This window comes from Bariatricus massiliensis, from assembly GCF_900086725.1.
In the GTDB taxonomy this organism is placed as follows: Bacteria; Bacillota; Clostridia; order Lachnospirales; family Lachnospiraceae; genus Allocoprococcus; species Allocoprococcus massiliensis.
In genome coordinates, this window is record NZ_LT574836.1 from 328,034 (window position 1) to 385,704 (window position 57,671).

Sequence of the window (57,671 nt, forward strand, 5' to 3'; positions counted from 1 at the left end):
GGGGACGAGCCGCAGGCCGCCCCCGCAACCTCGGGCCAAGTTGGCCCGAAGTCCAAGCGGCCTAAAAGCGGGAAATTCAAGCGGGACGAGGAACGCGCCCGCCCATCGGAACGTCTGCGGCAGGACGGGAACCCGGACGAGCCCCACGGCCCGGAACAGGAGGACACGGAGGGCGAGGCTCCCGGCGACAGCGGCCCCAAGACAAAACAGGAGGCCCGGACGGAGAAAGCACAGGCCCGCGCCGACAGGGCCGGGGCCAAGCTGGACACCGCCAAGGAAAAGCTGGCCGCGCAGAAGCCCCCAAAGCCGCCCGGCCCCACAAAAAAGGCGTTCCGTGCGGTGCGGGGCGGAACGTGGATATACGCCCACAACAAAATCCATCAGGTAGAGCATGAGAACGTCGGCACCGAGGGAGCCCACAAGACGGAGCTTTTAGCGGAGGCCGGAGCCCGAAAACTGACGCGATATACAAAACGCCGTATCCGGGAACACCCCGCCCGCGTGGTGGAGAAATGGGAACACAGAACGGTCAGGACAAACGCCGACCTCCACTTTCAGAAGATGGCGCAGGAGCACCCGGAGCTCCAAAGCACCACCGTTTCCCGGTTCCTCCAAAAGCAGAAAATCCGGCGGGACTATCAGAAAAAGGCCCGACAGGCCGCAAAGGAGGGCGCAAAGGCCGCGCAGAAAACAGGCACCGCCATGGAAAAGCTGGGCCGCGCCGTGGGCGGGGCCATCAAGCGACACCCCATAGGGGCGCTTCTCTTGCTATTGCTGTTCGCCATGTTTATGATACTTAACTCCGCGTTCTCCGCAATCCCCATTCTTAGCAGCGGCATGATGAACGCGGTAGTCGGCACCTCCTACACCTCGGAGGACACCGACCTGTTAGCCGTGGAGGACAGCTATGTGTCGCTGGAAAGCGGGCTTCAAACCCGGATAGACAACATCGAGCGCGACAATCCCGGCTATGACGAATACCGTTACAGCTTAGACGAGATCATCCATAACCCCCATGAATTAGCGTCCTACCTGACCGCCCTGTATAAGACCTACACCCCGTCCGAGGTACGGGCGGAATTACAGCGCGTCTTTGAGAAGCAGTACACGCTGACCCTGACGGAGATTGTGGAGGTGCGCTACCGCACGGAAACCGACACATGGACGGACGAGGACGGAAACAGCCATACGGACACTTACGAGGTGGCCTACGATTACTACATTCTGGACGTGGAGCTGACGAACAGGCCCATCACGTCCTTTGCCCCCGGCCTCTTAAACGCGGAACAGCTTGAAATGTATCACGTCTATCTGGCGACAGGCGGCAACAAGCCCCTGCTATTTGGCGGCGGTTCCCCGGACGGGACACCCTCCGAGGATTTAAGCGGCGTACAGTTTGAGGACGGGACGCGCCCCGGCAACCCCGCCGTGATTGAGATTGCAAAGTCACAGGTCGGGAACGTAGGCGGCCAGCCGTTTTGGAGCTGGTACGGGTTTGACAGCCGCGTGGCATGGTGCGCCTGTTTCGTGTCGTGGTGCTATGACCGCGCCGGAATGAGCGAACCCCGTTTTGCCTCCTGTTCCACACAGGGTATCCCGTGGTTTCAGTCGCACGGACAATGGGGCGGCAGGAGCTACCCGGACATTGCGCCGGGGGACGCGATATTCTTTGATTGGGAGGGCGACGGACGCGCCGACCATGTAGGGCTTGTCGTTGGTACGGACGGCGAGCGCGTGTATACCGTGGAGGGCAACAGCGGCGACGCCTGCAAAATCAAGAGCTATCCCATCGGCAGTAACCTGATTTACGGCTACGGGCTGATGAATTGGAACTGAAAACAGAAAGGAGTTTTCCATGAACAAAATCGAAAAGATTGATAACGAGCTTGAAAAGGCCCGCGAAAAGGCCGCCGAGTGGGCGGCCAAGGTGCGGGAGCTGGAACGACAGCGGCAGGAGGAAGAAAACAGCCAGATCGTGCAGGCGGTGCGCTCTTTGAAGCTCACCCCGGACGCGCTGGCTGCTTTCCTGTCCAACCCCGCAAACCTCGCGGCAACCTCGGGCCAAGTTGGCCCGAAGTCCGCAGACACCCAAAAGGAGGAACCTGCTGATGAAGAATAAAAGATTTGTCCGGGCGCTGGCCCTCATGCTCTGCCTGTGCTGTGTGTGCGTCCCACTCATGGGAATGACCGCCATTGCGGACAGCGGGAACGACCACACGGACTGTATCATTACCTGTGACTGCCTTATCCGCTGTACCGGGGACACGATAAACCCGGACTGCCAATCCTGCCCCACCGACCTGTACCACTGTATCGGCAAGGTAATCCCCTGTAACTGTACGGTGAAATGTACGGCGGATACCCCGAATAAGGATTGCCAATCCTGCCGCCATGCAATTTACGGGTGTAAGGGAAAGGCCCCGGAGCCCACGCCCGCCCCGGAATGTGCCTGTGACGTGAAATGCACGGACACGGCCAAAAACACCGACTGCCCGGTATGCGCCGCCAGCATTACAGACTGCAAGGGGACGGAGCCAACACCCCCGCCCGTCTGCGCCTGTGACGTGAAATGTACGGACAGCACCAAAAATGCGGACTGCCCGGTATGCGCCGCCAATGTTGCGGAGTGCAAAGGCAAGACCCCGGAGCCCGCGCCCGTCTGCAACTGTACGGCAAAATGTGAGGCTGGGGCCGTCAATACCGCTTGCCCTATCTGCAAAACCGATTTGACGGCCTGTAAGGGCAAGGCCAGCACCCCCGCGCCCGCCCCGGCTGGGAGCTACGCCATTTCCATTGTGGCCCCGTCCGGCTGGTACACCAAGAGCGCCAAGGTGGAAATCCGCGTGGCGGACGAAAATGGCACCGGCTGGAAAAAGGTTGAGGCCAGAATTGAGCGGAACGGGAGCCCGGAGGATCTGACGGACGCTTTCGCGGGCGGCGGCAAAGTCTATGTGCCTATTTCCGAGAACTGTACCGTTTATGTGACCGTGACGGACAAGGACGGCAAAACCACCACCAAGAACCGCTATATCGAATGTTTTGACCGCACGGCCCCCACGGTAAAGACCGGGCTCGGCGGCAAGGTGCTCCGCGTGGAGGCAAACGACGAGCTTTCCGGCGTAGAGGCCGTTTACATTGACGGCGAGCGTTACACCGATTTAACCAATGGGACGCTGGACGTGCGTTTCCGGGATTTGGGCGATGATTACGACCAGCTTTCCATTCAGGCGGTGGACTATGCCGGAAACAAGTCTAAGACCGTACAGGTAAAAAACCCGAATTACAAAGCCCCGTCCAGCGATAAGAACAAGGACGAGGACAAGACAACGAGCACCCCGGCCCCCACGCCGGAGGCCACAACAAAGCCGACCACCACACCCACGGTACAGCCTGCACAGACCCCCTCCACCAACGGGGCCACGGGCGGCACGGTAAAGCCCGTGGCCGGGGCCAGCGGCACCACCACAACCGGGAAAACGGACAGCACCGTGACCGGGGAAAACGAGGATAATTCCCCGAACCCCTTTACCCCGGACGGCTCCGCCACGGTGGTAGACAACGCCACGGACGGGGACGGCAAGGAGTTTTACACAATCCAGACCCCCAACGAAAACGTGTTTTACCTTGTCATTGACAAACAGCGCACCGGGGAAAACGTCTATTTCCTGAACGCCGTCACCGAACAGGATTTGATGGCCCTTGCGGCAACGGACGCAAAGACCGAAACAACCGAGCCCGAGACAACGCCTGACCCGGAGCCCGAGACAACGCCGGAGCCGGAACCCACACCCGCGCCGGAGCAGAAACCGGGCGGCGGCAACATGGGGACAATCCTGCTTGTGCTGGCTATCGTGGTGATCGGCGGCGGGGCTGGCTGGTACTTTAAGATTTACCACCCGAAACACGGTGTCCCGGAGCTTGACGAGGACGAGAGCGAGTTTGAGGACGAGGACGGCGGCGAGCTCCCGCCGTGGGACGAGGACGAGCCACAGACAGAACAGGAAACGGAGGACGAGGAATGAACTTTACCAACAGCCCCTTTGAACGAATGATGAAAGAAGTCCCCCGTCCCGGCAGGGGCGGCGGGAACCCCTGTGACGGCTGCCATGACCGCCATATCTGCGGCGGCCAGCCGAGGCGGTGTAAAAAGAAATTCCGCGTCCTGATTGTGGAGCCGCCCCGCACCTCGGGCCAAGTTGGCCCGAAGTCCTGATGTGCCGGAAGCTGACCCGTGACGAGCGGCGGACAATCCGAAAGCTCGTCACGGGCGGGTGCGCCAACTATGACAGCGAGTACGGTTGCCTCCCGCTGGACTGTCCCTGCTATATGCTGGACAAGTGCTGGACGGGGGCCTATTGCCGCTACTTCCGGGAGGCGGTTCTACCCCTTGCCCCCATGCTGGAAAGCGCCATCACCGGGGAGGGGGCCGCCCCGGCCTCCCGGCCCTGTGCCGTGTGCGGGCGGTCCTTTCTCCCCGAGGGGCGGCAGACCTATTGCTCCGAAACCTGCAAGGTGGAGGGCAACCGCCGAAAGAGCCGGGAACGGGTACGGAAAATGCGGGAGAAAACCGGGGGCGGGCGTTACGATTAGGCCCCTGAAAAAGCCCGTGTTTCCGGGCTTTCCAGACCCCGTTTCCCGGCAAAAGGTAATCTTGTATGGCCCCGGCCCTTTTGGCCGGGTAAATCGTAACATGGACAACCTCGGGCCAAGTTGGCCCGAAGTCCCGAAAGGAGGATATTTTGGAAACGGTACAGGGATATGAAATCAAACAGGCCATTGTCTTTGATAATGACCGGGGCTTTGCCCTCGGGGAGAACCCAGCGGCCCCCGAGCCCTTTGTGACGTGGCAGTTTACCGAGGAAAACGGACAGCGTGACTATTATTGGGGGAAATACTTTCCTGATGAACAGGGGGCGCGGGACAGCTTTGCTTTCCGCGTTGAGAACTACCGGGCCGATATGGAAGTATCGGAGAAGCCGGGGACGGAACTTCACAGGCCGGATTTGTACCACTACTATTCCACACAGCGCCCCGTCGATATTGGCACGTTCCCCAAGCCCAAGGACAACCAGCCCGTAAAGATTTTCAACTACGACAGCCGTATTTCCATTGAGGGCGAGGACTTCCGGGCGTGGGGCGGGCTTACCTACTTAAAGCCGCTGACCGATAAGCAGATGGACGATTACGAGCTCCGGCCCGCGCGGGATAACCCTGACCGGGTACGGCCCCGCCCCTCCATCACGGCACAGCTCAAAGAGGGAGCCGCAAGGCCAAAGCCGACGCGGCAGGCCCCGGAGCTCAAAGACAGGAAGAACCACATGGACAGATAGGAGGATTTTTATGCACGAAAAGGACAACTACCTAAGAACCGCCGAGCTCTCCACCGAGCAGAACTATAACATGGTTGACGGTATCCCCAATAACACGCCGCCCGCCCTGCCCTCCCCGGAGCAGGAGCGGCCCACGCTTGATAAGGTGAAAGAGCCGCCCCACCGCCGCCGGAGCCGGGAACGCGAGGAACGATGAACCGCCGCCGGCGTGACGTACATCTTCATGTGATGGTGACGGCTGACGAGCTGGCACAGATACGGGAGCGCATGGACGAGGCGGGCATACAGAACGCCGGGGCCTATATGCGGAAAATGGCCCTCAACGGCTATATCCTCCATATCGACCTTGCCCCGGTGCGGGAGTTGGTTTCCCTCCAGCGGCGGTGCTCCAACAATCTTAATCAGGTTGCCATTCACGCCAACACTTATGGCGTATACCCGGACGAGATCGCAGGGCTCCAGCGCGACTATGGGGAGCTCTGGGGCCGGGTGTCTGCGGTGCTGGAACAGCTTGCGGCCATCGTGGAAAAGTGAAAAGGAGGGGCGCGGCTTGTGGCCGTTGCCCCTCCTTTTCCCATATCCGCAGACTTCGGGCCAAGTTGGCCCGAAGATTGACGGGTGGCGTGAACCATTGTATAATTGATTAAAAGATTTAGGTCGCCTTTGGCGGATAAGGTACATGACACATAAAAGAGGTTTTATCATGGATGAGCTAAAAGTATTGAATGATAACTTTGAAGCAGAAGATAATAGCTTTCTATATTATTTACATGAAGAAAACTATTTTCATAAAACAGCGCTTGCTGAATTGTGTGGCTGTATATCCTCTTTATGCCACATCCATCCACATGATAAAGTGGTTTCTGCTCGAATTTGCTTTATATATGGACAAGTGCTAAGACATCTCCTTTATCATTTTGATCCTGGCGATTTGAGCCAGATTTCTAACTTGCCTTGTAACTACAATGAAGAACTTGAAACTCTGGAGCATGTAGTTACAAAATATTTTTCGAGTTGATTTAGCTGGGCCTTATTGGGATAAGGTATATTAAAATTATCTAACTTCGGGCCAACTTGGCCCGAAGTACCACAACTGAAAACGGACGGAAAAGGCGACCTTGCACGGGCCGCCTTTTTGCGCGGAAAGGAGGCCGCCAATCGCTACCACACGACTGATACCCATGCACATCAGCAAGGGCCAGACCATTGCCCAATCCTTGAAAGACCGCTTCGACTACGGGGAGGACCCGGACAAGACAAACGGCGGCGAACTCATTACCGCTTACGAGTGCGACCCCTTGACCGCTGACGCGGAGTTTCTGCTTGCCAAGGCAAAGTACAAGGCGATTACCGGGCGGGAGCAAAAAGCAGACAGTGACATTATTACCTATCAAATCCGCCAATCGTTCCGCCCCGGTGAGATAACGCCGGAGGACGCAAACCGCCTCGGCTATGAACTTGCTATGCGCTGGACGAAAGGCCGTCACGCTTTCTTTGTGGCGACCCACGTTGACAAGGCCCATATCCACAGCCACATCTACTACAACTCAACCGCCCTCGACTGCACCCGGAAATTCCGCAATTTCTGGGGCTCGTCCTTTGCCGTCCGGCGTGTCAGTGACCGCCTCTGTCTGGAAAACGGGCTCTTTATCGTGACCGACCCAAAGCCCCACAGCAAGACGCAGTTTAAGCACTACGGGGAATGGTTCACAGGCAATCGACCGCTTAACTTCCAAGACCGATTGAAGATTGCCATTGACGCGGCTCTTGCACAGAGCCCCGCCGACTTTGCCGCGTTCCTCTCGCTCATGGAGGCGGCAGGCTATGAGGTCAAACAGGGGCGCGGCGGCACTCTCTCTTTCCGCACATCCGGGCAGGAACGCTTTACCCGTCTGCGGTCCTCCACCCTCGGGGTCGGCTACGGGCCGGAGGACATCAGGGCGGCCATATCCGGCACCCGCAAGCGTCCGGGAACTGCCCCCCGCAAGGTCAGCCTGATTGTGGATATACAGGCAAAACTAAAGGCGGGCAAGGGGCCGGGGTATGAACGGTGGGCCAAGGTTTTCAACCTGAAGCAGATGGCCGCCGCCCTCGCCTATTTGCAGGACAACGGCCTGACGGAGTACGGGCAGTTGGAACAGCGGGCCGCCGAGACAACCGGGCATTTCCACACACTGTCGGAACAGCTAAAGGCCACCGAGACGGCCATGAGCACCAACGCGGAACTGAAAAACGCCATTGTCAAATACGCCAAGACCCGGCCCGTGTTTGAGGCGTACAAGGCCGCCAAGTACAGCAAAAAATTCCTCGCGGAGCATGAGGCGGATATAGGGGTTTACCGGGCGGTACGGGCTGACTTTGAACGCCTTTTACACGGAGCCAAGCTCCCCCGCATGGACGCGCTCAAGGAGGAAAGCCGCAGGCTGGCCGCCCGGAAAAAAGAGCTCTATGCGGAGTACCGCAGGGCCAGAGAGGATATGCAGGAGGTGCTGGCCGCCAAAGCCAATATTGATTATTTGCTCGGCTACACCGGGCAGGACAAAAACAAGGAACAGGAGCGATAGCGTATGAAAAATAAGGAGCGAAGCGACGCCACCACTTCGGGCCAAGTTGGCCCGAAGCACCGGGTTTGGGGCGGGCCCCAACAAGCAGTTTCTGACGATTTTGCCGCAAGGCAAAACGGCTGAAACTTGCAACTGTGGCCACAGTTGCATTGCTTGCCATTTAGCGCAACCCCGGAAATTGCATAAAAAAACAAGGGCCGCGTTTTTACGCTTCCCCCGTTTCTTTCAGGCTGATTGCCCCGTCTATGGCCGCTTCAATGATGGGTAAATACTCTTTGGGACATAACTCCAATTTAAGCACCGTCCGTTCCCGCTCCTTGCCGTCCAGCTCACTGTCTGCCGGGAAAAAATATCGTTCCACCGGGAGCTTGCATATCTTCACCAGCTGGTAAAAAACCGGGAGGCTGGGGAGACTGCCGCTGTTCTCAATGTTCGCAAGATAACGCGGGTCAATGTTTACCTTTTCAGCAAGGGCGCGACGGGACAAGCCTAATACTTTGCGGGCCTCTTTCAAATCAGTACCAAGGCTTACAAAGTTTTCTGTTTCTCGTTCTTTTTGCATATCACATCACCCCTTTACATTCTATAATTCATATGGTGTGCCGGGAATGATTTAATATGTATTTTGCTTACATTGATTAAGCCACAAAAATTTAAGCACTTTAGGAAAAATACTAATGGTATGTATCTTGACAGTGGTTTGAATATCGTGTATAATGCAATTACATACCAAGCGAATGTTAGAAGAAAGGAGGCTCGTTATGGCTCGTAACAAATATCCAGAAGTTACCGTAGAAAAAATACTAGAGGTATCCCAACGGTTATTTATGGAAAAAGGATATGATGATACAACCATCCAAGACATTGTAAATGAGTTGGGCGGCTTAACCAAAGGGGCAATATATCATCATTTCAAATCTAAGGAAGAAATCATGGACGCGTTAGGCGAAAAAATGTTTTTCGATAACAACCCTTTTACGATTGTCAAGCAACGCAAAGAATTGAATGGTTTACAAAAAATGCGCGAAGTTATTAAAATCAATCATGCCGATGTGGATAGGGCCGAAATAAGCAAGCATAGTTTACCTGTTTTGAAAAATCCACGAATATTGGCAGGAATGATTGATACTGATAGGCGGTTGATTGCACCTCTGTGGTTAGCTCTAATAGAGGAGGGTCAACGTGACGGTTCAATTCATACGCACTATGCAAAGGAACTTTCCGAGTTACTTCCTTTATTGACTAATTTGTGGTTAGCTCCCTCTGTCTATCCTGCATCGGCTGTTGAGATAATGAATAAATTTCTCTGTATTTGCACCATGCTTGAAGCAATGGGTGTTCCGCTGATTGATGATGAAATTAAGGAGCTGGCAGACCATTACTTTAAGGAAATTGTAGCGGCAGAATAAAATTGCCTTGAAAGAGGCAGTTTTATTTGAACATATACATTCATTCGTAAGGTATCAATTAGGCGTTAAGCCTTTTTATATTACTCATATACATACCAACCAAACGTATTAAAAGGAGGTCATTACTATGACAGAAGAAAGATTTGAACAGGTTATCGAAAACGCAATCGAGGGTGCCGCTGATAAGTTTGACCACTCCATAAACCGTGCATGGAAACATCGGCCTGTTCGCATGATTGGGAAAAGTATCGCTTGCTTATCGGGGGTCGGCTTGTTGGCCGCCTCATATCCCTTGTTTGAGAGGGGACAGAATACCGCTGCAAAAGCCTGCTTAATTAGTGGTGGGATTGTCATAGCGGCTAATGCTATCGAACTTTTTATTTTCAGAAAGAGGTGAGCCTATGGAGAGCCATATTGAAAAGGACGGTTTGTTATTTGGGATAGCGGGTATCATTGTTCTCCTATTTGGAAAATCAATCCTTAAATTTGGTTTTACCGTGCTGTTCAAAATTACAAAATTCTTAATACGAAGCATTTTTATTTATTAACTCGTATTGACCTGTCATTGAAAATATAGCTGTATGACAGTGGCGGGTCAATACATTTCAAACCACGATAGGAGAAATTCATGTATCAGAAACTTTTCAACAAAAACTTTACAATGGTGGTTATCGGGCAGATTATTTCCTTGTTTGGAAATGTAATTTTAAGATTTGCCCTTTCACTTTATATTCTCGACGCTACCGGGTCGGCAACAATTTTTGGCTCTATTATGGCTGTTTCTATGTTACCGACAATCGTTCTATCGCCCTTTGGTGGAATGTTGGCAGATCGGGTCAACCGAAGAAATATTATGGTTGCGTTGGATTTTACCACGGCGGCAATTATCTTTATATTTGGTTTTGCACTTAACGAAAATACGGCTATTCCTGCTATTGCGGTTGTACTAATTTTGCTCTCACTTATACAGGCGTTTTATCAGCCATCAGTACAATCCAGCGTTCCACTGCTCCAAACAGAAAATCACCTAATTCAAGCAAATTCCGTTGTAAATCAGGTTATGGCTTTTGCGAATTTGCTGGGCCCGGTATTGGGCGGCATTTTGTATGGTATGTTTGGCGTGGGGCCTATCATTGTTATCAGCGGTATTAGCTTTTTTCTATCAGCTATTTTGGAGATTTTCATACATATTCCTTTTACGCCGCCAACGGAGAAGGGGAACATTTTTCATATTGTTAAAAGTGATTTTAAGGACAGTATGAAATTCATGGTAAAAGAGCGCCCCGATATTCTTAAAGCACTCCTTTTTACTGGGGCCATCTCTTTTTTCATTGCGGCTGTTGCCATTGTCGGAAAACCATATCTTATCCGGGTCACATTAGGACTAAGTGCAGAGCATTATGGTATTACAGAGGGGTGTTTAGGTGCCGCAGGTATATTAGGAGGTATTGCCGCGGGAGTTATTGGAAGCAAAATAAAAACAAAAAAACTATATTATCTTATGATTTTAATGGGAGCTTTCTTAGTACCTGTTGGATTGGCATTTCTGCTTAATGCACCCACATTTACCTCTTATCTATTGATAACGATTGCTTTTTCAGCAAATCAATTACTATATTGTATGTTCTCTATACTTATTCTGTCTGTCATACAGCAGAAAACACCGAACCACCTTTTAGGCAAAATAATGGCTTATGTGAGCACGGTTGTTATGTGTAGTCAACCTCTCGGTCAAGCCCTATATGGTGTATTGTTCGATAAATTTACAACAAACGTCTATATACTACTTATTGCAACAGCAATTATGATTGCTACAATCGGGTTATTGTCAAAAAAGACTTTCAAAAGTTTGGATGAATAAACTCAAAACATTTCTATTGATATAGAATAAAATCTGCCGCACGACGGCAAAAGAAAAAAAGCCGTCGTGTAGCAGATATTTCCCCTTGCCTATCTCTATTATCTACGGCGGCTTTGAGAAATCAAGGCCGCTTATCTGCGGCCATCGGAGGGCCGCTATGTTTGCTTCATCCTACCAATATAGTTATCTGTCAAAAAAAGCTGGATACCACCTGCGGGAAACTATGTTGATAAGTATGCACTATACCATGTAGTTGAACAACATATTTACATACAAAAGGCCCGGTTACATTATGTAGCCGGGCCTTTTGTATGTCGAAAATTACGCTTTTCTGTTGGCTGCCGTTCCCCGCCGCCTCCGTTTCGATTGAAGCCCAAAACCAAAATTGAAACGGAGGAAAACAAAATGAAGATTATCAATTTGCGGGACTATTACCCGTTCTACAAACAAAATCAGTTTATCGAAGTCACGGACGAGGTGGCCGCGCTCTTTTGCGAAAGTGAGCGCAGGGAGGCCGCCTATCAACTGCGTACATACCGCCACAAGGCGTATTACTCCCTTGACTGTGACGATGGCATAGAGTGTGAAGCCGTCTTTGTCTCGCTCTCCCCGTGGGAGCTTTACGAGCGCAAGGTGACGGCGCAGGAGCTCCGGGCCGCCCTTTCCAGCCTGCCCGAGATACAGGCTCGGCGCGTCTACGCTCATTGCGCCCTCGGTATCAGCAAGGCCCAGCTTGCGCGGGCCGAGGGTGTCAGCGAAAAGGTGGTACGGACTTCCATTGACCGGGCGTTGCGGAATATGGAAAAAAGATTAAAGAATTTCTTTTAAGGGGGGTCGGTTTTGCCCCAAAAATGAAAAGGTATATAAGAGGGGAATAACCTCGGGCCAAGTTGGCCCGAGGCAGGACAGGCCCTCCGGCAATTTGACAACTGAATAGCAACGCACTGATACGTTAGGCGCTGGAGCCGAAAGGATAAGCCAAGCGGTGGGTACGCCATGACTTCCCCATCAGGGGAACGAGCGAGAACTACCTACACCGCAGGCGGGCCGTGGCTGGCCCGCTGGCAATGACCTCCACGCCCTATAATGATACTTCCGCTTTGAACGCTTCACAGCATTGAGCGGCGCACCTACAAGTATAGGCCGGGGTGAAACTCCCATGAGGGCTGCCAAGCCCGTTGGTGCATTGCAGGAAATACAATCGAAACGGAATGAGGGCCGCCCCGCGTCCACTGTCTTGCGACAGGCCAATCACAGCGGCGCGGCCCTCAATTTTAAGAAACGCAGTCACTCTATGACCTCGGGCCAAGTTGACCCGAAGCATGGAGAAAGACCAAACGGCAGCACTCAACACGGGTGCCGCCGTTTGGCGTTTCCCCATGAGACAGGCGGAAACACAAGCCATCCACCCAATGCCCACAAGGAGGTTTTCAATGACACAGACTGTTACATACCAGCGAGAAACGAAGTCCGCGCCTTTTCAGGGAAAGACGATTGTACTTGAAAATCTGACCCCGGTACTTTCCCCAAAAGTGCGCGATAAACGGAAAAAAGAGATAGAGCGGTGCCTGTTTGAAGTGTTCAGCAAATACGGGGACAGGCGGTGCTGACGCTCCGTATCCTTGTTGAAAAGGGCTGTCAATGGTATAATATAGTTATAGGTTGGCAGCTCCATTCCGTAAAGGAAAGGGGCTAACTATGAATATTAGCAGAATGGATGTTATCTATGCAAGGCAATCGGTAGACCGCAAGGACAGTATCAGCATTGAAAGCCAGATTGACTTTTGCAAATACGAATTAAGGGGTGGGAGCCACAAGGTATTTAAGGACAAGGGATATTCCGGGAAGAACACGGACAGGCCCGAGTTTCAAAAGCTGTTAGTTGAAATCAAAAAGGGAACCGTGAAGCGTGTCGTTGTTTACAAGCTCGACCGTATCAGCCGTTCCATTCTCGACTTTGCGAATATGATGGAGCTTTTCCAGCAGTATGATGTAGAGTTTGTTTCCTCCACGGAAAAGTTTGACACCTCAACCCCGATGGGGCGGGCCATGCTCAATATCTGTATCGTGTTCGCACAGTTGGAGCGTGAGACAATCCAGAAGCGCGTCACAGACGCTTATTACTCCCGGTGTACGAAAGGCTTTCACATGAGCGGACAGGCCCCCTACGGCTACCGCTTAGAGCCTACGGTGGTTGAGGGTATCCGCACAAAAATGATGGTTGCAGAGCCGGAGGCCGCCGAGCAGATACGGCTGATGTTTGAAATGTACGCCGAGCCGGAAACCTCTTTCGGGGACATCACCCGGTACTTTGAGGAACAGAACATCAGGGTATATGACAAGTCCCTTGCCCGTGGTTATCTCTCACAGCTTTTAAGAAACCCGGTTTATGCACAGGCTGATTTGGAACTGTACGAGTTTTTCAAAAGTCAAGGCGCGGCCATCATCAACGACCCCGCCGACTTCGCCGGGACAAACGGCTGTTATCTCTATCAGGGCCGGGACGTAAAAGAGGATAAGGACAAGAGCCTGAAAGACCAGATACTTGTTATTGCTCCCCATGAGCCGATTGTATCTTCCGACGTGTGGCTTCGATGCCGGAAAAAGCTGATGAACAATACCGCGTTTCAAGGTGGCCGGAAAGCCCAAAACACATGGCTGGCCGGGAAAGTCAAATGTGGGAATTGTGGGTATGCCCTCAAAGTCACGCACAACCCGGCGGGCTATGAATACCTCCGCTGTAACAAGCGGGCCGACAACGGGGGCTGTAAAGGGTGCGGCACAATCCGCAAGAATGAGTTTGAACAATTCGTTTTTACCGCTATGTGTGAAAAGCTCCGGGAGTTTAAGCTACTGCGAGGCGGCGAGGAAAAAGTAAATCCCAAGCTGACCGCCTTACAGGTAGAACTTGCACAGGTGGAAAACGAGATTGAAAAACTGCTGGACACCCTGACCGGGGCCAACGCTACCTTGCTTGCCTATGCGAACAGCAAGATTGAGGCTTTAGACACCAACCGGCAGGCGCTTACAAAACAGATTGCCGAGTTGTCCGTTGAAACCGTTTCCCCAAAACAGATTGAGCTATTATCCGGCTATCTGGACGATTGGGAGAATGTGTGCTTTGACGATAAGCGAAAAGTCGTTGACGGCTTAATCTCACAGATACGAGCCACCAACGACTATGTGCAGATTGAGTGGAAAATCTGACCGCTCCACTCAATCATTTTTCTATATTGTTTGTAGCCCCTTGTCAACCGATGCTTCTATAACTTGATTGAGAATGCTATTAAATATAATGTGCCGGGCGGAGAAGTAACAGTACGGCAGAAACAGACGGCACATTTGGTAAATATTGAAGTGGAGGACAGTGGTGTTGGGATTGAGAAGGAAGCGCTGGAGCATATATTTGAACCTTTTTACCGTGCAGATCCATCCCGCTCCCAGAAGATACCGGGCTCGGGACTGGGACTTGCTGTTGTTAAAATGATTGTAGATAAGTATGAAGGAAAGGTTGTAGTAGAGAGTGAAGCCGGAAAGGGAAGCATTTTCCGGATATATTTGACAGCCTCAGAGCCGGCGGAACTCTCCTAAGAATATCTTCTGCTTAAATTACGGAATACTATTTTATGCCGCCAGCAGCCGGTGAACGGCCTCATAAATTTTTTCGGCAATATAGGGATTGTTCATCGTATAGAGATGAATTCCGTCGACGCCCTGTGCGTTAAGGTCTACAATCTGGTCGATGGCGTAGGCGATTCCGGCGTCGCGCATTGCCTCGGGATTGTTCTCGTAGCGCTCCATCATCGCAGTGAATTTCTTGGGAAGATGTACACCGCAGAGCGTCACCATACGTTCAATCTGTTTTTTGTTGATTACCGGCATGATACCGGCCTCTATGGGGACGTGGATACCTGCGAGAGAGCAGCGCTCACGGAAGCGGTAAAAATAGTTGTTGTCGAAGAACAACTGTGTAATCAGCTGGCTTGCCCCGGCGTCTACCTTTGTTTTAAGATGACGGATATCACTCAGTATGTTTTCTGATTCTGTATGAGCCTCCGGATAGCAGGCGGCGATGATATTGAAATCAGCATATTCTTTGATAAAAGAAATCAGGTCGCTTGCGTGGGGGAAATCCCCTTCAAAATAAGAGCCGGAAGGGATATCACCGCGGAGGGCCAGTATGTTTTCAATACCGGCGGTCTCGAACCTCCGGAGCTGAGAGAGGACGTCCGCTTTTGTGAGTCCGATGCCGGGAAGATGAGCAACGCTCTCAATCTTATATTTATGCTTGATAGCTGAAGCTATTTCAAGTGTAGCAGTACAGTTGGCGCTTCCGCCGGCCCCATAGGTCACGCTGATAAAATCGGGCCTAAGTCCTTGAAGCTTGTCGAGCGTACGGTAAATGGTATCGATGGAGTCTGTCCGTTTGGGTGGAAAGACTTCAAATGAAAAAGTAGTTTTTGTCTGGAACAATTCAGTTGTTTTCATTTTGCACTAATCTTGCCTCCGCTGCCATATACTTAGAAGATGGCAGCGGTTCGGCATTTCCCCTTGTTTTTAGTCCTCAGTTGATTTCTTAGACTATAGCATGGAAGAAGGGGTATAGAAAAATACATTTTAATTAGTGTTTGATATAGTTAAAAACTATGACAATGTTCTGCTCAAGAAGCGAGAGCTTGTCCGGAGTTATTCTCCGCCGGGGCCGTCGCGCCGAGGTACTTCGTCAGGAATTACATCGGTAACATATGAAGGTTTCGGCAGGTCGATTTCCGGAATATTATTGTCACCGAATTCCTCGTGAGAAGGCTCCACTGGCGGGAGATTCGTTTTTTTGTCTTTCATATTCGCACCCTCCTTTCGGAGGTAGTGTGCGCCGCCTTGGAGAAAAGTATCCATATTTATGACTTTATTATAACGTGGGTGTTTTAGACAATTTCTCAAGATAGTGAAATAGAATTTCTATAAATGCGCTGTTTGTAGGCCGCTTGTCCAGAGTATAGCCGGCAATATCTCCAAGTAGTTTGGGATTCCCATAATAGTAACATTTTTTTACAACTGAGCGGATGCAGTGGTCCACATTGTCGGCAGTGGTGTTGTAGTATGCAGCGACTTCGCCGAAGAGACGGATATAGCATAGCATGAAATCCTCATTTTGAAAGCAAAGAAGAAGCGCTTTTTTGAGATAGTGGAAACCAAGGTTGGTTTTATGGATTCCAAGTGATAATAAAATATTAGTGATGAGTTTTTCCATTACATAATTCCCCTTTTTCATTCGTATGGTTAATAATTGTAATGAATAAAAGGGGTAAATATATAGTGTATAGAAGAAATAAAACGAAATGTGTCACTTTTCGACGTTATAAGACACAGAAAATACAGCGATTTTGCAAATTTACAATTTCCGTCAATGTTCGTCAAGTGCAGCTTTTTTATTGAGGATCAGAAGAAGAAGGTATATGATTAAGCTGAACGGGATAAGGGATAGGAAGGAACGGAGGTGAATGAGAAGCTGCACTTGGCATTGGGTTTACAAAATATGCTGATAATAACCCAATCATCTATTTGCTTCCATTTTTTATAATTGTTCCATTTACTGGACGAATAACATATTACAGAATATGGGAAGCCTATCTTGAGGTGTGCCTAGAAGAACATGGGGAACATTTAAGACAAAAGAATTTCAATAAATATGTTCAAATAGAAAGAGCCAATAAAGTAGACGGCATAATGGCTGTGCTAGTAAACTATGAAATGTTTATATTAGCAGCTGCGTGTTTGGTTTTTATTATTATAACTGCTGCGTTTAGTTTTTCTAAGGTTAAGGACGCATATAGGAAAAAGTGGATAAATAGAAATCCTGTAATATGAGAAAAACCACAGGAATGCTTTAAATAAGCGATTCCTGTGGCCATAAGAAGCAGATAACGGGAGTCGAACCCGCCTTTCCAGCTTGGGAAGCTAGCGTCATACCGATAGACCATATCTGCATAAAATTAGTATAGCACTTTTGGTTCTGCGAAACAAGAAGTAATTCAAGATTACAATCAACATTCATCCGTGGATACAATCTTATAAAAATAAACAAGCAGAAACGACAACTCTGCGTTCCTGCTTATTTTGTCCTGCGGAAGATGGGACTTGAACCCACACGAGCGCATTGCTCACAAGATCCTTAGTCTTGCTCGTCTGCCAGTTCCGACACTTCCGCATACAGCTTTCATTGCTGTCCGAAAGTTATAATACTATATTCAAGCGGGAAAGTCAACGTTAATTTACAAATAAATTGTTTTCGCAATATTGTTGGTTGAATTTGAAAAAGAGGAATAATTCAATGTTTTGTGAAATATACTTTCATATTATGCGAAAATATAGTAAAATGAAATAAAATTGTATATTCAAAGAGGATGTTGAATAAGTAACAGTCAGGAGGAACGCTATGTTAGAAAAAGTGGATTTGACGAAAAAAATGGACAAGGAAGAATATAAGAAAAAGATGGAGGAGCTGGAGGTCAGACTGGGGAATCTACAGAGGGAATTGAGAAGCCTCGGGATTCCGGTCATGATTGCCTTTGAAGGGTATGGAGCGGCTGGGAAGGGCAGCCAGATCGGACGGCTGATTCAGGCCATGGATCCAAGAGGATTTGAGGTTCATGCCGTGAAAAAAGAGACAGAAGAAGAACTGATGCATCCTTTTATGTGGCGTTTCTGGACAAAAACACCAGAGAAGGGAAGAATCGCAATCTATGATACGAGCTGGTACCGGAAGGTTTTGATCGACCGTTTTGACAAAAAGACATCCAAAGATGAGGCGGCAGCAGATTTCGAATCGATCAGGGCGTTTGAAAAACAACTGACAGATGACGGGATGGTCATCATCAAACTGTTCTTGGCTATTGATAAAAAGGAGCAGAAAAAACGGTTTGAAAAATTGCTTTCTTCTAAAGAGACCGCTTGGCGTGTGAGCGAGGATGACGTGAAACGCAATAAAGAATTTAATACTTATGAGCAGATCAATGAAGAGATGCTGAGAAAGACGGACACAGATTATGCCCCGTGGAATATTATAGAAGCTGTGGACCGCCGGTTCGCGGCGGTAAAAATTTATACGATTGTCGTGAATGCCATGGCTGCGGCAGCGGAGAGGGCAAAGCAGCCTAAAGAGGCTGACAATGGGGCCCCTGAGGCAGTTGAGGACCGTGCGCTGCAGGAGTCTATTCTGGCAAAGACTGACTTGTCCAAGGCGCTTACGAAAGAGGAGTATAAGGAGCGCTTAAAACATCTTCAGAAAAAGATGGAGCGTCTGCATGGAGAACTATACCGGAGAAGAATTCCGGTCGTACTCGGTTTTGAAGGATGGGATGCAGGAGGGAAGGGAGGAGCAATCAAACGGTTGACAGAACCAATGGATCCGCGTGGATATGTAGTGAATCCGACGGCATCTCCCAACGATATCGAGCGCGCCCACCATTATCTGTGGAGGTTCTGGAGAGCCATGCCGAAAGCCGGACATGTGGCGATTTTTGACCGTACTTGGTACGGACGTGTTATGGTGGAGCGGATTGAGGGATTCTGCACGACGAAAGAATGGCAGCGGGCATATAAGGAAATCAACGATATGGAGCAGGACTTGGTGAACGCTGGAGCTATAGTGATGAAGTTCTGGATGCAGATTGATAAGGATGAGCAGGAAGCCAGATTTAAGGCCAGACAGGAGAATCCGGAGAAACAGTGGAAGATTACCGACGAGGACTGGCGCAACAGGGAAAAATGGGATTTATACGAGGATGCGGTGAATGAAATGCTGATCAGAACATCCACTTCCCATGCACCGTGGATAGTTGTAGAAGGGAATTGTAAATATTATGCCCGCATTAAAGTACTGGAAAGTGTAGTCGACGCGATTGAAGAGCGTTTGAAAAAGGATAAGAAGAAAAAGGAAAAGAATTCTTAGAAGGCCGGAAAGGCGGTGTCAGCGAATGAGAAACCATGAAGTGACAAAAGTACAGCCGTTATTGAAAGAGGACGGCTCTCTCAGGGAACCGGGGTGGTCCAAGCGGCTGTTACAGGTTTATGACCGCAGTCAGATTAAAGCGCCACGTTTTCGTATAAAAGAGTGGGATTATTATCTTGTCCTCAATGAGGAGTTTGCCGGGGCATTCACGATATCCGATGATGGATATATTGGATTACAGTCTGTCTCCCTCTTGAATTTTAAGGAAGGCTGGGAGCACACCGAGACGATATTGAACGCCTTCCCAATGGGGAAATTTAACCTGCCCTCCACGTCGGAGGCGGGGGATACAGTTTACCGGGACAAGCGGCTGCAGATGCGGTTTCTGCAGGAGAAAGGGAAACGCAGGATTCTATGCAACTTTGAAAAGTTTTGGCAGAACAAACCATTTTCCTGTGACATTACGTTAGAACAGCCGGAGATGGACACAATGGTAATTGCCACGCCTTGGAAAGAGAAAAAGACGGCATTTTATTATAACCAGAAAATCAATTGTATGAAGGCTTCCGGCACTATGGAATATGATGGGCGGGTTTATACATTTTCACCGGACACAGATTATGGGACGCTGGACTGGGGGAGAGGTGTTTGGACTTACGATAACCGCTGGTACTGGGGGTCTGGGAACACGACTGTAAATGGAAAGCCCTTTGGCTTTAATATTGGGTATGGATTCGGGGACACCGCTGCCGCCACGGAAAATATGCTGTTCTATGATTATCAATGTCATAAGCTTGATGAGGTGATATTCCATATACCAGAGGACAGCTATATGAAGCCTTGGAGCTTTACGTCCAGTGACGGGAGATTCGAGATGGAGTTCGTCCCTGTACTTGACCGTGCGGCAAGAACTGCAGCTCTGGTCATTGAGACAGACCAGCATCAGGTGTTCGGCCGTATGACCGGCAGGGCAGTGCTGGATGACGGAAGTGTAATAGATGTGAAAAATATGATGTGTTTTGCAGAAGATGTCCATAACCGCTACTAAAAGGAGTGACAGTATGACAATCAGAGAACAGCTTGAACAGAGGGAAATCGAGTATTTGAGCCCTTATGCCGTGCTCAGCAAGGAATCAAAAGGCAGGAAACGAGAGGAACCACAGTGCGATGTACGCCCGGTCTTTCAGAGGGACCGGGACCGTATCCTGCACAGCAAGGCATTCCGAAGAATGAAACAAAAGACACAGGTGTTTCTGCTTCCCAAAGGCGACCATTACCGAACTAGGCTTACCCATACATTGGAGGTCTCTCAAAATGCAAGAACAATCGCCAAGGCACTTCGGCTGAATGAGGAATTGGTGGAGGCAATCAGTCTGGGACATGATTTAGGGCACACGCCCTTCGGGCATGCAGGAGAAAGGGCGTTGAACGGAATATGCCCCGGAGGCTTTCGGCATAATGAACAGAGTGTCAGAGTTGTGGAGATTCTGGAAAAGCAGGGGCGGGGGCTCAACCTGACGTGGGAAGTGATTGACGGCATCCGCAATCATCAGAGCATCGGGAAACCCGCGACGCTGGAAGGACAGATCGTCAGGCTGTCAGACAAAATCGCCTATGTTAATCATGATATCGATGATGCCATACGTGGAGGAGTGATGACAGAAGAGGATATTCCGCTCAGGTTCCGGGAGGTGCTCGGTACAGGCATCCGTGCGAGATTGAATACGCTGATTCACGATGTGATTATCCACAGCATGGATAACCCCTCTATCTGTATGTCGAAAGAGGTAGAAGAGGCGTTGATGGATTTACGTAAATTTATGTTCAGCAACGTGTATCAGAATCCGGCAGCCAAGGGGGAAGAGGTAAAAGCCATCAATATGATCCGCAATCTCTACGAATATTATATTGACCATATGGAGCTGCTTCCACCGCAGTACCACGAGCTTATGGAGGACGGAGACAGCAGGGAACAGGTTGTCTGTGATTACATAGCGGGCATGACAGATAATTACGCTGTGAAAAAATTTGAAGAATATTTTGTCCCGGAAGCATGGAAAAATTAAAAGGAAATCAGAAACATTTGTCGAATATATATATTATAAGGGTAAATTCAATGGTTGTCAGACAAGGGGAAGGCGCGTAGATTTATGTATTATTCAGATGAGTTAGTTGAAGAGGTAAGGAGCAGGAATGACATCGTCGATGTAATATCAGGATATGTTAAGCTTCAGAAGAAGGGCAGTTCTTATTTCGGACTTTGCCCGTTCCACAACGAAAAATCCCCTTCTTTTTCCGTCAGCCGGGATAAGCAGATGTACTATTGTTTCGGGTGCGGCGCCGGAGGCAACGTATTTACTTTTATTATGGAATATGAAAATTATTCTTTTGTGGAAGCACTCAAGTTTCTTGCCGACAGGGCGGGAGTGGAGCTTCCGCAGCAGGAGTTTTCAAGAGAGGCAAGAGAGCGGGCGGATTTAAAGGCCACGCTTCTTGAAGTAAATAAGCTGGCGGCCAAGTATTTTTATGCCCAGCTCAAATCGGAGAGTGGAAAGACAGCCCACGAGTATCTCACTGACAGGCAGCTCAGCGAGGAGACGATCACCGCTTTCGGGTTAGGATATTCGAATAAATACAGCAATGATCTACATAAGTATCTCAGGGCCAAGGGTTACAGTGATGAGATTATTGTCAAGGCCGGTCTGGCAAATATGGACGAAAAGAACGGAATCTATGATAAATTTTGGAATAGAGTGATGTTCCCTATTATGGATGTGAATAACCGGGTCATCGGTTTTGGGGGCAGAGTCATGGGAGACGGGAAGCCGAAGTATCTCAACTCCCCGGAGACACCTGTCTTTGATAAGAGCAGGAATCTGTATGGACTTAACCGGGCTAGAACGTCACGGAAGTCCTATTTTCTTATATGTGAAGGCTATATGGACGTGATTTCGCTTCATCAGGCAGGATTCACGAATGCAGTCGCATCGCTGGGCACTTCTCTTACGGCCGGCCACGCGGCGCTGCTCAAGCGTTATGTGGGGGAGGTCTATCTCACTTATGACAGTGATGAGGCCGGAACGAAGGCGGCCCTGCGCGCGGTTCCAATACTGAAGGACGCGGGGGTCAACGCAAGAGTTATCCGGATGGACCCATATAAGGATCCGGATGAATTCATAAAGAATCTGGGTGCGGCGGCTTTTGAGGAGAGAATTGGCAAAGCCCGCAATGGTTTTATGTTCAGCTTGGAGATGCTGGAGTGCAGTTATGATATGACATCTCCGGAAGGAAAGACAGAGTTTCTGAGAGAGGCGGCCAGAAGGCTTACCGGTTTTGAGGAAGAGATTGAACGGAACAACTATATAGAAGCGGTAGCTAAGGCATATCATGTCGGTTACGAGGAGCTTCATAAACTGGTGGTAAAGACGGCGGTCCAGAGCGGTATGGCGGCGCCTGCCTCCAGACCTAAGCCTGCTTCGGATAGAGAGAGACAGAAGGAGGACGGGCACATCGTGTCCCAGCGTATCCTGCTCACATGGCTGATCGATCACGAAGAGTTGTTTGGTCAGATCAGCAAATATATTACTCCGGAAGATTTTACGAAGGAATTATACCGGGAAGTGGCGGGGCTTTTGTTCGAGCAGTACGAGAACGGTCAGGTGAATCCCGCTAAAATAATGAACCACTTTACCGAGGAAGAGCAGCATCGGGAGGCGGCTTCTCTGTTTCATACAAGAATCAAGGAGCTGACTACGAAGGATGAGCAGGAAAAAGCAGTCAAAGAAACGCTTATCCGTGTCAAGGCTTACAGCATCGATGAGAGGGCGAGAAAGCTGGAACCCACGGATATTCGAGGTTTACAGGAGTTGATGAATGCAAAGAAGGCTCTGCAGGACTTGCAGAGACTGCATATTTCCATCAATTAAGGATAAAATATAAACAAGCAATGAGAGGAAGGTCGCTGCATGGAAGAAAACATAGTGAAATTTCAAGAGAAACTGAAAAATCTGGTTACATTGGGGAAAAAGAAAAAAAGTATTCTGGAGCTTCAGGAGATTAATGACTTTTTCAATGATATGGAGCTGGAGCCGGATCAGATGGAGAAGGTCTTTGATTATCTGGAGGCCAACGGCATTGATGTGCTGCGTATCAGCGGCGATGTGGATGACGACGATGATGATATTGAGATTATACTGACAGAAGAAGACGAAGTAGACGTAGAGAAAATCGACTTGACTGTGCCGGACGGAATCAGTATCGAGGACCCTGTGCGCATGTACCTTAAGGAAATCGGCAAGGTGCCGCTTTTGAGCGCAGAGGAAGAAATCGATTTGGCAAAGCGTATGGCGGACGGTGACGAGGAGGCAAAGAAAAGGCTGGCAGAAGCGAATCTCCGTCTTGTTGTAAGTATTGCTAAGAGATATGTGGGCCGCGGCATGCTGTTCTTGGATTTGATTCAGGAAGGGAATCTGGGGCTTATCAAGGCCGTGGAAAAGTTCGATTATCATAAGGGATTTAAGTTCAGTACCTATGCGACATGGTGGATTCGTCAGGCAATCACGAGAGCCATCGCCGATCAGGCGAGGACCATCCGGATTCCAGTGCATATGGTGGAGACAATCAATAAGCTGATCCGGGTTTCCAGACAGCTTCTTCAAGAGTTAGGGCGGGAGCCTTCTCCGGAAGAAATTGCGGAGGAGATGGACATGCCGGTGGAGCGTGTGCGTGAAATCCTCAAGATTTCTCAGGAGCCGGTATCTCTCGAGACGCCCATCGGTGAGGAGGAGGACAGCCATCTTGGCGACTTTATTCAGGACGACAATGTACCGGTTCCGGCCGAAGCGGCAGCTCAGACGCTGTTGAAGGAGCAGCTGGACGAGGTTCTGGATACATTGACTGACAGGGAGCAGAAGGTTCTTCGTCTTCGCTTCGGTATGAATGACGGGCGGGCAAGAACGCTGGAGGAGGTAGGCAAGGAGTTTGATGTTACACGTGAGCGTATTCGGCAGATAGAAGCAAAAGCGCTCCGCAAGCTCCGCCATCCGAGCCGGAGCAGGAAACTCCGGGATTATCTGGATTAGCAGGGGAGCCGCGACTTATGGCAGAGTTATCGAAAAGATTGGAAGCAGTGGCAGGAATGGTGACAGCGGGCATGCGCCTTGCCGATATCGGAACGGATCACGGTTATTTACCGATTCATCTGGTGAAGAGGGGAATGATTCCGTCTGCTATTGCTATGGATGTCAATAAAGGGCCGTTGATGCGTGCACAGGAGCATATACGTGCAGAGGGACTTGAGGATAAGATAATTACCCGCTTGTCGGACGGCCTTAAAAATTTAAAAAAGAATGAAGCTGATATTATGATCGCCGCCGGAATGGGCGGCGGTCTTGTCATACGGATACTTTCTGAAGGGGACGGGGAAATAAAAGGAATTAAAGAATACATTCTCCAGCCCCAGTCGGAAATCAAAAAAGTCCGGGCGTATCTTTCTGAAAGCGGATATTGTATTGTTCAGGAGAATATGGTTCTGGAGGATGGGAAATACTATCCTATGATGAAGGCAGTAAGAGGGGAAAGTGCGCCGTATAGTGAGGAGGAGCTTTTATATGGCAGGATTCTCCTGAGTGAGGCTCATCCCGTGTTGAAACAATTTCTGGAGCGTGAGATTACAATCAACAGAAAGATAGCAGAGGAGCTGGAAAAAATATCCGGAGTTGACAATTCGGTGCGTACACAGGAAAGAATGCGTCAAATACAGCATAAGATAAAAGAGATGTGTGTCATTCTGGAAAAATATTTTTAAACGGCTTAGAATGGAAGGATACATATGGAATGTAGACAGATCATTGAGAAAATAGAAGAGCGTTATCCCAGACGCTATGCCATGGAGTGGGACAATATAGGACTTCAGGCAGGGCGGACTAAAAAAGAAGTGAAAAGAATATTGATCGCCCTTGATGTTGATGATGCCACTGTGGAACAGGCGGTTTCCGGTAACGTGGATATGCTGGTTACACATCATCCCCTGATTTTTAAGCCTGTAAGCTGGATAAATGATGAGGATTTTATCGGCAGAAGGCTGTTGAAGCTGATACAAAATGATATTTCCTATTATGCAATGCATACAAATTACGATGTGCTGGGCATGGCTGATCTGGCTGGGGAGATGCTTCAGCTTAAGAATCCTCAGGTCCTTGAGATAACCAACACGGAGGACAGTCTGGAAGGAATCGGGAGAGTGGCAGATTTAGAAATACCGGTGACGCTGGAGGAATGTGCCGGCTGGGTGAAAAAGGTGTTTTCACTGCCCGGTGTGAGGGTGTTCGGAGAGCCGTCACAAAAGATAACCCGTATCGCCATTGTCCCGGGTTCGGGCAAAGGTTTTATAGGGCAGGCCCTTGAAAAGAAAGCGGATGTGCTGATTACCGGAGATATTGGACACCATGAAGGGATTGACGCCAATGCGCAGGACATGGCGGTCATCGATGCAGGGCATTATGGCATAGAGCATATTTTCATTTCCGATATGGAGAAGTTCTGCAGTGATAATTTTCCGGAATTAGAAGTGCAGGTCATGAAGATACAGCATCCTTTCTGGATAGCTTAACATGGCGGACGGCGGTTGTGGTGAAAAGCCGTCTGCCTCATAATTATGGGAAGAAGGTGAGAATATTTGGAGCAAACAACATATATGGTAAAGATTGGGGATAAGGTAGAATACTATCCCGAGGGAACTACTTATTTGTCGATCGCGCAGATGCATCAGAAGGACTATCCCTATGATATTGTGCTTGTGTATGTCGGAGGAAAGCTTCAGGAGCTGAGAAAGACCGTGAAAGCGGATTGCGAGCTGCAATTTTTGACGACTGCGGATGACGCGGGACATAAGACCTATAAGAGAAGCATGAGTTTCCTGATGGTAAAGGCAGTTTATGATACAGCCGGCCATGATAAAGTGAAACAGGTGAGGGTTCATTTTTCCCTTGATAAAGGCTATTACTGCACGGTAAAAGGTGATGTAGAGCTTAACAGGGATTTCTTAGATAAAGTCGAGTATAGAATGCGTGAGATGGCGGAGAAGAACCTGCCTATCAATAAGCGCAATATACACACGGATGACGCGATTGCTCTTTTCAAACACCATGGTATGAGAGACAAGGAGCGGCTCTTTAAGTATCGGATGGTATCGAAGGTAAATATATACAGTATCAATGAGTTCGAAGATTATTATTATGGATATATGGTGCCGAGCACCGGATATCTAAAGTATTTTAAACTTTTTCAATATGATGAAGGTTTTGTGCTGCAGATGCCGGAACAGGATACACCCTCTGTGGTGCCGGAATTCTGTCCGAGAAATAAACTGTTTCAAGTACTGAAGGAGTCGACCCGCTGGGGGGATGTGATGGACATTGAGACGGTGGGGGCGCTGAACGACTGTGTGACTACGGGGAGTCCGCAGGAACTGATTCTTGTGCAGGAAGCGCTGCAGGAAAAAAAGATTGCCGAGATAGCGGCGGAGATTGCCTCCCAGCCCGATAAAAAGTTCGTGCTGATCGCAGGGCCTTCCTCATCCGGGAAGACTACCTTCTCGCACCGGCTTTCCGTGCAGCTTCGTGTGAATGGATTGATTCCTCATCCTATAGCTGTGGACAATTATTTTGTCAACCGGGAAAATACGCCACTGGACGAAGAGGGGAAACCAAACTATGAGTGTCTTGAAGCTGTGGATATTGAAAAATTCAATAAAGACCTGCAGGATCTTCTGGCGGGCAGGACGGTGGAGATACCAAGCTTTAATTTTAAGGTTGGAAAGAGGGAATATAACGGCAACTATATGAAACTTGGACCGAACGATATCCTTGTGATTGAAGGGATTCATTGTTTGAACGATGCGCTTACGCATGAACTGCCCAAAGAAAATAAGTTCAAGATTTATATCAGTGCACTCACTCAGTTGAATATTGACGAGCACAACAGAATCCCATCTACCGATGGGCGTCTTCTGCGCAGAATTGTAAGGGATGCCAGAACAAGAGGAACGAGCGCTAAAAATACGATTGCCATGTGGAAATCCGTGCGAAGAGGCGAGGAGAACAATATTTTCCCCTATCAGGAAGAGGCGGACGTCATGTTCAATTCAGCGCTGTTGTACGAACTGGCCGTGCTGAAGCAATACGCAGAGCCGGCGTTGTTTGGCATAGAGCGGGATTGTGAGGAATATTTAGAAGCCAAAAGACTGTTGAAATTCCTTGATTATTTTGTGGGAATCGGCAGTGAAGCCATCCCTACGAACTCACTGTTAAGAGAATTCATAGGCGGAGGCTGTTTTGATTTGTAGTCAGAGTCCGGCCGGAAGGTACTGCTGTAAGGAGTCTTGTCCTATATAGGCCATGTCATCCGGCAGAGAAGCCGTAAAGCACAGCGGGATACCTGTAATCGGGTGCTGGAAGCTTAAACGCCACGAATGGAGAGCCTGACGGCCGATAATCGTGTAATCGGGATTATATAAAAAGTCGCCGGGCAGTGGGTGGCCGATGTGTTTCATATGGACGCGGATTTGATGGGTGCGCCCGGTATCTAGTTCAAGAGATATCAGGGAGTACCCATTTTTATATGCCAGCCTCCGGAAGTGAGTACAGGCATATTCACCGGTAGAAAAATCCACCATCCGCTCGATAGTAGAGCCCGGAGCTCTGGCGATAGGGGCGGTGATGGTCCCGGAGCCGGGCGTCAGCCCTTGCGCCAAGGCCACATATTGGCGGTGGATTTTGCGATCGGCGCACATACCGGAAAGAAGAGACGCGCTGTACATATTTTTAGCCAGAATAAGGAGGCCGGTTGTGTCCCGGTCAAGCCGGTTGATGCAGCGGTAGACGAAGGGACCCCCTTTTTGCTGATAATAGTAGGCGCAGGCATTGGCCAGAGTGTTATCATAATTTCCCTGAGAAGGGTGGATGGGCATGTCGGCCGCCTTATTGACTATCATCAAATCTTCATCCTCGTAGACGATAGAAAGGGGCAGTGGCGATGGCACTATATTTTCCGAGGAGGCTTTTTCAACTAGAGTCAAAGAAAGCACATCCCCGGAACAGAGAGGTTCTCCCACTCTAGCCCAAATACCGTTTTTGGTAATGCCTTCTTTCGTTTCCTTCAGACGGCGGATGATTTGGGCAGAGTAGGAGTGTGCCTTCAGGAATTTTTGAATCGTCGATCCGTCATATTCTTCTGTGATGTTATATGCCAATATGCGTTTCATAATCGTTCCTTATTATTTGGATTTTACTTCTCTCCACAACTCATTATAGACTGCGTCGTTTTTGTCTCCAAGAAAACGGAAGGTTTCGCAGTCAGCCAGCTGCTCTGAGCTTGGAAAGGCAATTTCACTGTTGCGGATGTCCGGGTCTTCTATCAAAGCCCGTGCGGCCTTGTTCGGAGTGGAGTAAGTGATGAACTCAAAGTTCATCAGTGCAATATCCGGACGACAGACGAAGTTGATGAATTTTTCTGCATTTTCTTTATTGGGGGCATTCTTCGGAATCACCCACGAATCAATCCAGACATTGGAACCCTCCTTGGGAATCACATACTCTAGATCGGGATTCTCCCATTGCGTGTAAATAGCCTCACCAGAATAGATGACGCCGATTGCGGCTTCGTTTCCGATCATTTTGTCACGGACTTGATCCACAACGTAGGCCTGTACAAGCGGCTTTTGCTCTATCAGTAAATTGCGGGCTTCATTGAGCTCATCCAAGTCGGTGGAGTTCAAGGAATACCCAAGATATTTCAGCGCTACCGCGAAAGCGTCGCGTACACTGTCCTGCATCAGAATATTGTCTTTGTATTTCTCGTCCCACAGGACAGACCAGGAGTCAATAGGTTCGTCCACCATAGTTTTATTGTAGAGAATTCCAACGGTTCCCCAGCAGTAGGGCACAGAATATTTGTTTCCCGGATCAAACTGTTGGGACTGTTTCATATAGGTCTCATCCATATTCTTAATATTGGGGATATTATCCCAGTTGATTTCCGCCAGTAAATCATTCTCGATCATGCGCTGTATCATATAATCAGACGGGCAGACCACGTCATAAGCTATGGCGCCGGACTGGATTTTGGGATACATGATTTCATTGGTCTCGTATTCCTCATAGACTACACTGATGCCGGTCTCTTCTTCGAACATCTTGATGACCTGAGGATCCAGATATTCCCCCCAGTTGTAGACTACCACCTGTTCTTTCCCCGAAATATTGGTTCGGGAAGCGTAGAAGAAGCCCCCTGCTATCACGACAATTGTGAGGACGGCCGGTACTACACGTGTCATCAAAACGCGTCCGAATCTACGACGGTTGGACATGGTCTTCTCTGCCCGTGCTTTATCATGGCCCTTGCCGGACGGATTCATATTGATGAGAATCAGCAGCAAGAGGACACTGACAAACATGATTGTGGAAAGTGCGTACATTTCCGGCCGGATTCCTTTCCGCACCTCACTGTATATTTTCGTGGACAGGGTATCTACCCCCGGTCCTTTTGTGAAATGGGTAATAACGAAATCATCCAGCGACATGGTGAAAGCCAGCAGGAAACCGGAAAGCACACCGGGCAGGATGTCCGGGAATACCACTTTAAAGAAGGCGTAGACCGGTGATGCGCCTAAGTCCATAGCGGCTTCGTAAGTGTGTTTGTTAGTCTGTCTGAGCTTGGGCATGACGCTCAATATCACATAGGGGATATTGAAGGTAATATGGGCCATCAATATGGTGGAAAATCCCATAGTAAAGCGGCACGCGACAAATAGAAGCATCAGCGAGATACCGGTTACGATATCTGCGTTCAACATAGGGATATTGGTGACCCCCATCATGAAGGTACGGTAACGCCGGTGCATCGCCTGAATACCGAGAGAGGCCGCTGTTCCTATGACAGTTGCTATCAACGCGGAAAGAAGAGCGATGATCAACGTAGTGTACAGCGCGTTCATTATTGCGTCATCCTTGAAAAGCGAAATGTACCATTTCCCAGTGAAGCCCCCCCACTTAGAACGAGTCTTAGAGTCGTTGAAGGATAACACTACCAGTGTGGCGATAGGAGCGTACAGGAAAATGATGATTAATGTCAGATATATATTTTGCAGTATTTTTTTCATTAAAATGCTGTGCCCTCCCCTTCTTTGTCATATTTGGCAATCAGCGCCATGCTTGCGATGATGAATATCATAAGGACAAGTGACAGGCCGCTCCCCACGTTCCAGTTGCTTCCCTGTTTGAATTCCTGCTCAATGACATTGCCGATCAGAAGAATCTTGCTTCCGCCCAGCAGGTCGGAGATGACAAACGTAGTAAGGGCCGGTACGAACACCATAGTGATGCCGCTTATGATACCGGGAACACTTAAGGGAAGAATGATTTTCATAAAGGTCTGCATGTTTCCTGCGCCCAAATCGCGGGCGGCGGAGATGACGTCCTTATCGATTTTCGCAAGGACATTATATATCGGGAGAACCATAAAGGGCAGGAAGTTATAGACCATGCCTAGTATGATAGCACCCGGTGTATTGATGATTTCCCAGCCCGGCAGATGAAAGAACTTAAGTACCGAGTTGATGACGCCTGTTTTCTCCAGCAGATTTTGCCAGGCCAGTGTCCGCAGCAGGAAATTCATCCACATGGGAAGGATGAAAATCAGTACCACAAAGCTGGTCTGATTGACATTGCGGCGGGATAGAATCATAGCCAGCGGATAAGCCAGAAGCAGGCAGATAACCGTGCTTACAAAAGAGAGAAGAACAGCGAGCCCTAAGGCTTTTAAGTTCTCCGGCTCCGTAATTTTGGCCAAGTTCAGGAGCGTGAATCCTCCTTCTTTGTCAGTCAGCCCGTAATATACGATCATAAGGAGCGGGATGATGATGAAGGAAGCAGCCCAGAACAAATAGGGGCCGGCCAGAAGTTTCCTTTTATTCTTCAACACTTACCGCCTCCTCATCTTCAGATTCTGGTTTTTTCATAATTTGAATATCGAACGGGTCTACATGGATGCCGACCTCAGTACCTACCGGGAACATATCGGTGCTGTGGACGAGCCACTCATAATTATTGGCCGTGACTTCCATCTCGTAGTGAACACCTTTAAAAATGACATGGGTCACGATCCCCTGTAATGTACCTTCTTCCGGTTTCACCAAATCGATATCCTCTGGACGGATTACGGCATCTACAGGCTTGTTGCGGCCGAATCCGGTGTCCACACATGGAAAGTTCACGCCCACGATTTTAACGAGTTTGTCTTCTACCATGATAGCGTCAAAGATGTTACTGTCTCCGATAAAGTCTGCCACAAAGGCATTTTCCGGTTCGTTGTAGATGTCTTCAGGAGTCCCAATCTGCTGAATGTAGCCCTGATTCATAACGACGATAGTGTCTGACATGGTTAGGGCTTCCTCTTGGTCGTGGGTCACATATATAAAAGTAATGCCCAATTCATTTTTAAGCCTGATCAGCTCGTACTGCATATCCTGCCGGAGTTTTAAATCCAATGCCCCCAGAGGTTCATCCAGAAGAAGCACTTTAGGTTCATTTACAATGGCCCGGGCAATGGCGATTCGCTGCTGCTGGCCGCCGCTCAGAGAATCGGGGAGCCGTTCCTCGAATCCTTCAAGGTTCACCAGTTTTAACGCATAACGTATTTTATCATTAATATAGCTTTGCGGTTTGTTTTTTATTTTCAGCCCGAAGGCAATATTTTCAGCAATCGTCATATGAGTGAAAAGGGCATATTTTTGAAATACGGTATTCAGCTGTCTTTTGTTCGGGGCGATAGAAGTGATATCCTTTCCGTCAAAGATAACCTTGCCCTTGTCCGGTGTCTCAAAACCGCCCAATATGCGCAGAAGTGTAGTTTTTCCACATCCGCTGGGGCCCAGCAGGGTCAAGAATTCATTTTCGCGGATATATAGGTTTAATTCGTCCAGAACTAAATTATCCCCGAAAGATTTTGAAACATCGATAATGTCAATTAATTTATTTGGCATTGGTTAGTCCTCCTTAGAATATATTTATCAAAAACTCGGCGGAGTGCTGACCCAGATGAGTCTTGCCCCGGAGGAAGCAGAAGCTTCAATATAGTGCTTGGCATGGGGAGTAAAATAGAAGGCTTCCCCCTTTTTGGCCTTGTATACTTTTTTACCGACATGGATTTTCACGGAACCCTGCAGGACGTATCCGAATTCTTCGCCCTCATGGGGAATATCGGGGTAGGTAGAGCCGCCGGGACTTAAAGTCAGGCGGATGGGCTCCATCATATTGCGCTGGGCGTTTGGAATTATCCATTCTATTTTGTTGGATAAATCAGAATCAATCTTTTCAAAAAAGTCTTCTTCACCAAATACAACTTGTTCTTCTTCGTCTTCGCTGAAAAACTCGTTCAGATTTGTGCCCAGACATTGAAGAATGTCCACCAGAGTAGCGATGGAAGGAGAGGTCAGGTCCCGTTCCAGCTGGGAGATGAATCCCTTGGAAAGCTCGCAGCGGTCTGCAAGTTCCTCCTGCGTCAGGTCTTTGGCAATCCGCAGTTCTTTTAATTTGTGCCCAATATTCATAAATCCGCCCCTTTCTCGTCTGTGAAAGTAAAAATAAACTCAAAGTTTAGTATTTCTATACAATACATGCAAAAATCATTATACAGCATTCCTGCAAAAAAGCAAGAGTTTTTTGGCTTAAATTGACGCGGCCGGGAAAAGGTTTCCTCGATTGTTGTTTTGCGCGGTGGACGTATGTTTCCTACACATAAAATATCCCCCTCAAGTAGAACAGGGGCATTTACCTTGTCTACTTAAGGGGGAATAACACCAGAAAGGAATCACTCTTATTTCTGTACTTCCTTATTGAAAAAGATTATAATTTCCTCATCATCCAGAGTGCGTCGGCATAGCTGCCGTCAGAATATTTCATATTATCAGGGAAGGCCCCATAGGCTTTGAAGCCTAGATTTTCGTACAGGCCGAGAGCATTTGCGTTGTCTTTGACGACTTCTAGCTCGGCTTGTTCGTAACCGGCAGCTTTTGCTGTTGTGAGTATAGTTTCCAGCATGATTTTCCCGATTCCACAGCCACAGTATTTTTGATATAAGGCGATTGCGACTTCGCAGCGGTGTGAATATCTTCTGTAGTTTCCAATACTCATCAGGGAGCAGTTCCCGATATGCTCTGTGCCTGTTGTGGCGATTAACATCAGCTCTCTTTCGCTGTCAAGGAGGCTTTCGATAAAGCGTTCTTCCTGCTCCACGGTCATATTGAATTCATCCGGCTCTCTGACGAGGTATGGTGTTTCGGCAGTTGTCGCTTTCATATAATGAATCAGGGCAGGGGCATCTGATATATCTGCGTTCCGCAGCGTGATCGTCCGTCCTGTTTTATCTTTTACTTCTAAAGGTCCAAACTTCATAGTCTTTGCTCCTTTTCCTGTTTATCTGCTTATTTATAGAAACGCACCAGTGAGTCCATGCGTGCCGTCATGTTGCTCATCAGCAGGTCAGCGACAGTCAGTGCGGCCATGGATTCTACGACCACCACGGCCCGGGGGACGATGACAGGGTCGTGGCGTCCTTTGATGACAAGGGAGATGTCCCGTCCATTTTTGTCCACGGAATTCTGTGGCTGTGAGATGGAGGGAGTAGGCTTTACCGCGGCGCGGAAGACAATGGGGGTGCCGTCGCTCATGCCGCCCAAGGTTCCGCCGGAGTGGTTGCTCGCTTTTTGAATACATCCGTTTTCCGAGCGAAAACAGTCGTTGTTGCCGCTTCCCCTTGCGGCACCCGCCTGAAAACCATCGCCAATCTCAAAACCTTTTACTGCTCCGATAGAGAGTATGCTCTTGGCCAAAGAGGCGTCCAGCTTATCGAAGACAGGATCCCCGATGCCGGCAGGTATGCCGTTTATGGTACATTCAATCACACCGCCGGATGAATCCTGAGCGGATATACATTCTTTTAAATATGCTTCCGCCTCTAGGGCAAGGTCAGCATTCGGCATATAGAGTGGATTCTTGTACAGTTCTTCAAAATCATAATCCGTCTCGGGGACGATTATAGGCCCGATGGCTTTTGTGTAAGCCTGAATGTGTATACCCAGTTCGGAGAGCATTTTGGCCGCCACAGCGCCTGCGGCAACGCGTCCTATTGTCTCGCGGCCGGAGGAACGTCCGCCTCCCCGGTAATCCCGGAAGCCGTATTTCATATCAAAGGTGTAATCTGCATGGCCGGGCCGATAACTGTCCATAATATTACTATAGTCGTGCGAACGTTGATCCTGATTGCGTATCAGGATAGAAATAGGACAGCCGGTGGTGCGTCCCTCAAATACACCGGAGAGTATCTCTGCTGTGTCGCCCTCTTGGCGGCTGGTAGTATATCTGCTCTGACCGGGTTTCCTTCTATCTAAGTAAATCTGGATATCCTCCTCCGTCAAAGGAAGTCCTGCGGGACAGCCGTCAATCACGACTCCGATTCCCTTGCCGTGTGATTCGCCCCAGGTTGAAATCTGAAATAATCTGCCGTAAATCGAACCTGCCATAATGTTTACCAAGCCTTTCTTTTTTGTTAAAAACCATTATAAAGGAAGATTTCACAGGAAACAAGTAGGGATTCAGAAGAAAATTAATACAAAGTTAAGGAAATTTAAGAGATTTGTGTTGTATTTAGTGGTGGATTCGTATTATAATTACGACATATTGAGTTTATAAGGGAGTTTATATCTAAATGAGCGAAAGCAGAAAAAATGATAAGAATCTGAATGAGTTTCCAGAAAGCTCTGAGGAAATTATGCAGGAAACATTAAAAGGTATTTTTGAAGAGGTGAACGCGGCAGATGAAGAAGAAAGAGAAGGAGTCGATCCTGAAGGGGAAGTCGATGAAGAAGCCATCAGGGAAGTGTCAGAAGCGCTCCGGGAACAAACACCGGATACTTCAGTCGATACTTTATCTGGGAATGATTTGGATTCTGAGACAGCCGCAGACGAAGATAAACAGGCTGAAGAAGCGGATGCATCTGAGCCGGTAGAGGAGAAGCCACAGCTGGACGGCGATGATACAGAGCTAGATCTGCATGTAGATGACGCGGAAGAAGCAGAGTTCAATCTGCATGTGGATGACGCGGAAGATACAGAGCTTGGCCTGCATGCGGACGACGCAGAGGACATGGAGCCGCAGCTGGACGCGGGAGACGCGGAGGACATGGAGCCGGTTCTGGATAGTGAGGACGGCGAGGAGTTCGAGGACGAAGACTTTGAGGAGGAAGAGCCGCTCTCCGAAGAAGAGAAGGCCTTGCGCCGCAAAAAGAGAAAAAAGGTGCTGGGCATTGTGTTTGGCTCTATTTTTGGTGTGATTGCGGTGGCATATCTTGGACTCAGCATATTTTTTATGAGCCACTTTTACTTTAATACCACAATCAACGGCGTTGATTTTTCTGCTAAATCGGTAGAAAATGTAGAAAGTTATATGGAGCGCCAAGTACAGGACTACGAGCTGGATTTGAAGGAGTCTGACGGTGGGATTGAGATTATTAAAGGAACAGATATTGATCTTAAATACGAAAAGGGAGACGAGCTCACTAAGCTTATGAAGAAGCAGAACCCGTTCCTCTGGCCGAAGAGTCTTTGGGAGAAGCCTGAAATCACAGCGTCTGTCGGTGTATCCTTCGATGAAGCGAAGCTGAATTCGGTGATAGACGGTCTGGACTGCATGGTGGCTGAAAATCAAGTGGCCCCTGAGATGGCTAAGCCCGAATTTGACGGCAATGAGTTTGTTGTCAAGCCGGAAGTGGTGGGAAGTACGATTGAGAATGAGACATTCAAGGCTAAAGCGAAAGAATATATTGGCGGATTCCGTCCAACGATGGATATGACGGAAGAAGGATGTTATGTCAAACCTAAATATACTTCAGAGTCTCAGGAAGTAGCGGACGCATGCGCCAATATGAATAAGTATATGACTGCAAGTATTACTTATACATTTGGGTCTGCGACGGAAGTTGTAGATAAAGCCTTGATTTCTCAATGGCTTACGACGGACGATAATATGGCTGTCACATTTAACACAGACGCGGTATCGGAATATATTCAGACATTGGCGAGCAAATACAACACATACAAGGCACAGCGTACCTTTACTTCTGGAAACGGCAACAGTGTTTCCGTGGAAGGCGGGGACTATGGTTGGATTATCGACAAGGATGCGGAGTATGAGGCGCTGGTGGCCAGTATTCAGAACGGGGAGGTAGTGACAAAAGAGCCGGCATATTCACAGACGGCGGCTAGCCATGACGGAGCTGACTGGGGCACCACTTATGTGGAGGTCGATTTGACAAACCAGTATATGTGGCTGTTCGTCAATGGCGCAGTTGTTACCAGTGGGCCGATCGTTACCGGGAAACCGAGTGCGGGGGATGCGACGCCACAGGGAGTATACTATATCAAGTACACACAGAGAAATGCGACGCTTCGAGGACCTAAGAAACCGGATGGTTCTTATGAATGGGAATCGCCTGTATCTTTCTGGATGCCGTTTAACGGTGGAATCGGACTTCACGATGCGCCGTGGCAGGCTGCATTTGGCGGTGGAAGATATCTGACTCATGGCTCTCATGGCTGTGTGAATCTGCAGTACAATGTGGCGCAGACCACATTTAACAATGTGCAGTCCGGCACACCGGTTGTCTGTCACTATTAGGAGTAAGATACAATGTATGAATTGATAAAAAGAGACGGTCTGGCCAAAAGGGGCAGACTGCACACGGTACATGGGGTCGTCGAGACCCCTGTATTTATGAATGTAGGAACTGCCGCAGCTATTAAAGGCGCGGTCTCCACAGTGGATTTGAAAGAAATAAAAACTCAGGTAGAGCTCTCGAATACGTACCACCTGCATGTGCGTCCCGGTGATGAGACTGTGAAAAAGCTGGGGGGCATTCATAAATTTATGGTATGGGACAGGCCTGTCCTTACGGATTCCGGCGGATTTCAAGTTTTTTCGCTGGCGGGGCTGCGTAAAATTAAAGAAGAAGGAGTTTACTTTAATTCTCATATTGATGGAAGAAAGATATTTATGGGGCCGGAGGAGAGCATGCGGATTCAGTCCAATCTTGCCTCTACGATAGCGATGGCGTTCGACGAGTGTCCTTCCAGTGTGGCAACCAGAGAGTATATGGAGCGGTCGGTGCAGCGTACCACAAGGTGGCTGGCCAGATGTAAGGCAGAAATGGCAAGGCTCAATTCGCTGGAGGATACCATCAATCCGCATCAGCTCTTGTTTGGCATCAATCAGGGGGGCATTTACGAGGACATCAGGAAAGAGCATGCACAGCAGATTGTAGAGATGGACTTGGACGGCTACGCTGTGGGCGGGCTGGCGGTCGGGGAGTCTCACGAAGAGATGTACCGCATACTGGAAGAGACCGTCCCATATCTGCCTGTGGACAAGCCCACCTATCTTATGGGAGTAGGAACACCGGCTAATATTTTGGAGGCGGTAGACCGGGGCGTGGACTTTTTTGACTGTGTATATCCGAGCAGGAACGGAAGGCACGGGCATGTATATACGAACCACGGTAAGCTGAATTTATTCAATGCAAAATATGAGCTGGATTCCCGTCCAATCGAGGAAGGATGCCAGTGCCCGGCCTGCAGGACTTACTCCAGAGCGTATATCAGGCACTTGCTAAAGGCGAAGGAGATGCTGGGGATGAGGCTGTGTGTGCTTCATAATCTGTATTACTATAATACCTTGATGGAAGAGATACGAGCAGCTATTGAAGCCGGGGATTATAAAGAATTTAAGAGACAAAAGCTATCCGATTTAGCGAATCCGCTGGATTAGAAAAGAAAAATTTTCTAAAATCGGTAAAATTATCTTGATGTAATAGTCATTATTGTGTATGATAGCAATAGTGCTTATGAGTTTTAGGAGGAAAGAATATGAATTACACATTAGCAGCATCTATTTTTAATAATCCGATTACAATTATTCTCTTTTATGTAGTAATTTTAGGTGGATTCTGGTGGTTATTGATGAGACCGCAGAAGAAGGAGCAGAAGAGGCTACAGCTTATGCTTTCTGAGATGGAAGTGGGAGACACTGTCCTGACAACAAGCGGATTCTACGGTGTTGTCATCGACATTACGGATGAAGACGTTATTGTAGAATTCGGCAACAACAAGAACTGCCGTATTCCAATGCAGAAGCAGGCAATCATGCAGGTTGAGAAAGCGAATGCGAATTAATCAGTGAGGTTGGAAAAAGCATTGCATATTTTGTGCAATGCTTTTATAATATAGCTATTGGAAACGTTACCGATAACGTTTCCAATAGAAAAGAGGTGTCAGATGATGAAAAGAGCGAGTGGAGTTCTGCTGCCGGTGGCGAGCCTGCCTTCCGAGTATGGAATCGGGGCATTTTCGAAAGAGGCGTATAAATTCGTGAAGATGCTGAAAAAGGCTGGACAGAGCTATTGGCAGATTCTTCCTCTTGGGCCGACTGGATATGGGGATTCTCCTTATCAGTCTTTTTCAACTTTTGCAGGCAATCCGTATTTTATTGATTTGAATACACTGGTGAAAAAGGGCTGGCTGAAGCAGAAAGAGTGTGATAAATGTGATTTTGGAAAGGACAGCAGTTCTATAGATTATGGAAGACTTTATAAGGAGCGGTTCAAACTATTAAAAAAGGCGTTCGGGCGCAGTAAAGCTGCGGAGGATGATGCATTTCAGAAGTTTTGTGAAAAGCATGAGGAATGGCTGGAAGATTATGCGATGTTCATGGTCCTGAAAGAACAGCACGAGGGGAAAAGCTGGAGTGAATGGGAGGAGCCATATCGGATGCGGGATGCGGAAACTTTGGCAGGATTTAAAGCTCTCCACGGGGAGGATTTGATGTTCTACCAGTTTCTCCAGTATGAATTTATGGAACAGTGGATGAGGCTGAAGGCGTTTGCCAACGAGAGGGGGATTCAGATTATCGGAGATATTCCAATCTATGTGGCTTTTGACAGCGCGGACAGCTGGGCAAATCCGGAGCTGTTCCAGTTCGGCGAGGACAGGATGCCGGTGAAGGTGGCCGGATGCCCGCCGGACGCGTTTAGTGAGACGGGACAGCTTTGGGGGAATCCGCTTTACGATTGGAAGTATCACAAATCGACGGGATACCGCTGGTGGATACATAGGATTGCTCACTGTGCAGAGTTGTACGATGTGGTACGAATCGACCATTTCAGGGGATTTGACGAGTACTACGCGATTCCTTACGGCGACCCTACGGCTGAATTTGGTGAATGGGAAGAAGGGCCGGGGCTGGATTTGTTCCGCACAGTAAAGAGAAGGCTAGGGGACATCAAGATAATAGCGGAGGATTTGGGATTTCTTACGGATTCTGTTCTTCGCATGGTGGAGGAATCGGGGTATCCGGGGATGAAGGTGTTAGAATTTGCCTTTGATTCCAGAGAGCCGAGCAACTATTTGCCTCATAATTATTCTAAAAACTGTGTTGTCTACACGGGAACCCATGACAATGAAACTTTGGCGGGCTGGTATCAGAACTTGAAGAAAGCGGATAAAAAGTTTGCATGGAAATATATGGGCAAGGAGCCGCTTAAGAGGAAGGACGCTGTATGGGAAATCATCCGTCTTGCCCATGCGAGTACTGCGGATACATGTATTATACCAATGCAGGATTATCTCTGCTTGGGAAATGAGGCCAGAATCAATGAGCCGTCCACGCTGGGCGGGAATTGGACTTGGCGGCTCAAGAAGGGAGCGGTGCCGGAAGAGCTGGTAAAAAGGATGCGGGAGATTACAGAACTGTACGGCAGGCTGCCGGGAGAAAGGGAGCAGTAATAGATTATGGCTTTGACAATCAAAGATATTGCTAAAAAGTGCGGAGTCGGAGTCAGTACGGTTTCCCGTGCGCTGAATAATCACCCGGATATTAACAAAGAGACCAGAGAGAAGATTCTTAAGGCCGTGGAAGAGGATGGATTCATTCCGAATAACAGTGCCCGGAATCTGAAACGGACGGATTCAAAGACGGTGGCCATTATTGTAAAAGACATAGACAATCCGTTTTTTGCCACTATGATGAGAGTGATGGAGGAAGAGATACATCAGGAGCATTATACTTTTTTTATCCAGCATGTGGGCGACAAGCAGAATGAAGTAGACGCCGCCTTGGAGCTGGTGAAGGAAAAGCGGTTGAGGGGGCTTATCTTTCTCGGCGGGTATTTTCAAGGTCAGGAGGAACGGCTTGGGCGTATTAAAGTTCCTTTTGTGGTGAGTACAGCAGAACTTCCCGATATACCGGATAAGGAGACCTGTTCTTTTATCACTATCGACAATGAACAGGAAAGTTTTTATATGGTGGAGCACCTGTGTAAAAAGGGACACAAGAAAATTGCCATTCTGGCTGCGGCAAAAGACGATTGCAATATCGGCCGAATGAGGCTTGAAGGATATAAGAGGGCGTTGGCAGAGTACAAGATTCCGCTCCACAAAACGCTTATCAGGCACTTGGATAAGAACCACGCAGAGTATTCCATGGAAAACGGATATCAGCTTATGAAGGAACTGTTGAAAGAGGGAACGACATTTACCGCAGTCTACGCCATCTCGGACCTAATGGCTATCGGCGCACTGCGGGCACTCCATGAGGCCGGACGGAAAGTACCGGAAGAATGTGCAGTGGCAGGATTTGACGGCCTCAGTTATACGGCATATTATATACCGTCGGTGACAACGGTAGTCCAGCCCGTGGAGGAGATGGCGAAAGAGTCGGTAAAGAGTTTATTTCAAATGATAGAGAGCAAAAAAGGAGTGCCGGGAAAAATACTGCCGGCCAGATTGGCAGAACGCCAGTCAACGTTGGGGACAGGTCCCAACGCATCGGGACCTGTCCCCGTCTACAATTCGGAGGTAAAAAGATGATTAGACAGAAAATAGAGGAAATTGTAAAACAAAAGTATAACAAGGGTCTCCGTGAGGCGACGAATGAGGAGATCTATATTACGCTTCTGGAAATTGTTAAGGATATGGCGGAAGCGGCGCCGAGAGCGGAGGGCAAGAAGAAGCTTTATTATATTTCGGCGGAGTTCTTGATTGGCAAGCTGTTGTCCAACAACTTGATTAATCTGGGTATTTATGACGAGGTTTCTGCGTTTCTGGAGGAAAATGGCAAAAGTTTGGCGGCAATAGAGGAGATTGAGCCGGAGCCGTCTTTGGGAAATGGCGGCCTTGGCAGACTGGCAGCTTGCTTTTTGGACTCGATTGCCACTTTGGGACTTGCGGGAGACGGGATTGGCCTGAATTATCACATGGGGCTGTTCAAGCAGTTATTTGATGAAAACAGGCAGAAGGAAGTTCCCAATCCGTGGATAGATTCGGAGAGCTGGCTTACCGATGCGGGGGTATCCTTTGAGGTTCCCTTCAGAGAATTTACTTTGAAATCGAAGCTATACGATATTGATGTGACCGGTTATGAAGGAGTCACGAATAAACTACATCTTTTTGATGTGGAAACGGTGGATGACAGTATCATCAAAGAGGGAATATCCTTTGACAAAAAGGATATTGCCCACAATCTCACACTGTTTCTCTATCCCGATGACAGTGACAAGGCGGGAAACCTGCTCCGCATCTACCAGCAGTATTTTATGGTATCCAATGCGGCTCAGTATATTTTAAAAGAATGTGATGACAAGGGAATCAGCTTGAGAAATCTGCACGAACATGTGGCGATTCAAATCAACGATACCCATCCGTCCATGGTCATTCCTGAGCTGATTCGGCTGCTCGTACAAAGGAAGATCGACTTTAACGAAGCGGTAGAGATTGTACAGAAGACTTGTGCTTACACGAACCACACTATTCTGGCGGAAGCGCTGGAAAAATGGCCTCTGGACTATCTGGAGCAGGTGGCGCCTCAGATCGTGCCCATCATAAAAGAATTGGATTTACGTGTGAAGGGAAGATATCAGGATGAAAGGGTGTATATCATCGACAAAGACAATAGAGTCCACATGGCTCATATGGATATCCACTATGGCTATAGTGTAAATGGAGTGGCTCACCTCCACACGGAGATTCTTAAAAACGAAGAGTTGAAGCCGTTTTATGATATTTACCCACAGAAGTTCAACAATAAGACTAACGGAATTACTTTCCGCAGATGGCTTTTACACTGTAATAAAGAGTTGACTGCGATGCTGGATTCCCTCATCGGGCCGGATTACCGCAAGGATGCTGGAAAATTGGAAGGACTTCTCGGTTACATAGAAGATGAAAATGTACTTCGCAGGCTTTTAGAGATGAAGCATGTGAAAAAGCAGGAACTGGCGTCATACTTAAAACAGACACAGGGAATCGATATCAATCCCGACTCTATCTATGATATCCAGTCCAAACGGCTGCACGAGTATAAACGCCAGCAGATGAACACATTGTATGTTATTTATAAATATCTTGAGATTAAAAGCGGGAAAAAGCCGGCAAGGCCAATTACCGTGATTTTCGGCGCAAAAGCCGCGCCTGCGTATATCATAGCGAAAGATATCATTCATCTCGTTCTCTGCCTGCAGCAGCTCGTTCAAAACGACCCGGACGTGGCCCCTTACCTGAATGTGGTGATGGTGGAGAACTATAATGTGACGCTGGCTGAGAAAATGATGCCGGCATGTGACATCTCTGAGCAGATATCGCTGGCATCGAAGGAGGCCAGTGGTACCGGAAATATGAAATTCATGCTGAACGGTGCAGTGACTCTGGGAACAGAGGATGGCGCAAATGTAGAAATCCATCAGCTTGTGGGAGATGAAAATATCTATATTTTTGGTAAATCCAGCGAAGAGGTCATTGCACACTATCGCAACAGCGATTACCGTGCCGTGGACTACTATATAGAAGACGATGAAATCCGCAGACTGGTAGATTTCATCATCAGCCCGCAGATGCTGCGTATCGGAGACCCTTATCTGCTTCTGGAGCTGCATGCAGAACTGATACGTAAGGACTGGTTCATGACACTGCTCGACGTGAAGGAGTATATCCAGAAAAAGGAGCAGATGTTCGCGGACTATGAGAACCGTACGGAGTGGGCTAAAAAGATGCTGGTAAATATAGCGAAAGCCGGTTACTTTTCCTCTGACAGGACAATAGCCGAATATAACAGAGATATATGGAAATTGTAAGAGCTAAAGATATCTCCGGCCCATAGACTGGGCTGGAGATATTTTGGTATTTAAAGGCACATGGGAAAATACCGGGCTCTGGTAAAATTGTACAAAAATAAAAACAGAGAGCACTCTAATTTTTTCTGCTTTTGCGTGCTAAAGGGTTGAAACTAACAGGAAAATAAGATATTATAATGGGTAACAGATTCTGCCAGAGTATAAAACTAGGCGGTATTTACAGAAGGGAATGAAGACAATGAACCTGAATATTGGAGTAATCAAGGGTGACGGTATTGGTCCGGAAATCGTGGCGGAGGCCATGAAGGTATTGGATAAAGCCGGAGAGGCCTATGGATTTACATGTAATTATGAACATCTGCTGCTGGGCGGCGCATCGATTGATGTACACGGGATTCCATTGACAGATGAGACAGTAGAGAAGGCGAGAGCCTGTGACGCGGTTCTCATGGGTTCCATCGGAGGAGACGCAAATACTTCTCCATGGTATCAGCTGGAGCCGTCAAAGCGGCCGGAAGCAGGTCTGCTGAAGATTCGCAAGGAATTGAACTTATTTGCCAACCTAAGACCGGCAGTTTTATACGACGAACTCAAAGACGCCTGTCCTCTGAAGGAAGAGATAACCGCAGGAGGATTCGACATGATGATTATGCGGGAACTGACCGGAGGCCTGTATTTCGGAGAGCGTAAGACCGTCGAGGAAGACGGTGTAATGACCGCCTATGATTCACTTACATATAATGAAAATGAAATTCGGCGCATCGCGGTACGTGCCTTTGACATCGCGCGGAAGAGACGGAAAAAAGTGACGAGTGTGGATAAGGCGAATGTACTGGACTCTTCCCGGCTCTGGAGAAAAGTCGTGGAAGAAGTGGCGAAAGATTACCCTGACGTGGAACTCGCACATATGCTGGTGGACAACTGTGCCATGCAGCTTGTAAAAGACCCGAAGCAGTTTGACGTCATTCTCACCGAGAACATGTTCGGCGACATTTTATCGGATGAGGCCAGCATGGTGACCGGCTCCATCGGTATGCTGGCAAGCGCCAGCCTAAATGATACGAAGTTCGGCCTATATGAGCCTAGCGGCGGTTCTGCCCCGGACATTGCAGGGAAGGGCATTGCCAACCCGATAGCCACCATTTTATCTGCGGCCATGATGCTGCGGTTCAGCTTTGACCAAGATCAGGCGGCGGATGCCATAGAGGCAGCAGTTTCAAAGGTTTTAAAAGACGGATTCAGGACGGGGGATATTATGTCCGAAGGGTGCGTGAAGGTCGGCACTGCCGACATGGGCAGCCTGATATGTGAGAGAATCAAATAGGAGGATAAGAAAATGAAAAGTGATAATGTCAAAACAGGGATGCAGCAGGCGCCCCACCGTTCCTTATTCAATGCACTTGGATATACAAAAGAAGAATTGGAGCGCCCGTTAGTAGGGGTTGTGTGTTCATATAACGAGATTGTCCCGGGGCATATGAATTTGGATAAGATTGCAGATGCGGTTAAGATGGGGATCGCTATGGCGGGAGGTACGCCAATCATGTTTCCAGCGATTGCCGTCTGTGACGGAATCGCTATGGGGCATATCGGCATGAAGTACTCCCTTGTCACCAGAGATTTGATCGCGGATTCTACGGAGGCTATGGCGCTGGCACATCAGTTCGATGCACTGGTCATGATTCCCAACTGTGATAAAAACGTACCAGGACTGTTGATGGCGGCTGCCAGAATCAACGTACCGACCATATTTGTGAGCGGAGGGCCGATGCTCGCAGGACGTGTGAAAGGACAGAAGCGCAGTCTCTCCAGCATGTTCGAGGCCGTAGGCTCTTATGCGGCGGGGACGATGTCGGAGGAAGATGTCTGCGAATTTGAAAATAAGGTGTGCCCGACCTGCGGCTCCTGCTCTGGAATGTATACGGCGAACAGCATGAACTGCCTTACCGAAGTACTTGGCATGGGGCTTCGGGGCAACGGGACGATTCCGGCGGTCTATTCGGAGCGCATCCGTCTGGCAAAGCACGCGGGAATGCAGGTCATGGAACTGCTTAAAAAGAATATCCGCCCGAGAGATATTATGACGAAAGAAGCGATATTGAATGCTTTGACGGTGGATATGGCGCTTGGCTGCTCTACAAATAGCATGCTGCACCTCCCTGCCATTGCCCATGAGATTGGAATGGATTTTGAGATTGACTTTGCAAATGGCATCAGCGAAAAAACACCGAACCTCTGTCATCTGGCCCCTGCCGGCCCGACTTACATGGAAGATTTGAACGAAGCGGGTGGCGTCTATGCGGTCATGAATGAATTGAACAAAAAGGGGCTCTTACATACAGAATGCCTGACCGTTACCGGAAAGACGGTGGGAGAAAATATAGAAGGATGCCTCAATAAGAATCCTGAGGTTATCCGCCCCATTGACAATCCCTACACGGCAACAGGAGGTCTGGCTGTCTTGAAAGGCAATCTTGCTCCCGACGGCAGCGTAGTAAAGCGCTCTGCGGTTGTGGAGGAGATGCTCGTACATGAAGGGCCGGCCCGGGTTTTTGAGTGTGAAGAAGACGCCATTACTGCTATAAAGAGCGGGGAAATCCATCCGGGAGATGTCGTAGTCATCCGTTATGTAGGACCGAAGGGCGGACCGGGAATGCCGGAGATGTTGAATCCGACTTCTGCCATTGCAGGAATGGGACTTGGTTCCTCAGTAGCACTGATTACGGACGGACGCTTCAGCGGCGCTTCCAGAGGAGCCTCCATCGGTCACGTATCTCCGGAAGCAGCAGTATGCGGGCCGATCGCGCTGGTCGAGGAGGGAGATATCATCAAGATCAACATTCCAAATTTAAGCCTCAATGTAGATGTGCCGGATGAAATCATGGAAGAAAGAAAAGCAAAATGGCAGCCGAGAGAACCAGAAGTGACTACCGGATATCTGGCGAGATATGCGGCGATGGTTACTTCCGGAAACCGGGGGGCTGTTCTGGAAATACAAAAATAACAGAAAAAGGGGAATGCGCAATGCAGTTAAACGGAGCAGAAATACTTATAGAGTGTCTGAAAGAACAAGGCGTGGATACGGTTTTTGGATATCCGGGCGGAGCAATTTTAAATGTATACGATGAATTATATAAACACAGTGATGAAATCAGGCATATTCTGACTTCCCACGAACAGGGCGCCTCCCATGCGGCGGACGGATATGCGAGAGCCACCGGCAAGGTGGGAGTATGCTTTGCCACAAGCGGACCGGGAGCCACCAATCTTGTTACGGGAATTGCCACGGCATGCATGGATTCCATTCCCATAGTGGCTATCACCTGCAATGTAGGCGTGCCGCTGCTGGGAAAGGACAGTTTCCAAGAGATTGATATTACCGGAATCACGATGCCGATAACAAAATATAACTTTATCGTAAAAGATGTGAACAATTTGGCGGAGACGGTGCGCAAGGCATTTGCAATTGCGCAGAAGGGGCGTCCGGGTCCGGTGCTCATCGATATCCCAAAAGATGTGACGGGGGAAATGGCAGAGTACGAGCCGGCGGAGGTAGAACCGGTGCCCAAGTACCCACAGGAAGTCTGCATGGAAGATGTAGACCGTGCGGTAGAGATGATTAAAAAATCAGAAAAGCCATATATTTTTGTGGGCGGCGGCGCAGTGCTGTCAGACGCCAGCGAGGCGCTTCAGGAATTCGTACAGAAGATGCAGGCTCCGGTCTGCGACACGCTTATGGGTAAAGGCGCCTTTCCGGGTACGGACAGTCTCTACACGGGAATGCTCGGAATGCACGGCACGAAGACGGCAAATTATGGCGTCAGTGAATGTGATCTGCTTGTTGTTGTGGGAGCAAGATTTTCCGACCGTGTCACGGGCAACGCAAAGAAGTTCGCAAGCAATGCAAAAATCTTACAGTTTGACATAGATGTGGCGGAAATGAATAAGAATATATTGATTGACGAAGGCGTGGTAGGAGATATCAAAGAAGTCTTGACCATCGTCAACCAGAGACTGCCGCAGCAGAATCATGACGAGTGGATAAGCAAGATAATGGATTACAAAGAAAAATATCCGTTGAGATATCATCCGGATGTGCTGAGCGGGCCTTATGTGGTGGAAGAGATTTACCGGCAGACGAAAGGGGAGGCCTTGATCGTCACGGAAGTAGGACAGCATCAGATGTGGGCGGCACAGTATTACAAATATTCAAAACCAAGGACCTTCCTGACCTCAGGCGGGCTGGGGACAATGGGATATGGTCTGGGCGCGTCTCTGGGCGCAAAATGCGGCTGTCCAGATAAAACTGTCGTGAATATTGCCGGTGACGGCTGCTTCCGCATGAATATGAACGAAATAGCAACGGCAGTCCGCCACAACATACCAATTATCCAAGTGGTAGTGAACAATCATGTGCTCGGCATGGTGCGTCAGTGGCAGAATCTTTTCTATGAGGGAAGATATTCGGCGACCGTATTGAATGACGCCGTTGACTTTGTGAAGCTGGCGGAGGCCATGGGGGCAAAAGCATACCGCGCCACCACGAGAGAAGAATTTACAGAGGCATTCAGGGAAGCACTTTCCTATGGAAAACCAGTGGTTATCGACTGTCAGATAGACAGTGATGATAAAGTCTGGCCGATGGTAGCTCCGGGAGCGCCTATCAGCGAGGCCTTTGATGAAGGGGATTTATCCTAAAATCAAAACAGTAACTTCGGAAACAGTTTGACAGCAGAAGGAATGGAGGACGAATTCATGAAACGAGTTTACAACTTTTCAGCGGGACCGGCTGTGCTGCCGGTGGAGGTTCTGGAAGAAGCGGCGGCAGAGATGCTTGATTATCAGGGGACGGGAATGTCTGTGATGGAAATGAGCCACCGCTCCAAAGCCTTTGAGGGCATCATAACAGAAGCAGAGCAGGACCTTCGGGATTTGCTGAACATACCGGACAATTATAAAGTGTTGTTTCTGCAGGGCGGGGCATCACAGCAGTTTGCGGAGATTCCCATGAATCTGATGAAAAATAAAACTGCAGATTATATTGTCACAGGGCAGTGGGCAAAAAAGGCGGCTCAGGAAGCGGCTAAATACGGCAGAGTCAACAAGATTGCCTCCTCTGAAGACAAAACCTTCTCCTACATTCCGGACTGCTCAGATCTTCCTATAGATGAAGATGCAGACTACGTTTATATCTGTGAGAACAATACGATTTACGGTACAAAATTCAAAGAACTTCCCAACACGAAGGGAAAAACACTGGTGGCAGACGTCTCCTCCTGCTTTCTGTCGGAACCGGTAGATGTGACAAAATACGGTGTCATTTACGGGGGCGTGCAAAAAAATATCGGACCTGCGGGGACGGTCATCGTAATTATCCGTGAAGATTTGATAACGGAAGATGTCCTTCCGGGTACGCCCACCATGCTCCAGTACAAAACCCATGCGGACGCAAAATCGCTCTACAATACGCCGCCTGCATATGGTATTTACATTTGCGGGAAAGTCTTCAAGTGGCTGAAGAACATGGGCGGCTTGGAGGTGATGAAAGCCCGCAATGAGAAGAAGGCAGCTCTGTTGTATGGATTTTTGGATGAGAGCAGGCTTTTCAAGGGAACTGCCGCGAAGAAAGACCGTTCTCTTATGAATGTTCCCTTTGTGACTGGCAGCGAAGAACTGGACGCCAAGTTTGTAAAAGAGTCAAAGGAAGCCGGTTTTGAAAATCTGAAGGGGCATAGAAGTGTGGGCGGCATGAGAGCCAGCATCTACAACGCCATGCCTTACGAGGGTGTCGAGGCATTAGTCACATTCATGAAAAAGTTCGAGAAGGAGAATCTGTAATATGTATAAATATCATTGCTTAAATCCAATCTCTGAGGCCGGCCTTGCAAGATTTACAGACGATTACGTGCCCGCCAGCGACATGAAAGGGGCGGATGCAGTTCTGGTGAGAAGTGCGTCCATGCATGATCTGGAGTTCGACGGAAGCTTGAAGGCGGTTGCCAGAGCCGGGGCAGGTGTCAATAATATTCCATTGGAACGATGTGCGGAACAGGGAATCGTTGTCTTCAATACGCCGGGGGCAAATGCCAACGGGGTGAAAGAACTGGTGATTGCGGGCATGCTTCTGGCATCACGGGATATTCTGGGAGGAATTAACTGGGTTCAGGAAAATGAAGAGGACGGCAATATAGCAAAAGATGCTGAAAAAGCAAAAAAAGCGTTTGCCGGATGCGAGATAGACGGAAAGAAGCTGGGAGTTATCGGGCTGGGCGCCATCGGTGTACTGGTGGCCAATGCGGCCACGCATCTGGGAATGGAGGTCTATGGATATGACCCCTATGTGTCAGTGGATTCCGCATGGAGGCTTTCCAGAAATATCCACCACGCAAAGACTGCGGATGAGATATACAAAGAATGCGATTATATCACGATTCATGTCCCCGCGCTTGATGATACGAAGGGTATGATCAACAAGGACTCTATAAGCTTGATGAAGGACGGGGTAGTGATACTGAACTATGCCAGAGATGTGCTGGTCAACAGTGAAGATATGGTAGATGCACTTGTGTCGGGGAAGGTCAAAAAATATGTGACAGACTTCCCCACGCCAGAGATTGCAGGGGTGAAAAATGCTATTGTTATCCCACACTTGGGAGCATCCACAGAAGAGTCTGAGGATAACTGCGCAGTAATGGCAGTAAAACAAGTAAAAGATTTTCTGGAAAATGGCAATATAATAAATTCTGTAAACTTTCCAAATTGTGACATGGGGGTCAGAGACAAGGCGAGAATCACTATTTTACACAAGAATGTGCCCAATATGATAGGCCAATTTACGGCGCTTCTCGCAAAAGAAAACATCAATATTGCCGATATGACCAACAAAAGTAAAGGCTCGTATGCTTATACCATGATCGATGTGGATAATGGCGGGGATGCAGCCGTAGCAGATGAACTGCAGGCAATTCCAAATGTTCTCAGAGTAAGAGTGATTTCGTGATTATGTAAATGGAGGAGGGATGTTTCCCTCCTTTTCTTTTTGCCAATTATTGACTTATTTTAGGCGACAAAAATGGTAATATTTCCAAAAAACTGGTAACTATTACAAATGTTAAATTTTTTAGTGTTATATTTAAGATATCTTAAGAATTTCTTCAGTTGTATAGTAGGATATGTTAGCTTATAATGTAGACAACAGAAGAAAATAGTATATATATTGTGTGTTTTAAAGTGGGGAGATACGAATGAGAAGAGAGGAATTAGCGCGTGCAAGGGCAAGAGCGGTAAAGAGACGTAGGAGAAGAAAGAAGAATCAGAGGAACAGTATATCATCCGGCAGCTTAATAGGGGTATTTGTCGTATGTTTTCTTTCCTGTCTGTTTTTAAGCCATGCTGCCGCCGCAAAGGAGAGCGACGAGCTGACGGTAGTGCTGAAGGCAAAAGACATGTCGATTGTCCAAGGTGAGGAAAAGCCGGTATTTCAAGCGGAGGCGGAGTGTAAAGGGGACACTTCATTGAAGCTTGAGGATGAGAGCAGTTATACGGTGCAGGATTTGATAGATGAATTGAATAAAGGAATCGGATTCACATTAAACTGTGAGGCGGATGGGACGGCTGAAGGAGAATATCCGATTAAACCGGAGTTGACCAGTGAGATGACGACGCCTTTATTGTCAGAATGGTTCGGCAAGGTTAAGATTGAGGTGAAGGAAGGAACCTTTACTGTCAAGAACCAGTTCGGCGAGTGGGAAGGAAAGAAGTTTAAACGCTGGGACGGTACCTATGTGACTTCAGATTTTATTACATATCACAACAAGACATATTACTTTGACGAGAATAGTGAAAAAGTGACCGGCTGGCAGGAGATTAACGGAAGCAAATATCTTTTTGGAAAGAAAGGCGCAGCCAAGACTGGATGGTATGAAGAGAACAAAGTTAAGTACTATCTGGACGACGATGGCAAAATGCATCAGGGCTGGCTGACACTGGATGACACGAAGTATTATTTTGACGCAGAAGGCAGGATGGTGACCGGCGAACAAAAGATTGGTTTTAAGAAATGTGTGTTTGCCAAGGACGGAAAGCTGGAGTCCGAGGAGAGCAGCATCGACCCGGATAAACCAATGATGGCCCTCACTTTTGACGACGGCCCGGGGCCAAGGACGGGAGAATTGCTCGATGCCCTGAAGCAGTATAATGCACACGCTACCTTCTTTATGCTGGGGCAGAATGTAGGGCAGTACGGTGACGTTGTCAAGCGGATGCTGGATGAAGGCAATGAATTGGGCAATCATTCATATAACCATCCACAGCTGACCAAACTGGATGCCGCCGGTGTACAAGCTCAGATGGGGGATACGAACAATTTGATTTCAAACGCTTCAGGACAGCCGGCGACCGTGATGAGACCTCCCTACGGGGCAATTAATGATAACGTAAAGGCCAATGTGGGAATGCCTATGATTATGTGGTCTATTGATACCTTGGACTGGAAGACGAAGAATGCACAGGCTACGATCGACCATGTCATGAACAATGCCGGGGACGGCGACATTGTGCTTCTACATGATATTCACACGACCTCTGTGGATGCGGCGATTGCGCTGATACCAAAGCTTATTGATGCGGGATATCAGTTGGTCACTGTAAGTGAACTCGCAGAAGCAAGAGGCGTGACAATGGAAAACGGAGGCAGGTACTCTGAATTTTGGAAAGAATAAAAAGATAGGGCAGTGAAGCAAAACACGAGGAACTGCAGCACGACGGATATAGGTTGTGCTGCAGTTTTTGTCTGTGCCAATGGTAACGGCTTTCTTTACCAATGTTGTATTTTTCACTTTATTTGCTATAATGGTTAACAAACATTAACGAAAGGGAATCTGTTATGGCAAAACATGAAATAACAATTAATCTCGAAAAATGTATAGGGTGTAGTCTGTGTGCAAAGACATGTGCTGCACATAATATTGAATTAAAGAATGGTAAAGCAAGGGTGCTAGGAAATGACTGCCTCATGTGCGGGCAGTGTTCAGCAGTCTGCCCTAAGGCAGCAGTCACAATAAGCGGCTACGAAACAGAACCGCATACCAATACAGAAAATGTACGTTTAAACGCAGAGGAGGTATTGGATGTCATCCGTTTCCGTAGAACAGTACGGCAGTTCCAAGAGAAAAAAATACCAGAGGAAGTGCTAGGGCAGATTCTTGAGGCTGGGAGGCTGACGCACACCGCAAAAAATTTGCAGGATGTATCTTTTGTAGTGCTGGATCAAAAGAAAGAACTCTTAGAGAAAATGGCTGTCGGTCTGTTCCGGAAAATCAAGCCTTTTGTAGACTTATTCAGTCCTATGGCCAGAAGAACGAAAATAGACAATCATTTTTTCTTTTTTAAGGCTCCGATAGTTATCGTGATTGCTGCAAAAAATAAGACAAATGGTATTCTTGCTGCTCAAAATATGGAATTTGTGGCAGAAGCAAATGGACTGGGCGTGTTGTTCAGCGGTTTTTTTACCACTTGCGCGAATATTTCATTTAAAATAAAAAAAGCACTAAAAATCCCGAGGGGCAAAAAGGTGGCGGCTGTTCTAGTGCTGGGATATCCAAAAGTCAAATTTCGACGCTCAGCACAGCGGGAAAAACTGGACTGTATCTATATGTAGGAGATGGGAATATGGAAAAAGAATGTGAGGTACGACTAAATAAAATCAGGGAAGGGTTTGAGGAATGTAGAGATGCTTTCACTGCTATCGGGGATGAGACGAGGCAGTTGATTCTGCTCGTTCTTCTGGAAGGTGATTTGTCGGGCATCCGTGTAGGAGAGATCGCAAGAAAGACTCATTTGACAAGGCCCTCCGTTTCCCACCATCTGCAGATACTAAAAGGAGCGGGTATCGTCAATATGCGGAAAGAAGGTACGAAAAATTATTATTACGTGAGTTTAGATAAAACTCAGTGGAAGAGTATGGTGGATTTGATCAATCTTATATTTGAAAGTATTTCACACAATTAGGAGGAAGTTTTATGATTTTATATTTTTCTGGAACAGGAAACAGTGAATATGTGGCAAAAAAAATTGCCGAAGAATTGGGAGATGATATGCTAAATCTTTTTGACAAAATCCGCGGCCATGATTATTCAATATCTCATTCTGACAGACCGTGGGTCATTGTATCACCGACCTATGCATGGCAGATTCCCAGACTTTTGTATGACTGGCTGTCCCGTACGGAGCTTAAGGGGAACAGGGACATCTATTTTGTCATGACCTGCGGGGGCGGAATCGGAAACGCGGACGCTTATGTAAAGAAACTGTCTCTCTCTAAGGGACTTCATTATTTGGGGTGCGCGCCTGTCGTTATGCCGGAAAATTATATTGCAATGTTCCAAACTCCAGAGCGGGAAGAGGCACTGAAGATTGTAGAAGAAGCCGAAAAAACCATAAAAAATATATCGTTAACTATTAAAAATGGAACTTCGTTTTCCGAACTTTCCATTACGTGGAAGGATAAATTATCGAGCGGTATAGTCAACAGCATATACTATCCGTTACTTGTCCACGCAAGAAAATTTTATACCACAGACGCGTGTGTTTCCTGTGGGAAATGTGAGAAAATGTGTCCTTTGGGAAACATTCATCTTGAGCAGGGGAAGCCGGTATGGGGAAACCAGTGTACGCACTGCATGGCATGTATCTGCCGGTGCCCGAAAGAAGCTATTGAATATGGAAAGCACAGCAAGGGGCTGCCGAGGTATACTTGTCCATAATTTTCCCCTAAAAATGTCAAATATTTCTTGCCAATCGCTGAATTTGTGATATGATAGTAGACAGTACAGCACTTCACAGTGTGAAACTGAGGGACAGGAGGATATTAGTATGGCATATGAGATTACAGGACACACGGTACTGACCGGATTGCTGGGAAGCCCGGTGGAGCACAGCATATCACCAATGATGCACAATGAGGCCTTTCGGCAGCTGGAGCTGGATTATGCATATCTGGCATTTAACGTGGGGACAGATAAACTTGAGACAGCGGTGGAAGGCTTGAAGGCGCTGGGAGTCAGAGGCTTCAACTTAACGATGCCGGATAAAAATTTGATGTGTTCTCTAGCGGACGAATTGTCACCGGCGTCAGCCATCGGCGGCGCAGTGAATACAATCGTCAACGATAACGGGAAATTGACAGGGTATACCACGGACGGCATCGGCTTTATGCGCTCTGTAAAAGAGGATGGACATGATATTATCGGGAAGAAGATGACTCTTTTGGGAGCAGGAGGGGCGGCTGCGGCCATCTTGATACAGGCGGCGCTGGACGGCGTGGCAGAAATATCTGTATTCAATATCCGTGACGAATTTTTTAAGCGCGCGGAGGATATTATTGAGAAATTAAAAGAAAAGACAGACTGCAATATCCGTATTTTTGATTTTTCCGACAGCGAAGTCTTGAAAAGAGAAATCGCAGGGAGCGCTATCCTAGTCAACGGCACTTCTGTAGGAATGGCGCCAAATACAGAGCGGTGCATTATCACCGACGACAGCGTCTTCCGAAAAGATTTAATCGTGTTTGATGTTATTTACAATCCAGAGGAGACACTACTTCTTAAAAAGGCAAAGGCAGCCGGTTGTCCAGCCTCCAATGGGCTGAATATGCTCCTGTATCAAGGAGCTGCGTCATTTGAGCTGTGGACCGGCAGAGAAATGCCCGTGGACATCATAAAAGAGAAGTATTTTAAGCGATAGGAAAATTTCTCACGTTACCGTACGAAAAATGATTGACAAATACTATGGATAGGTGTATTGTAATTTATAGATTTTAAAAATTGAATATTCTACTATGGAAATACGTTGAAAAGAAATAGTAAATATAATGAATTGTCACAGAGAGTCCTTGGCTGGTGGAATAAGGATACATAGAGTTATATTGAATTCCTCTTGGAGTAGAGTGCTGAATATCATACAGATTAGTAGGCATTTCCGGCAGCAGCCGTTATCTGCAAAGGTATAACCGCCCTGCGGCGTACCTAATGAGGTAAATACTGTGAAGTATTTACGAATTGAGGTGGAACCACGAAGTATATAACTCTCGTCCTCTGCACAAGCAGTGACGAGAGTATTTTGCGTGCAGGAACTGAGCCGTGCGCCAACCCTGAAAAGACGGAAATGTGTTCACACATTATCCGGCTTTACAGGGTTGGCATAGGGCGAAGCCCCACGACCGAGAAGAAGCGGAGCGGATTCGAGGTGGTGAGCACGGCGGATTGGAAATGGTGAGCACGGCGGACACGGGCCAGTATAGGATAGGAAAGGAAGAAACAAGTATGATTATAGTATTAAAACCAAGAACAACAGAGGAAAATGTAAAAAGAGTAGAGGATATGGTCCGGGCCAAAGGGCTTTCCGTCCATACTGTGTATGGGGAGGACTTGACGATTATAGGATGTATCGGAGATACAATGCGTGTAGATTCACGGGTTTTTGAAGTGGATAAAAGTGTGGAAAAAGTCATGCATGTACAAGAGTCCTATAAGCTGGCAAACAGGGCATTCCACCCGGAAGATACGATTGTGGATGTATCGGGGGTAAAGGTTGGCGGGGAACATCTGGCGCTGATAGCGGGGCCGTGTTCCGTGGAGTCAGAGGAGCAGGTGATTGAGATTGCTAAGGCCGCGAAAGCATCGGGGGCCAACATGCTCCGGGGAGGCGCGTTCAAACCTCGTACCAGCCCCTATGCATTTCAGGGAATGGGTCTGGAAGGGCTTGAGATTCTTGTAAGGGCAAAGGAGGAAACCGGACTTCCCATTGTGACAGAGCTGATGTCTGCCGAATATCTGGATGTGTTTGACGAGAAGGTAGATTTGATTCAAATTGGCGCAAGGAATATGCAGAATTTTGATTTGCTGAAGCAATTGGGGAACACTAAGCGGCCGATTCTTTTAAAAAGGGGATTAAATGCCACCTATGAAGAGTGGATTATGTCAGCAGAATATATTATGGCTTCTGGTAACCCTAATGTCATATTGTGTGAGCGTGGAGTGAGAACTTTCGAGTCTTATACGAGAAATACACTTGACCTGCAGGCGATTCCGGTCATTAAAAAGAAGAGCCATCTGCCTATTATTGTGGATCCAAGCCACGCGGGCGGTAAATGGTGGCTTGTCGAGCCGATGGCGAAGGCTTCCATTGCAGCAGGGGCGGACGGACTTATGATAGAAGTGCACAACAATCCGGAAGCGGCGCTCTGTGACGGCGGACAGTCCTTGAAACCAGAAAAATACGATAAGCTGTTGACTGAGATTACCCAGATTGCCAAGGTGGTAGGTAAGACAGTTTAGGAGGAAACAGTATGAAGATGACGGTGGACCTGAAAGAAAAAAGTTATCCAATTTATATAGAAAAAGGGATTCTTTCCCGTGCCGGTGCGTATATCAAAGAAATCTGCCACGGTAAGAAAGTGATGATTATCTCGGATGATAATGTATATGCACTCTATGGAGAGAAACTCAAAAGCCAGCTTTCAAACATTTATGAATGCCATGAAACTGTGATACCTCACGGGGAGTCATCGAAGAGCTTTGCTATACTTCCCGAGTTATATGACTCGCTTTTAAAAGCACAGATATCGCGGACAGATTTGATTATCGCATTAGGCGGAGGCGTCGTGGGAGATTTGGCGGGATTTGTGGCGGCTACATTTCTGCGCGGTATAAAATTTGTTCAGATACCCACGTCACTTCTGGCACAGGTTGATTCTTCTGTGGGCGGCAAGGTGGCAGTAGACCTGCCTCAGGGGAAGAATCTGGTAGGGGCTTTTTATCAGCCGAAGCTGGTTTTGATCGACCCGGATGTGCTGGACACGCTGCCGGCACGCTACGTGACGGACGGGATGGGGGAGGTCATTAAATACGGCTGCATTAAGGACGAAGCATTGTTCGAAAAGCTGGAATCCTGTGGTTCTTTTGAAAAACTGAAACCTGAGCTGACCGAAGTGATAGCGGCCTGTGTGGATTGTAAAAGAAGAGTCGTAGAGGAAGATGAGTTTGACACAGGGGAGCGTCTGCTTTTGAACTTTGGTCATACGCTGGCGCATGCCATCGAGCAATACTGCCATTATGAGCGGGAAAGCCATGGGGAGGCTGTGGCAGTAGGGATGTATCAGATATCGAAGATAGCAGAAGAAAAGGGGCTCACCCAAAAAGGTTCGGCTGCAAGGATTGGAAAGGTTCTGGAAAATTATGGACTTCCGAAAACGTCAGGCCTTTTGCTTGGTGAATTAACGGCGGCTATGAAACTGGATAAAAAGAATCTGGACAGTAAGCTCAAATTGG

53 protein-coding genes, 2 tRNA genes, 1 pseudogene and 1 other annotated feature (1 of these 57 cut by a window edge) are annotated in these 57,671 nt (G+C 48.2%); of the genes and pseudogenes, 43 read left to right on the forward strand and 13 right to left on the reverse strand.

Annotated elements, in window-relative coordinates; genetic code table 11:
* Nucleotides 1–114 precede the first annotated feature (114 nt).
* The 10 genes from BN6465_RS03190 (at nt 115) to BN6465_RS03230 (ending at nt 7,894) form a co-directional block, all read left to right on the forward strand.
* Nucleotides 115–1,836 (forward strand): CHAP domain-containing protein, encoded by a 1,722-nt coding sequence (locus BN6465_RS03190; RefSeq protein WP_082891599.1) that lies wholly within the window; start codon nt 115–117, stop codon nt 1,834–1,836.
* 19 nt (nt 1,837–1,855) lie between these two features.
* Nucleotides 1,856–2,119, forward strand: coding sequence for a DUF4315 family protein (locus BN6465_RS03195; protein ID WP_066731644.1), 264 nt, complete (start codon nt 1,856–1,858; stop codon nt 2,117–2,119).
* Nucleotides 2,109–4,022, forward strand: a complete 1,914-nt coding sequence (locus tag BN6465_RS21685; protein WP_066731646.1) for a DUF4366 domain-containing protein — start codon at nt 2,109–2,111, stop codon at nt 4,020–4,022. The genes BN6465_RS03195 and BN6465_RS21685 overlap by 11 nt, the downstream gene beginning before the upstream one ends.
* A complete protein-coding gene (locus BN6465_RS03205) occupies nt 4,019–4,213 on the forward strand; it encodes a hypothetical protein (protein WP_066731648.1) in 195 nt (64 codons plus the stop codon). The genes BN6465_RS21685 and BN6465_RS03205 overlap by 4 nt, the downstream gene beginning before the upstream one ends.
* Entirely contained in the window at nt 4,213–4,590 is a 378-nt protein-coding gene (locus tag BN6465_RS21550; RefSeq protein WP_066731649.1) for a cysteine-rich VLP domain-containing protein, read from the forward strand. The genes BN6465_RS03205 and BN6465_RS21550 overlap by 1 nt, the downstream gene beginning before the upstream one ends.
* Nucleotides 4,591–4,739: 149 nt before the next feature.
* Complete coding sequence (locus tag BN6465_RS03215; protein WP_074017759.1) at nt 4,740–5,330, forward strand: defense against restriction DarA-related protein; 591 nt, start codon at nt 4,740–4,742, stop codon at nt 5,328–5,330.
* Nucleotides 5,331–5,340: 10 nt separating this feature from the next.
* Nucleotides 5,341–5,526 (forward strand): DUF4316 domain-containing protein, encoded by a 186-nt coding sequence (locus tag BN6465_RS03220; RefSeq protein ID WP_066731653.1) that lies wholly within the window; start codon nt 5,341–5,343, stop codon nt 5,524–5,526.
* Entirely contained in the window at nt 5,523–5,864 is a 342-nt protein-coding gene (locus BN6465_RS03225) for a plasmid mobilization protein (RefSeq protein WP_066731655.1), read from the forward strand. Before BN6465_RS03220 ends, BN6465_RS03225 begins: the two co-directional genes overlap by 4 nt.
* 169 nt (nt 5,865–6,033) lie before the next feature.
* Nucleotides 6,034–6,348, forward strand: a complete 315-nt coding sequence (locus tag BN6465_RS20100; protein WP_074017760.1) for an Imm41 family immunity protein — start codon at nt 6,034–6,036, stop codon at nt 6,346–6,348.
* Between the two features lie 139 nt (nt 6,349–6,487).
* Nucleotides 6,488–7,894: a relaxase/mobilization nuclease domain-containing protein gene (locus BN6465_RS03230; protein WP_066732742.1), complete on the forward strand. Its 1,407-nt coding sequence runs from the start codon at nt 6,488–6,490 to the stop codon at nt 7,892–7,894.
* 205 nt (nt 7,895–8,099) lie between these two features.
* Here BN6465_RS03230 and BN6465_RS03235 read toward each other — a convergent pair whose 3' ends face one another.
* On the reverse strand, nt 8,100–8,456 hold the full coding sequence (locus BN6465_RS03235; RefSeq protein WP_066731656.1) for a helix-turn-helix transcriptional regulator: 357 nt from the start codon (nt 8,454–8,456) through the stop codon (nt 8,100–8,102).
* Nucleotides 8,457–8,655: 199 nt separating this feature from the next.
* On the opposite strand from BN6465_RS03235, the gene BN6465_RS03240 reads away from it, so the two are divergent.
* The 7 genes and pseudogenes from BN6465_RS03240 to BN6465_RS03265 all read left to right on the forward strand — a co-directional run.
* Nucleotides 8,656–9,303 carry a TetR/AcrR family transcriptional regulator gene (locus tag BN6465_RS03240; protein ID WP_066731658.1) on the forward strand — a complete coding sequence of 216 codons (648 nt, stop codon included), beginning with the start codon at nt 8,656–8,658 and terminating at the stop codon, nt 9,301–9,303.
* A gap of 127 nt (nt 9,304–9,430) precedes the next feature.
* A complete protein-coding gene (locus tag BN6465_RS03245) occupies nt 9,431–9,700 on the forward strand; it encodes a hypothetical protein (protein WP_066731659.1) in 270 nt (89 codons plus the stop codon).
* A gap of 231 nt (nt 9,701–9,931) precedes the next feature.
* Nucleotides 9,932–11,164, forward strand: a complete 1,233-nt coding sequence (locus BN6465_RS03250) for an MFS transporter (protein WP_066731661.1) — start codon at nt 9,932–9,934, stop codon at nt 11,162–11,164.
* 405 nt (nt 11,165–11,569) lie between these two features.
* The gene (locus BN6465_RS03255) at nt 11,570–11,992 is read left to right on the forward strand and encodes an RNA polymerase sigma factor (protein ID WP_066731663.1); all 423 of its coding nucleotides are present in this window, start codon (nt 11,570–11,572) and stop codon (nt 11,990–11,992) included.
* A gap of 605 nt (nt 11,993–12,597) precedes the next feature.
* Nucleotides 12,598–12,774 (forward strand): hypothetical protein, encoded by a 177-nt coding sequence (locus BN6465_RS20920; protein ID WP_199882786.1) that lies wholly within the window; start codon nt 12,598–12,600, stop codon nt 12,772–12,774.
* 88 nt (nt 12,775–12,862) lie between these two features.
* Nucleotides 12,863–14,371 carry a recombinase family protein gene (locus tag BN6465_RS03260; RefSeq protein WP_066731665.1) on the forward strand — a complete coding sequence of 503 codons (1,509 nt, stop codon included), beginning with the start codon at nt 12,863–12,865 and terminating at the stop codon, nt 14,369–14,371.
* A gap of 57 nt (nt 14,372–14,428) precedes the next feature.
* A pseudogene (locus tag BN6465_RS03265) lies at nt 14,429–14,755 on the forward strand (sensor histidine kinase); the annotation flags it as partial.
* Between the two features lie 33 nt (nt 14,756–14,788).
* Here BN6465_RS03265 and metF read toward each other — a convergent pair.
* From metF to BN6465_RS03290, 5 genes are all read right to left on the reverse strand, one after another.
* Nucleotides 14,789–15,652, reverse strand: a complete 864-nt coding sequence (metF, locus tag BN6465_RS03270; RefSeq protein WP_066731671.1) for a methylenetetrahydrofolate reductase [NAD(P)H] — start codon at nt 15,650–15,652, stop codon at nt 14,789–14,791.
* A gap of 198 nt (nt 15,653–15,850) precedes the next feature.
* Nucleotides 15,851–16,006 (reverse strand): hypothetical protein, encoded by a 156-nt coding sequence (locus tag BN6465_RS20635; protein WP_154670180.1) that lies wholly within the window; start codon nt 16,004–16,006, stop codon nt 15,851–15,853.
* 67 nt (nt 16,007–16,073) lie between these two features.
* The gene (locus BN6465_RS03275) at nt 16,074–16,415 is read right to left on the reverse strand and encodes a sporulation initiation factor Spo0A C-terminal domain-containing protein (protein ID WP_066731673.1); all 342 of its coding nucleotides are present in this window, start codon (nt 16,413–16,415) and stop codon (nt 16,074–16,076) included.
* Nucleotides 16,416–17,080: 665 nt separating this feature from the next.
* Nucleotides 17,081–17,151 (reverse strand) — tRNA-Gly (locus BN6465_RS03285).
* A 136-nt stretch (nt 17,152–17,287) separates the two neighbouring features.
* Nucleotides 17,288–17,372 (reverse strand) — tRNA-Leu (locus tag BN6465_RS03290).
* A gap of 228 nt (nt 17,373–17,600) precedes the next feature.
* Between BN6465_RS03290 and pap the strand changes: the two genes are divergently transcribed.
* The 8 genes from pap to BN6465_RS03330 all read left to right on the forward strand — a co-directional run bounded on the left by pap (nt 17,601) and on the right by BN6465_RS03330 (nt 27,459).
* Nucleotides 17,601–19,115 carry a polyphosphate:AMP phosphotransferase gene (gene pap, locus BN6465_RS03295; protein ID WP_066731675.1) on the forward strand — a complete coding sequence of 505 codons (1,515 nt, stop codon included), beginning with the start codon at nt 17,601–17,603 and terminating at the stop codon, nt 19,113–19,115.
* A 25-nt stretch (nt 19,116–19,140) separates the two neighbouring features.
* Nucleotides 19,141–20,163, forward strand: a complete 1,023-nt coding sequence (locus BN6465_RS03300; protein WP_066731676.1) for a DUF2804 domain-containing protein — start codon at nt 19,141–19,143, stop codon at nt 20,161–20,163.
* A 13-nt stretch (nt 20,164–20,176) separates the two neighbouring features.
* Nucleotides 20,177–21,181, forward strand: coding sequence for a deoxyguanosinetriphosphate triphosphohydrolase (locus tag BN6465_RS03305; RefSeq protein ID WP_066731678.1), 1,005 nt, complete (start codon nt 20,177–20,179; stop codon nt 21,179–21,181).
* A gap of 84 nt (nt 21,182–21,265) precedes the next feature.
* A complete protein-coding gene (gene dnaG, locus BN6465_RS03310) occupies nt 21,266–23,041 on the forward strand; it encodes a DNA primase (protein WP_066731680.1) in 1,776 nt (591 codons plus the stop codon).
* A 39-nt stretch (nt 23,042–23,080) separates the two neighbouring features.
* On the forward strand, nt 23,081–24,196 hold the full coding sequence (rpoD, locus tag BN6465_RS03315; protein ID WP_066731682.1) for an RNA polymerase sigma factor RpoD: 1,116 nt from the start codon (nt 23,081–23,083) through the stop codon (nt 24,194–24,196).
* 17 nt (nt 24,197–24,213) lie between these two features.
* A complete protein-coding gene (locus BN6465_RS03320) occupies nt 24,214–24,921 on the forward strand; it encodes a tRNA (adenine(22)-N(1))-methyltransferase (RefSeq protein WP_066731683.1) in 708 nt (235 codons plus the stop codon).
* Between the two features lie 24 nt (nt 24,922–24,945).
* On the forward strand, nt 24,946–25,725 hold the full coding sequence (locus BN6465_RS03325) for a Nif3-like dinuclear metal center hexameric protein (RefSeq protein WP_066731685.1): 780 nt from the start codon (nt 24,946–24,948) through the stop codon (nt 25,723–25,725).
* Nucleotides 25,726–25,791: 66 nt separating this feature from the next.
* Complete coding sequence (locus BN6465_RS03330) at nt 25,792–27,459, forward strand: nucleoside kinase (RefSeq protein WP_066731686.1); 1,668 nt, start codon at nt 25,792–25,794, stop codon at nt 27,457–27,459.
* Here BN6465_RS03330 and BN6465_RS03335 read toward each other — a convergent pair whose 3' ends face one another.
* From BN6465_RS03335 to aroC, 7 genes are all read right to left on the reverse strand, one after another.
* Nucleotides 27,460–28,377, reverse strand: coding sequence for an RluA family pseudouridine synthase (locus BN6465_RS03335; RefSeq protein ID WP_066731688.1), 918 nt, complete (start codon nt 28,375–28,377; stop codon nt 27,460–27,462).
* A gap of 12 nt (nt 28,378–28,389) precedes the next feature.
* On the reverse strand, nt 28,390–30,273 hold the full coding sequence (locus BN6465_RS03340; protein WP_066731690.1) for an extracellular solute-binding protein: 1,884 nt from the start codon (nt 30,271–30,273) through the stop codon (nt 28,390–28,392).
* A complete protein-coding gene (locus tag BN6465_RS03345) occupies nt 30,273–31,091 on the reverse strand; it encodes an ABC transporter permease (RefSeq protein WP_066732744.1) in 819 nt (272 codons plus the stop codon). The genes BN6465_RS03340 and BN6465_RS03345 overlap by 1 nt, the downstream gene beginning before the upstream one ends.
* Complete coding sequence (locus BN6465_RS03350; protein WP_066731692.1) at nt 31,081–32,154, reverse strand: ABC transporter ATP-binding protein; 1,074 nt, start codon at nt 32,152–32,154, stop codon at nt 31,081–31,083. The genes BN6465_RS03345 and BN6465_RS03350 overlap by 11 nt, the downstream gene beginning before the upstream one ends.
* Nucleotides 32,155–32,181: 27 nt before the next feature.
* Nucleotides 32,182–32,721 carry a helix-turn-helix domain-containing protein gene (locus BN6465_RS03355; RefSeq protein WP_066731693.1) on the reverse strand — a complete coding sequence of 180 codons (540 nt, stop codon included), beginning with the start codon at nt 32,719–32,721 and terminating at the stop codon, nt 32,182–32,184.
* Between the two features lie 295 nt (nt 32,722–33,016).
* Entirely contained in the window at nt 33,017–33,565 is a 549-nt protein-coding gene (locus tag BN6465_RS03360) for a GNAT family N-acetyltransferase (protein ID WP_066731695.1), read from the reverse strand.
* A 29-nt stretch (nt 33,566–33,594) separates the two neighbouring features.
* Nucleotides 33,595–34,692, reverse strand: a complete 1,098-nt coding sequence (gene aroC, locus BN6465_RS03365) for a chorismate synthase (protein WP_066731697.1) — start codon at nt 34,690–34,692, stop codon at nt 33,595–33,597.
* Between the two features lie 185 nt (nt 34,693–34,877).
* On the opposite strand from aroC, the gene BN6465_RS03370 reads away from it, so the two are divergent.
* From BN6465_RS03370 to aroB, 18 genes are all read left to right on the forward strand, one after another.
* Nucleotides 34,878–36,845 (forward strand): L,D-transpeptidase family protein, encoded by a 1,968-nt coding sequence (locus tag BN6465_RS03370; RefSeq protein WP_066731699.1) that lies wholly within the window; start codon nt 34,878–34,880, stop codon nt 36,843–36,845.
* Nucleotides 36,846–36,857: 12 nt separating this feature from the next.
* Entirely contained in the window at nt 36,858–37,991 is a 1,134-nt protein-coding gene (gene tgt / locus BN6465_RS03375; protein WP_066731702.1) for a tRNA guanosine(34) transglycosylase Tgt, read from the forward strand.
* 98 nt (nt 37,992–38,089) lie between these two features.
* On the forward strand, nt 38,090–38,395 hold the full coding sequence (gene yajC / locus BN6465_RS03380) for a preprotein translocase subunit YajC (protein WP_066731705.1): 306 nt from the start codon (nt 38,090–38,092) through the stop codon (nt 38,393–38,395).
* A gap of 105 nt (nt 38,396–38,500) precedes the next feature.
* Nucleotides 38,501–40,003 carry a 4-alpha-glucanotransferase gene (gene malQ, locus BN6465_RS03385; RefSeq protein ID WP_066732746.1) on the forward strand — a complete coding sequence of 501 codons (1,503 nt, stop codon included), beginning with the start codon at nt 38,501–38,503 and terminating at the stop codon, nt 40,001–40,003.
* Between the two features lie 6 nt (nt 40,004–40,009).
* Nucleotides 40,010–41,086: a LacI family DNA-binding transcriptional regulator gene (locus BN6465_RS03390; RefSeq protein WP_066731707.1), complete on the forward strand. Its 1,077-nt coding sequence runs from the start codon at nt 40,010–40,012 to the stop codon at nt 41,084–41,086.
* Nucleotides 41,083–43,344, forward strand: coding sequence for a glycogen/starch/alpha-glucan phosphorylase (locus tag BN6465_RS03395; protein ID WP_066731709.1), 2,262 nt, complete (start codon nt 41,083–41,085; stop codon nt 43,342–43,344). The genes BN6465_RS03390 and BN6465_RS03395 overlap by 4 nt, the downstream gene beginning before the upstream one ends.
* Nucleotides 43,345–43,582: 238 nt before the next feature.
* Nucleotides 43,583–44,668: a 3-isopropylmalate dehydrogenase gene (gene leuB / locus BN6465_RS03400; RefSeq protein ID WP_066731711.1), complete on the forward strand. Its 1,086-nt coding sequence runs from the start codon at nt 43,583–43,585 to the stop codon at nt 44,666–44,668.
* Between the two features lie 12 nt (nt 44,669–44,680).
* Entirely contained in the window at nt 44,681–46,348 is a 1,668-nt protein-coding gene (gene ilvD, locus BN6465_RS03405) for a dihydroxy-acid dehydratase (RefSeq protein WP_066731713.1), read from the forward strand.
* 20 nt (nt 46,349–46,368) lie between these two features.
* Entirely contained in the window at nt 46,369–48,042 is a 1,674-nt protein-coding gene (ilvB, locus tag BN6465_RS03410; protein WP_066731715.1) for a biosynthetic-type acetolactate synthase large subunit, read from the forward strand.
* Between the two features lie 57 nt (nt 48,043–48,099).
* Nucleotides 48,100–49,182: a 3-phosphoserine/phosphohydroxythreonine transaminase gene (gene serC, locus BN6465_RS03415; RefSeq protein WP_066731717.1), complete on the forward strand. Its 1,083-nt coding sequence runs from the start codon at nt 48,100–48,102 to the stop codon at nt 49,180–49,182.
* Nucleotide 49,183: 1 nt separating this feature from the next.
* On the forward strand, nt 49,184–50,344 hold the full coding sequence (locus BN6465_RS03420; RefSeq protein ID WP_066731719.1) for a phosphoglycerate dehydrogenase: 1,161 nt from the start codon (nt 49,184–49,186) through the stop codon (nt 50,342–50,344).
* 244 nt (nt 50,345–50,588) lie between these two features.
* Nucleotides 50,589–52,064: a polysaccharide deacetylase family protein gene (locus BN6465_RS03425; protein WP_066731721.1), complete on the forward strand. Its 1,476-nt coding sequence runs from the start codon at nt 50,589–50,591 to the stop codon at nt 52,062–52,064.
* Nucleotides 52,065–52,228: 164 nt separating this feature from the next.
* Nucleotides 52,229–53,002 carry a nitroreductase family protein gene (locus BN6465_RS03430; protein WP_066731723.1) on the forward strand — a complete coding sequence of 258 codons (774 nt, stop codon included), beginning with the start codon at nt 52,229–52,231 and terminating at the stop codon, nt 53,000–53,002.
* Nucleotides 53,003–53,013: 11 nt separating this feature from the next.
* Nucleotides 53,014–53,352: an ArsR/SmtB family transcription factor gene (locus BN6465_RS03435; protein ID WP_066731724.1), complete on the forward strand. Its 339-nt coding sequence runs from the start codon at nt 53,014–53,016 to the stop codon at nt 53,350–53,352.
* 11 nt (nt 53,353–53,363) lie between these two features.
* On the forward strand, nt 53,364–54,107 hold the full coding sequence (locus tag BN6465_RS03440; RefSeq protein WP_066731726.1) for an EFR1 family ferrodoxin: 744 nt from the start codon (nt 53,364–53,366) through the stop codon (nt 54,105–54,107).
* Nucleotides 54,108–54,216: 109 nt separating this feature from the next.
* The gene (locus BN6465_RS03445; RefSeq protein WP_066731728.1) at nt 54,217–55,086 is read left to right on the forward strand and encodes a shikimate dehydrogenase; all 870 of its coding nucleotides are present in this window, start codon (nt 54,217–54,219) and stop codon (nt 55,084–55,086) included.
* A gap of 96 nt (nt 55,087–55,182) precedes the next feature.
* Nucleotides 55,183–55,440 (forward strand) — a binding site (T-box leader).
* Between the two features lie 224 nt (nt 55,441–55,664).
* Nucleotides 55,665–56,678, forward strand: a complete 1,014-nt coding sequence (aroF, locus tag BN6465_RS03450; RefSeq protein ID WP_066732748.1) for a 3-deoxy-7-phosphoheptulonate synthase — start codon at nt 55,665–55,667, stop codon at nt 56,676–56,678.
* A gap of 11 nt (nt 56,679–56,689) precedes the next feature.
* Nucleotides 56,690–57,671 carry the 5' portion of a 3-dehydroquinate synthase gene (aroB, locus tag BN6465_RS03455; RefSeq protein WP_066731730.1) on the forward strand. Its footprint extends 77 nt past the window's final position, so 982 of the gene's 1,059 nt are visible here — the first part of the coding sequence; it begins with the start codon at nt 56,690–56,692; its stop codon lies beyond the right edge, outside the window.

Bases quoted from the DNA above. Each gene is read 5' to 3' on its own strand.
- BN6465_RS03325 (WP_066731685.1), top strand. From the start codon at position 24,946: ATGGAATGTAGACAGATCATTGAGAAAATAGAAGAGCGTTATCCCAGA.
- BN6465_RS03335 (WP_066731688.1), bottom strand. From the start codon at position 28,377: ATGAAACGCATATTGGCATATAACATCACAGAAGAATATGACGGATCG.
- BN6465_RS03300 (WP_066731676.1), top strand. From the start codon at position 19,141: ATGAGAAACCATGAAGTGACAAAAGTACAGCCGTTATTGAAAGAGGAC.
- BN6465_RS03220 (WP_066731653.1), top strand. From the start codon at position 5,341: ATGCACGAAAAGGACAACTACCTAAGAACCGCCGAGCTCTCCACCGAG.
- BN6465_RS03430 (WP_066731723.1), top strand. From the start codon at position 52,229: ATGGCAAAACATGAAATAACAATTAATCTCGAAAAATGTATAGGGTGT.
- BN6465_RS03240 (WP_066731658.1), top strand. From the start codon at position 8,656: ATGGCTCGTAACAAATATCCAGAAGTTACCGTAGAAAAAATACTAGAG.
- BN6465_RS03445 (WP_066731728.1), top strand. From the start codon at position 54,217: ATGGCATATGAGATTACAGGACACACGGTACTGACCGGATTGCTGGGA.
- BN6465_RS03195 (WP_066731644.1), top strand. From the start codon at position 1,856: ATGAACAAAATCGAAAAGATTGATAACGAGCTTGAAAAGGCCCGCGAA.
- BN6465_RS03440 (WP_066731726.1), top strand. From the start codon at position 53,364: ATGATTTTATATTTTTCTGGAACAGGAAACAGTGAATATGTGGCAAAA.
- dnaG (WP_066731680.1), top strand. From the start codon at position 21,266: ATGTATTATTCAGATGAGTTAGTTGAAGAGGTAAGGAGCAGGAATGAC.
- BN6465_RS03395 (WP_066731709.1), top strand. From the start codon at position 41,083: ATGATTAGACAGAAAATAGAGGAAATTGTAAAACAAAAGTATAACAAG.
- metF (WP_066731671.1), bottom strand. From the start codon at position 15,652: ATGAAAACAACTGAATTGTTCCAGACAAAAACTACTTTTTCATTTGAA.
- BN6465_RS21550 (WP_066731649.1), top strand. From the start codon at position 4,213: ATGTGCCGGAAGCTGACCCGTGACGAGCGGCGGACAATCCGAAAGCTC.
- malQ (WP_066732746.1), top strand. From the start codon at position 38,501: ATGAAAAGAGCGAGTGGAGTTCTGCTGCCGGTGGCGAGCCTGCCTTCC.
- ilvD (WP_066731713.1), top strand. From the start codon at position 44,681: ATGAAAAGTGATAATGTCAAAACAGGGATGCAGCAGGCGCCCCACCGT.
- BN6465_RS03250 (WP_066731661.1), top strand. From the start codon at position 9,932: ATGTATCAGAAACTTTTCAACAAAAACTTTACAATGGTGGTTATCGGG.
- BN6465_RS03370 (WP_066731699.1), top strand. From the start codon at position 34,878: ATGAGCGAAAGCAGAAAAAATGATAAGAATCTGAATGAGTTTCCAGAA.
- ilvB (WP_066731715.1), top strand. From the start codon at position 46,369: ATGCAGTTAAACGGAGCAGAAATACTTATAGAGTGTCTGAAAGAACAA.
- BN6465_RS20635 (WP_154670180.1), bottom strand. From the start codon at position 16,006: ATGAAAGACAAAAAAACGAATCTCCCGCCAGTGGAGCCTTCTCACGAG.
- BN6465_RS03390 (WP_066731707.1), top strand. From the start codon at position 40,010: ATGGCTTTGACAATCAAAGATATTGCTAAAAAGTGCGGAGTCGGAGTC.
- BN6465_RS03225 (WP_066731655.1), top strand. From the start codon at position 5,523: ATGAACCGCCGCCGGCGTGACGTACATCTTCATGTGATGGTGACGGCT.
- serC (WP_066731717.1), top strand. From the start codon at position 48,100: ATGAAACGAGTTTACAACTTTTCAGCGGGACCGGCTGTGCTGCCGGTG.
- aroF (WP_066732748.1), top strand. From the start codon at position 55,665: ATGATTATAGTATTAAAACCAAGAACAACAGAGGAAAATGTAAAAAGA.
- leuB (WP_066731711.1), top strand. From the start codon at position 43,583: ATGAACCTGAATATTGGAGTAATCAAGGGTGACGGTATTGGTCCGGAA.
- BN6465_RS03435 (WP_066731724.1), top strand. From the start codon at position 53,014: ATGGAAAAAGAATGTGAGGTACGACTAAATAAAATCAGGGAAGGGTTT.
- BN6465_RS03360 (WP_066731695.1), bottom strand. From the start codon at position 33,565: ATGAAGTTTGGACCTTTAGAAGTAAAAGATAAAACAGGACGGACGATC.
- BN6465_RS03235 (WP_066731656.1), bottom strand. From the start codon at position 8,456: ATGCAAAAAGAACGAGAAACAGAAAACTTTGTAAGCCTTGGTACTGAT.
- BN6465_RS20920 (WP_199882786.1), top strand. From the start codon at position 12,598: ATGACACAGACTGTTACATACCAGCGAGAAACGAAGTCCGCGCCTTTT.
- BN6465_RS03255 (WP_066731663.1), top strand. From the start codon at position 11,570: ATGAAGATTATCAATTTGCGGGACTATTACCCGTTCTACAAACAAAAT.
- BN6465_RS03425 (WP_066731721.1), top strand. From the start codon at position 50,589: ATGAGAAGAGAGGAATTAGCGCGTGCAAGGGCAAGAGCGGTAAAGAGA.
- BN6465_RS03350 (WP_066731692.1), bottom strand. From the start codon at position 32,154: ATGCCAAATAAATTAATTGACATTATCGATGTTTCAAAATCTTTCGGG.
- BN6465_RS03420 (WP_066731719.1), top strand. From the start codon at position 49,184: ATGTATAAATATCATTGCTTAAATCCAATCTCTGAGGCCGGCCTTGCA.
- BN6465_RS20100 (WP_074017760.1), top strand. From the start codon at position 6,034: ATGGATGAGCTAAAAGTATTGAATGATAACTTTGAAGCAGAAGATAAT.
- BN6465_RS03320 (WP_066731683.1), top strand. From the start codon at position 24,214: ATGGCAGAGTTATCGAAAAGATTGGAAGCAGTGGCAGGAATGGTGACA.
- BN6465_RS21685 (WP_066731646.1), top strand. From the start codon at position 2,109: ATGAAGAATAAAAGATTTGTCCGGGCGCTGGCCCTCATGCTCTGCCTG.
- BN6465_RS03205 (WP_066731648.1), top strand. From the start codon at position 4,019: ATGAACTTTACCAACAGCCCCTTTGAACGAATGATGAAAGAAGTCCCC.
- BN6465_RS03245 (WP_066731659.1), top strand. From the start codon at position 9,431: ATGACAGAAGAAAGATTTGAACAGGTTATCGAAAACGCAATCGAGGGT.
- pap (WP_066731675.1), top strand. From the start codon at position 17,601: ATGTTAGAAAAAGTGGATTTGACGAAAAAAATGGACAAGGAAGAATAT.
- BN6465_RS03305 (WP_066731678.1), top strand. From the start codon at position 20,177: ATGACAATCAGAGAACAGCTTGAACAGAGGGAAATCGAGTATTTGAGC.
- BN6465_RS03275 (WP_066731673.1), bottom strand. From the start codon at position 16,415: ATGGAAAAACTCATCACTAATATTTTATTATCACTTGGAATCCATAAA.
- BN6465_RS03260 (WP_066731665.1), top strand. From the start codon at position 12,863: ATGAATATTAGCAGAATGGATGTTATCTATGCAAGGCAATCGGTAGAC.
- BN6465_RS03340 (WP_066731690.1), bottom strand. From the start codon at position 30,273: ATGAAAAAAATACTGCAAAATATATATCTGACATTAATCATCATTTTC.
- yajC (WP_066731705.1), top strand. From the start codon at position 38,090: ATGAATTACACATTAGCAGCATCTATTTTTAATAATCCGATTACAATT.
- aroC (WP_066731697.1), bottom strand. From the start codon at position 34,692: ATGGCAGGTTCGATTTACGGCAGATTATTTCAGATTTCAACCTGGGGC.
- tgt (WP_066731702.1), top strand. From the start codon at position 36,858: ATGTATGAATTGATAAAAAGAGACGGTCTGGCCAAAAGGGGCAGACTG.
- BN6465_RS03355 (WP_066731693.1), bottom strand. From the start codon at position 32,721: ATGAATATTGGGCACAAATTAAAAGAACTGCGGATTGCCAAAGACCTG.
- rpoD (WP_066731682.1), top strand. From the start codon at position 23,081: ATGGAAGAAAACATAGTGAAATTTCAAGAGAAACTGAAAAATCTGGTT.